This window comes from Prauserella muralis (genome assembly GCF_003202285.1).
GTDB lineage: Bacteria > Actinomycetota > Actinomycetes > Mycobacteriales > Pseudonocardiaceae > Prauserella_B > Prauserella_B muralis.
This window is the reverse complement of sequence record NZ_MASW01000006.1, coordinates 559,467-611,790: the sequence shown is the minus strand read 5'-3', so window position 1 is coordinate 611,790 and position 52,324 is coordinate 559,467. Positions and strand designations below refer to the sequence as shown.

Genomic DNA, 52,324 nt, shown 5'->3' with positions numbered 1-52,324 from the left:
TCCTCGAGATACACGTCTGCCAACTCGGGCAGGTCAGAGTAGTTCATGGTCACCAGTCCCATTCAATCGGCGTGTGGTTTCCGACTGACCTTCGGGTCACCGGATTGCCTTCAGGGTCGATGCGCTGCCCGTTGGCATCTTTCAATTCTACGTGAGGATGGCCGCTGCCGGGTGCGCGATCGCTGCCTGACTTGAGCGTCATTCTTGGCACGCCGTTCTCGTCAACGTATTTGGGCGGTCCGTTTGGGTTTTGCGTCTTCCTCCATCCTTGTGCCTCAGCGTACTTTTCCAGATCGCTCGCCTTCGGCGTGGCGCCACCCTGGAAGTAGTCGCCGATATTTGGCTTGACGCCAGGCGTCCTTTTGCCCATTCGCATCTTGCCGACGGTGGAGGCGATCTTTCCGGCTCCGTAGCCGAGGATCGCGCCGCCTGCTATTTGGCCGAGGGCACGGCCGGGCTCACCGTTCTTCCAGTGTTCCCAGCCGACGAGCTGCTTGCCGAACTCCACCGGATCGGTGACCGCGGAGGCGACGGTCTGGCCGACTCCCTTCCAGGTTTCGCCGTAGGCGGCGGGGTCGGTCAGCAGGCGGTGCGGGCTCAGGTCCCAAAGCAGCTCTGCCGTGCCGCTGACCGAGTCCCACGCCCCTTCCGCGAAGTCGCCGACAAACCCGCCGACCTCGCCCACCACCTCGCCGATGTCGCCCCAGAGGGACTGCTCGGGTGCCTCGTCGCCGCGAGCCCGGATCGTGGCAGCGGCCTGGTCGCCGGCCTCGGAGAGCTGTTGCCGTGCTCGGTCGAGCTGTTCCCTCGCCGCCTGACGCTTGGCCTCGCCAGGATCGGTGAACGGCGGTTCGGGCATCCGAGTCGGGTCGCCGGACGCGGCCAGCACACGGTTCTGTTCGGTCACCCTGGCCACCGCGGCCTCGTGCTGGGCTGTGGCCTGCTGGGTGGCGGCCTCGGCCTCCTGCCAGAGCCGGATGGCCTCCGCGGCCTCGTGCTGGGCCCAGCGCAGGGTCGAGGCGTACCTCTCGAGTGCGGTCGCCGTGGTGAGGAGGGCGTCGCCGGCCTGATGCCAGCGTGCGGGCTCGTAGGAGAACTTGTCCCGGAACGCGTCCGCGGCGTCACCCGTCCAGGCCCCGGAGTCGATCTTCTTCAAGTCGTCTCCCGCTTGGTCCAGGGAGCGGCCACGCCCGCGGATGGCGACCACGTTGTCGTCGATCGCCTCCGGGTGCCCGGGCACGAGCTGCCGGGGGTCGGTGGTCTCGCCAAGGTCCGCCATCAGCGTTCACCCGGGTCGCGAAAGGCCTGCTCGGCCTCGCCTTCGAACTCGGTGTAGGCGTCGACCGCTCGGGTGAGCGTGCCGGCGATGGCGCCGCCGTCCTCGAGCAACAGCTCCACACCCTCCTGCCACCGGCCGCAGAAGTGCTCGAACGCCTCGTGCAGACGGTCGTGCCCGTACATCTCCCGTGGTCCGCAGATGCTCTCGATCTTGCAGGTCTCCATGTCCCGCATGGTTTGCGACACCGCGGTCGCTGCGCCGTCGAGCACGTCGACCTCGACTTCGAAGCCTCCAGGCGTTGCTACCTCCAGCCGCGTGCTGATCGTCTTCATCGGGGTCAGGTCAGGGAGCGGGGTTCGCCGTGCCAGGACGCGGGGGCAGACGCGCACCACCGAATCTCGCCCTCCCGCCGGGTTGCGGGAGCAGCGGCAGGCCATGCTCGTCGCCCACGTCGAGCAGGACTCCGAGGCCGTGCGGTAGCTGGTCCAGGAGATCGGAACCTGTCGTCGACAACCAGGGGACTGCGCCGAGTCGTCGTTCCAGGCGTTCCAGAGTCGAGAACGCCAGAACCCAGCGTCCCTTGCCGGGCAGACTCGACGCCACGACGCCCGGGCGATCCGGCAGTCGCTCGGCGTAGACGGTCGCCTGCGCGAACGCCCTGTCGAAGGCACTCGGTTCCTGCCGACGCCTCCACACCTCACGACTCACCGTCACGAGTTCCGGCTCACGCATCGCCGTCACCTCCCCTTGTGACCGACTGTGCGTCCAGGGTAATCACGACTGAGCTGCGGGTCCGCGAATTCGCGGGCCCGCTGTCGGTGCCGCTCCTTAGGATCTCCCCATGACGACGGTGACCCAGCTCCGCAAGGCGGCCCTGGCCCTCCCGGAGACCGAGGAGGGCACCCATTTCGGCATGGTGGCGTTCTCGGTGCGCGGGAAGGGCTTTGCCTCGGTGACGAAGGATGGCGAGGTGCAGCTCCAGCTCGGCGCCGACGAGGTCGAGTCGGCTGTGTCAGCGCATCCGACGGGTGAGCGCATCAGCCGCAACGGCACGCCGATCGGCTTCCGGGTGCCGCTGGCCGACATCGATGGCAAGGACCTCAACGCCCTGGTCCGGGCGGCGTGGTTCGCGCGGGCCCCCAAGCGACTCGCGGCGGCACTCGCCGACGCCGACACGGGGACCACGCCGGGCAGCGACCTGCCGGCCGGCATCGGCAAGCCGGCGACGCGGGCCCTCCTCGGCGCGGGGCTGTCCACGCTCGCCAAGGTCGCCACCCGGACCGAGGCCGACCTGCTCGCGCTGCACGGCGTCGGCCCGAAGGCGGTCCGGATCCTGAGGGAGGAGCTGGCCCGCACGGGCAGGTCCCTGCGCTGACGACGGCGGCGATGAGTTCCCGCGGCCCGGCCGGTCTGTCCATGCATGACTGCGCCAACGATGACGGAACTGCTGGAGCGCGCCTACCTGACCACCGGGGCGACGCTGCGCGCGATCGACGCACACCGCCTCGCCGCGCCCAGTCCCTGCACAGGCTGGACCGTGGGCGAGGTCGCGGGCCATCTCGCCGACGCCCACGACATCTTCGCCAGGGTGCTGGAGGGTGACGACGTGGACTTCGCCGACCCGGGCGGCGCGCACGACGCCGATCCCGCGGTCGCCTACGGCGAACGCACCGAGCGCTGCCTGGCCGCGCTCGCCGCACCCGGCGTGCTGGAGCGCGTGTTCCCGTTCGCCTTCGGACCCGCGCCGGGCGCGCTCATCGCTCAGATCAGCCTGTCCGAGACGCTGATCCACGGCTGGGATGTCGCCCGCGGCGCCGGGGTCGGCTACGAACCCGACCCCGCCGTCGTCGAGGCGGTCGCCGATTTCCAGTCGCAGAGCAGCGGCGACGATCCGGCACGCGAGGGCATGTTCGCACCCCCGGTGCCCGCACCGGACGACGCGTCGCCGCTGGTCAGGCTTCTCGCCCACCTCGGAAGGCGGGCGTAGCCGCTCAGCCTGCCGCGGCGAGCAGGATGACGAACAGCAGGGTGGCGACCGTGGCGAAGGCCGTCACCATCGCCTGCTGACCGGGGGTGAGAACTGGGGCGCTGCGGTTCATGCTGGCCGTCCAAAGCTGCTGGTAAGGGGCGTCTCACCGGGGTTAGCGCCTGGTTCGCGCCGACCGTTAGCGCCCCCAGGCGGATGTGTTGCGAATCACTCGGCGGGAGTGTCGCTGTGCCGGCTCCTGGCGCCCTTGGCCGTGTGATATAGCACCGCCCCGGCGATCGCGATGATCATCGCGAACGCCATGCTGCCGACGACGAGCGCCTGCGTGACGTTGCTCGACGGCATCGAGGCCACCCGCTGCTGCGTGGTCTCCGTCGCCGCCGCGGCAGGAAGCACACCCGCACCCAGGCACATCATGATCACCAGGCCGAGGGCCGCGGTGATGGACAGGCGGCGGGCCGGCGACTCACTGGCCGCACGAATGTCCTTGACACCAAAACCGATCCGGCTCATCGCACTCCTTTCCGTCCACACCGGGTGGCTACCCGGTGAACGTGCGATGCCACACCCGTGTTGCCCGGCGCGGGCCAGATCACACCGAGTCGATCACCTCGTCGATCTGTCCGGCCAGCGCCAGGTCCTTCTCGGTGATGCCGCCCTCCGAGTGGGTGCTGAGCCGGAACGTCAGCGTGCGCCAGCGGATGTCGATGTCCGGATGGTGATTGGAGTTCTCCGCGATCTCGGCGACCCGGTTGACCACCTGGATCGCCTGCGGGAAGCTCGCCAGCTCCGCCTTCCGTTCGATCGCGTCGCCGTCCCGCCGCCAGTTCGCCAGCGTGCCGAGTGCTTCGTCGATGCGTTGGTCGCTGAGTACGTCTGCCATGCGTCCATGGTGGTACGCCTACGGGTACGCTGCACGTTTGCCACGGGAGTCCGGCGCCGTCCGGGCTGAGAGGTGGGCATGAGCGCGAGCCCACGACCGTTCGCACCTGATCCGGATCATGCCGGCGCAGGGAGGCCCGAGTTTCCCTCCTCCTGCCGGTGACGACTAGGAGGGCTGATGAGTTTCCTTCGCACGGCGGCGGTCCTGTGCCTGACCGGGGTGCTGGCGGCGGGCTGCACGCTGTTCGCGGGTGAGGGCGAGGACCAGGACAAGGCTCAGCCCACGGTCACACTCGTCACCCACGAGTCGTGGGCCGTGCCGAAGGAGGTCCTCGACGCCTTCACCAACCAGACCGGCATCCGGATCACCGTTCGCAAGGAGGGCGACGCGGGCGAGCTCACCAACCGGCTCGTGCTCACCAAGGACAACCCGATCGGGGACGTGGCCTACGGGGTGGACTCCACGTTCGCCTCCCGCGCGCTCGACGCGGACGTGTTCGAGCCCTACACCAGCCCGGAGGGTGACCGCGGCCCGCAGCGCTACTCGGTCGACCCGCAGAACCGGCTCTCGGCCGTCGACGTCGGCGACGTCTGCGTCAACATCGACACCGGCTGGTTCGCCGAGCGGGGCATCGCCGAGCCGGAGAGCCTCGACGACCTCGCCGACCCCCGCTACCGGAACCTGCTGGTGGTGGAGAACCCGGCAACCTCGTCTCCAGGCCTGGCGTTCCTGCTCCGCACCGTCGCCGAGTACGGCGAGCAGGGCTGGCAGGACTACTGGTCGCGGCTGAAGGACAACGGCGTGCAGGTGGTCAGCGGCTGGACGGAGGCCTACACCCAGGAGTTCTCCGGCTCCTCCGGCCAGGGCCCGAAGCCGATCGTGGTCTCCTACGCCTCCTCACCGGCGGCCGAGATCGGCGACGACGGCAAACCGCGCACCAAGGCGCTGCTCGACACCTGTTACCGCCAGGTCGAATACGCCGGGGTGCTGGCGGGCACCCGGCAGCCGGACCGCGCGGGCAAGGTCGTGGACTTCCTGCTGTCCCAGCAGTTCCAGGCCACGGTCGCCGAGAACATGTACGTGTACCCGGCCCGGGAGGGTGTGGCGCTGCCGTCCGGCTGGGCCCAGGCCGCGCCGCTGCCCGAGGATCCCGCGGCGTTGCCGGGCGAGCGCGTGCAGGCCAACCGCGAGCGGTGGATCAAGCAGTGGCGCGGGCTCGTGGAGGGCTAGCGCCCTTCGGGAAGCGAGGCTGACCTGCGATGGCGACCACAACACGGGCTCGGCGCCCGGCCCACCTCGCCGGAGTGACCGCGCTGGCGGTCCTGCCGATCGGGTTCCTCGCGGTGTTCTTCGCCTGGCCGGTGGTCGCGATCCTGCGGCTGGGCTTCTCCGACGGCGGAGTCGGTACGGCACTGTTCGAGGTCCAGACCTGGCAGCTGGCCGCCTTCACCGTGGGCCAGGCGGCGGCGTCCACAGTGGTCGCCCTGCTGGCCGGGATGCCCGTGGCGTTCCTGCTCGCCAGGGCGCGCGTCCGGGGCGTCGGTGTCGTACGGACCTTCGTGCTGGTGCCGTTCGTCCTGCCGACCGTGGTGGTGGGCCTGGCGTTCAAGGCGCTCTGGCCTGGTGGCGGCGTGGTCACGATCGTGCTCGCCAACGCGTTCTTCAACGTCGCCGTCGTGGCGCGCACGGTCGGCGGGCTGTGGGCACACCTGGACCGGCGTGGCGAGGACGCGGCCAGGGCGCTGGGCGCGTCGCCGTGGCGGGCGTTTCGTTCGGTGACGCTGCCCGCGCTGGCCCCGGCGCTGGCCTCGGCGGGCGCCGTGGTGTTCCTGTTCTGCGCCACCAGCTTCGGGATCGTGCTGCTGCTGGGCGGCTCGCGGTACCGCACGCTGGAGACCGAGATCTATCTCCGCACGGTGAACCTGCTCGATCTGTCCGGAGCGGCCGCGCTGTCGCTGGTGCAGCTCGCCGCCGTGCTCGCGGCACTGGGTCTCGGCGGGCTGGCACGCAGGCGCAGGGAGACGGCGGCGCGGCTGCGGTCGCGCGCGGAGACGGCCCGCCGCCCCGAGCGGGGCGAGTGGTGGGTGGTCGGCGCGGCCTTCGCCGTCGTGGCCGCGCTGCTCGTTCCGATCGCCGCGCTGCTGCTGCGCTCGCTGTCCACTCGTGACGGCTGGAGCCTCGACGGTTACCGCGCGCTGGCCGGGCGCGGCGAGGACGCGACCCTCGGCGTCACCGGCTGGGACGCCGCGCTCAACTCGCTGCGCACCGCCTCCGACGCCACGCTGCTGGCGATGATCGTCGGCGTGCTCGCCGCGGTGGCGCTCGTGGCGTTGCGACGGGCTCCGGGCCGCGGCGCCCGGGGTGCGGGCGAGGTGCTGGACGCCGCGCTGATGCTGCCCATCGGCGTGTCGGCCGTGACCGTCGGTTTCGGCTACCTGGTGACGCTCGGCGACCTGCCGTGGGACCTGCGCACGTCGCCGCTGCTGGTGCCGCTCGCGCAGGCGCTGGTGATCATCCCGCTGATCGTGCGCATGGTGCTGCCCGTGCTGCGCTCGGTCGACGAACGGCTGCGGCAGGCCGCGGCCACACTCGGCGCCGGGCCGGTGCGGGTGTGGCGGGAGATCGACCTTCCGCTCGCCGCGCGTTCGCTGGCCGCGGCGGCCGCGTTCGGCTACGTGGTGGCGCTCGGCGAGTTCGGGGCGACGAGCTTTCTCGCCAGGCCGGACGCGCCGACCCTTCCGGTGGCGATCGGCGCGCTCGTCGGCAGGCCGGGCGAGCTGAACAACCAGATGGCCTACGCCGCGTGTGCGCTGCTGATGGTGGTGACGGCGCTGGTCGCGGCGGTGATCGACCGGCTGCGGGCGCCGCAGGCACAGGTGGGGGAGTTCTGATGCTCACCGTCGACGGGCTCAGCGTGTCGTACGGAACCGTGCACGCCGTGCGGGATGCGCGGCTGGAGATCGCCGATGGCGACGTGCTGGCGCTGCTCGGCCCGTCCGGCTCGGGCAAGTCGACACTGCTGCGCGCCATCGCCGGGCTGGAACCGGCGGCCACGGGGACAGTGCGCTGGGACGGCGCCGACCTGGCACCCGTGCCGGTGCACCGGCGTGGCTTCGGCCTGGTGTTCCAGGACGGCCAGCTGTTCCCGCACCGGGACGTCGCGGGCAACATCGCGTTCGGGCTGCGCATGCACGGCGTCGCGGCCGCCGAGCGGCAGCGGCGGGTGCGGGAGCTGCTGGAGCTGGTCGGGCTCTCCGGCCACGAGCGGCGCAAGGTCACCGAGCTCTCCGGCGGCGAGGCGCAGCGGGTGGCGCTGGCCAGGGCGCTCGCCCCGAAGCCGCGGCTGTTGCTGCTCGACGAGCCGCTGTCCGGGCTCGACGCCGAGCTGCGCGAGCAGCTGGCCATCGACCTCGCGGAGCTGCTGCGCCGGGCCAAGACCACCGCGTTGCTGGTCACGCACGATCAGGAGGAGGCGTTCACGCTCGCCGACCGGCTCGCGGTGCTCGACGAGGGCCGGATCCGGCAGGCCGGGGACGTGCTGGAGGTGTGGCGCCACCCCGTGGACGAGCGGGTCGCGCGCTTCCTCGGCGTCACCACCGTCCTTGCGGCCACGGCAGAGGGCGGCGTGGTGCGCTCGGCGCTGGGCGAGGCGGTGCTGCCGTGGGCGCCGGACGGCGACGTGCTGCTCGGGCTGCGGCCGGGTGCCGTGCGGGTGGCCGCGGAGGGCATCGAGGCTGAGGTGTTGTCGCGGGTGCATCGCCGCGACCATGTCCGCCTCTCGGTGCGCCCGGCGGCCGGGCCGTCCACGGTGGAGGCGATCGGGCCGATGGCCTCGGGCGTGCGCGCGGGCGATGCGGTGCGGCTGATGCTCGATCCGGACGGCATCGCGGTGATCCGGACGGCGTGAGACGTCAGTCGTCCGGCACGTCGAGCACCAGGGTCAGCAGGTGGTAGCTGAGCGTCTTGCCGTGGCCGTCGAGCAGGGCCGAGCCGGTCACCCCGCCCCCGAGCACACCCGGCACCTGGAACACGAATGCGGGCAGGCCGGGCAGCACGTGGCGGCGCACTTCCCCGGTCGCCCGCGGGCCGAAGTGCGCGGCCACCACCGCGCTCGTGAGGTGGGTGGTCAGCAGGGCGAAGGCCTCGTCGTCGCGCGGGAACACCGCGAGCATCAACGTGTCGCCCTTGTCGCCCGCCCGGACGTCGGCGAGGTCGTCCAGCCGCAGCCGGGTGCTCACGGCGTCACCACCCGCACCGTGGGACGCACGTGGTCGCGGGGCACGAGACACGAGCGCACGGCCACCACCTCGCGGAGGTCCGTGCGCGCCCCGCCGCCGCCCGCGGGCCCGTTCGTGTACAGCGACTCCACCTCCCAGCCGACCGCGGCCGCCTGCCGCCGCGAGGCGACCCTGGCCGACACCCGCAGGCGCACCTCGGCGGGCTCCGGCACGTCGGCCAGCCCGCGGAACGCCGCGGCCGCGCCGATGTACTCGACGTCCAGCGCGTCGCCGTCCACGCCGTGCACGGCGGCCAGTCGTTCGCGGACGACGTCGGCCGCCCACCGTGCCCGGTCCAGGCAGCGGGGGCCCGCGTAGGTGATCTGGCCCTCACCGAGCCAGCCTCCCCGGAAACCGAGGGTCGCCTTCAGCGCGTCCGGCCGCGCCCGGCCGGACGCGCCCCTCGCGCGTACCCGGTCCTCGCCGAGAGAGGTGAACGTGACGCCGGTGAAGTCGGCCACCACGTCCGGTGTGACGTAGGCGGCGGGATCGTCCACTTCGTACAGCAGTTGCTCGGCGCAGGTGCGGGGGTCCAGCCGCCCGCCCGTGCCCGGCAGCTTGCCCAGCACCGCGTCGCAGCCGGGATCGACGTCGGCGAACGGAAAACCCAGCCATGCCAGATCCGGTACGGGTTTCGTGACCGGGTCGGCGAAGTAGCCGCCGGTGAGCTGTCCCGCGCACTCCAGCAGGTGTCCCACCATGGTCGCCCTGCCCAGCAGCTCGTAGTCGTCTTCGGCCCAGCCGAACGTGTGCACCAGCGGGCCCAGGTAGAGCGCGGGGTCGGCGAGCCGTCCGGTGAGCACCACGTCGGCCCCGGCTGCCAGCGCCTCGACCACGGGCGCGCAACCCAGGTAGGCGTTGGCGGAGATCAGCTCGTCGTCGCATTCGGACAGTCGGCGGCCGGTCTCCCACAGCACCGGGTCGAGGCCGCGGACCGCGTCGAGCACGTCGTCGCCGGTGACGACGGCGACCCGCAACGAAGCCAGCCCCAGTTCCTTGGCGAGCCGGACGGTGTGCTCGCCTGCCGCGTCCGGGTTCGCCGCTCCCGAGTTGGTGACCACGGTCGTGCCCGCGGCCGCGCAGTGGGGCAGCACCGCCTCCAGCCGGGCGGCGAGCAGCGGGTCGTATCCGGCGCCCGGATCGGCGAGCCGCCGGGCCTGCGCGGCCGCGACCGTGCGTTCGCCGAGGCATTCGAACACCAGGTAGTCGAGCGCGCCGCGCCGGGCCAGCTCGACGGCGGGGTCGATGCGGTCGCCGGCGAACCCGGCGCCCGCACCCAGCCGCAGCGTGCCTGTGGTCACGAGGACCACACCGGGATCGCCCCCGTGGCCAGCGCGACGGCCAGCATGACGATGCTCGCGAGCCACGCCCAGCCGATGAGGTGCCGAATGTGCTTGCCGATCTCGACGCCGCTGAGGCCGACGAGCAGGTAGAACGATCCGGTGAGCGGGCTGATCGGGAAGCCGACGGTCTCCTCGCCGAGCAGTGCCGCCTGCGCGATCGCCGCGCCGCTCACGCCGAACTGTTCGCCGACGCTGGTGAGCACGGGCAGCACGCCGAAGTAGAAGGCGTCCGGGCCGAACAGCAGGCTCAGCGGAACCCCGAGCACGCCCACGATGAGCGGCAGGGCGGGTGCGGCGCCGCTCGGAATGGCGTCGGCGGCGGTGGTGGCCATCGCCTCGATCATGCCGCTGCCCTCGAGGATGCCGAGGAACACGCCCGCGGCCAGCAGCGTCGTGGCCATGAGCATCGCGCCCTTGGCGTGTGCCTCGATGCGGGCGGTCTGGCGCTTGAGGCCGGGGTAGTTCACCACGAGCGCGATGACGAGCGCGACGAGGAACAGCATCTCCGGCGGTGCGACGGCGGCGACGAGGCAGCCCACGACGGCCACCGTGAGTGCGATGTTGAACCAGAACAGCCGGGGCCTGCGCAGGTCCTCGCCGCTGTCGTGGTGGTCCTCTCCGCCGGTACCCGCGGAGCCGCTGCCGCCGCTGGACGGCACCGGCCGCCCGGTCGGTCCGCCTCCCGCACCCACCGCGACGGCCTCCGTCGTCTCGGCGGCGGCGGCGATGCGGCGCCGCTCTCGCCGCCCGAGCAGCCAGGCGATGACCAGCGCCGTCACCACGCCCGCGATCTGCGCCGGGATCAGCGGGACCCACAGGTCGTTCACGGGCACGCCGGTGGTGGTGGACGCGCGTGCGGTCGGCCCGCCCCACGGCAGCAGGTTCATCACGCCCGCGCCGAGTCCCACGCACGTGGCGAGCACGAGCCTGCTCATGCCGAGCCGGTCGAAGATCGGCAGCATGGCGGGAATCGTGATGAGGAACGTCGTGGCGCCCGCGCCGTCGAGGTGCGCTGCGCAGGCGAGCAGGGTGGTGGCCAGGCAGACGGTGGACGGTGTGTTGCCCGCGAACCGCACGATGCGGTCGATGATCGGGTCGAACATCCCGGCGTCGCGCTGGACGCCGAAGTAGGCGATCGCGAACACGAACATGGCCGTGACGCCCGCGACGTCGCCAAGGCCCTCGCCGACGAACTCGCCGACCTCCTCGGGCGAGAACCCAGCGACGAACCCGGCGACGACGGGCACGCCTGCCAGGGCCACCACGGCCGCGACCCGGTTGGTGAGCAGTAACACCAGGATCACGCCGACGGTCAGAAAGCCGAGTAGAGACAACATTGTCGTTCGACCTCTCACGAGACATCAGCGGAGCGAGCGTCCTGAGTGTGGTGCCGTCATTTGCTGGCGTCCAGCATTGATTCAGCATAGATTGATGCGCTGTGAGCATCGACCTGTCGATCCGGCACCTGCGGGTGCTGGTCGCCGTCGCCGACGCGGGTGGTTACTCGGCGGCCGCTCGCACGCTGCACGTCGCGCAGTCGTCGCTGAGCCGCGCCGTGCTGGAGATCGAGCACCGCATCGGCGTGCCGCTGTTCGAGCGCACGACCAGGCACGTCCGGCCGACGCCGGACGGCGAGGAGTTCCTGGTGATCGCCAGGAGGCTGATCGCCGACTTCGACGCCGCGCTGAACCACTTCCAGGGCTACCTGGAGGGCACCCGCGGTTCGGTGTCGATCGCCGCGCTGCCGTCGCTGGCGGGCAGCATGCTGCCGCCGGTGTTGTCGGCTTTCCGTGAGCACCGGCCGCAGGTGTCGGTGTCCGTCCGGGATGGACTGTCACAGGAGGTGCTCGCCCACGTGGCGGGAGGCACTGTGGACATGGCGGTGACGGTGTCGCCGACGGTGCCGCCGTCCCTGCACGCGCAGCGGATCGCCGTCGACCGTTTCGTGTGCGTGTTCCCGCCCGGGCACCGGTTCGACGGGTGCAAGCGCTTGACGTGGCGGGATCTGGAGGGGGAGCCGTTCGTCGCGTTCGACGCCGGTACGAGCATCCGGGCCTATGTGGACGCGACGTTGCGGGAGACCGGGGTGGAGCTGGGGCCGGTCACCGAGGCACGCAACATCGGCGCCGTCGCCGGGCTCACCGCCGCCGGGCTCGGCGTGTCCATGGTTCCGGCGCTGGTGGTGCCGATGATGGGGTTCGTGAAGCTGCGCAGGCGCGTGGTGGCCGAGCCGGTGGTGGAACGCGACATCTGCCTCGTCCACGATCCGATGCGCCCGTTGTCCCGTACCGCACGTGGCCTGATGGCGACCCTGCTGCAAGCCGCCGCCCACGACCTCCACCTCCCCACCGGAGCCCGTTGGACACCGGCCCCAACCTGACGCGCTGCCCAAAGCTCCCCAATGCCACATTTGTTACACTGGATGGAGCTAATGCGGCATTCGCTCCATCCAGTGGAGCGAATGCCGCATTGGGGAGCTCGCCCCCTCAACCGCGGCGCACCGGTGGACGGGGCCGGTTACACGCCGCCTGGTATGCGGCACGCAGTTCGCGGACGACTGCCTCGGGTTCGGTACGCAGGCGGGCGGGCAGGGTCGGCAACACGATGATGCCCGCGGCGGCGTAGCGGGCGTTGCGGGACAACGTGTCGGCGTAGTCGGCGAGTTCGAAGTGGAACTCCTTCGAGTCGATCTCCCAGGCGAGCGCCACCTCGTCGCACCACGCGTCCGGTGTCGCGATGTAGGCGCCGGAGTCGTCGTACACGGGGACGTTCCACTCGCAGTCCGGCAGGCCCGCCCTGCGCCACAACCGCCATGCATCCCCCTCGGCGACCGACCGGGCGCCCGCGAAGAGTTCGCCGAGCGCGCGGCGAGGCAGCGCCGACCCGCGCTGGCTGCCGAACTCCAGTTCCCTGGCCAAGGTCTCTGGCTGGCACCTGCCGCGCTGGACCGCCTCGGCGAGCATCGCTCGGATGGTGTCGAAGTCGCGGATCCGCCGCGCCGCGTCCAGCAGAGCCCGATGCACCGGCGCTACGGGAATGCCGTCGCGCCGCTGCGGCTTCGGCAGGCGGGTGGTCCTTTCGATCAGCGCGAAGCCTGCACTGGTGACTTCCCGTTCGGCCGGCACGAGCACATGGACGTCGTCCGGTTCCGGCGTGCGCCGGAGTCCGTACTGACGGACCGCCCACAGGCCGGTGATCATCGAATCCGGCCCGCCCCGGAGCAATGCCGCGGCGATTCGTTGTCGTGCTGTCGGTTCAGCCGGGTTCAGCTGAATGACACCGGGGAGTAGGCGGCGCCATGGGCCGCCGGGAAGACAGCGACGGTAGATGGTGTTACGTGGCATGCCGAGCGCCTCGAGTTCCGCCGCCCGCACCACGTCTGGACCGTTCTTCTGGCCGCGCACCAACGGGTGGTCGGCCCAATAGCCTCGTCTCATAATGCCGACGAGATTCCGGGAGCCCACCGACAGAAACGATGCCGGAACGGGTACGAGAAACCCACTCGCACCGCGCCCACCCGATCGGACTAAAGCTCCCCAATGCCACATTTGTTCCACTGGATGGAGCCAATGCGGCATTCGCTCCATCCAGTGGAGCGAATGCCGCATTGGGGAGCTTTCAGCCGTCCTTGGTGCTCAGGCGGGCATAGGCCAGGGACAAGGCGATCGCGATGTAGCAGGCCGCGCGCAGGGCTCCTTCGGCGAGCGCGCCGCCCGGCATCGGGTCCCTCAGCACATCGGCGAGGTCCTGCCAGGATGCGTTGAGCAGGAAGGGATGCAGCCAGTCCAGAGCGTCCAGGAACTGCAGCACCGAGAACACCACCACGCCGCCGAGCACCGACGCCAGCACCACCATCGGATGCTCGGTGCACGCCGAGATCGCCAGCGCCACGGCACCGACCGCCCACAGCTGCAACGACACCCACCCGGCGGCGATGGCGACCTTCAGCAGCGCCTCCGGGAACGTCAGCGTCGTGCCGGACAGCGACACCAGCGCATCGGTTCCGTTGATCACCAGGCCCGTGACGATGCCGGTCAGCGCCATCACCCCCGCGGCGCACACCGCGAACGTGGCCACCCCGAACGCCTTGACGAACAGCAGCCTGCCCCGGCTCACCGGCGCGAGCAGCCAGCCCCGCAGCGTGCCGTGTGCCTGCTCGCCCGCGAGCGCGTCGCCGCCGACCATCGCCGCGGTGAGCGGCAACAGCAGCCCCAGCGCCATCGCGAGCGCGGCGATGGGGAGAACGAGAGCGTTGCCCGCGGCCGTGGCGACGAGGGAGCCACCGTCGCCGTCACCGCCGCCGTCCGGCGGTCCGGGGGAGTCGACCAGTGTCAGCGCGACGCCGATGATCACCGGGATCGCCGCCAGGAGACCGAGTACCACGAGCGTGCGCGGCCTGCGGAAGATCCAGCGGAGCTCGGCTCGCAGCAGGCGCGGCAGCGGAGCACGGGACGGGCCATCCGCCGCGGGGGAAGGAGGAGGTGCTGATTCCAGGGTCTCCGTCACCGGGACACCTCCCCGTTCGATTCCTGCTGCGTCAGGCGCGCGAACAGATCCTCCAGGCCCGTGCGGGCACGGCGCGCCTCGTGCACGGACACCCCCGCGTGCACCAGCGCCGACACCACCTCGGGTGCCGTCGTGGCCGTCAGGTCGACCCGGACTCCCTCGGGCGTGAGCCGCGACGGAATCCGGTTACGGCGCAAGGCCTCCACGGCCTCGGCGGCGTCCGGTGTGGACACCACGAGACCGGGTGAGCCGGATTCCAGCAGTTCGGCGAGCTCCCCCTGTGCCACCACCGTGCCCGCGTGCAGCACCGCGACGTGCGTGCAGGTGGCCTCCACCTCCGCCAGCAGGTGCGACGACACCAGCACGGTGACCCCGGCGGCGTGCAGCTCGGCGATGATCGAGCGTACCTCGCGCGTGCCCGCGGGGTCGAGCCCGTTGGTCGGCTCGTCCAGCACCACCATTCGCCGGGGCACGAGCAGCGCCGCGGCGAGGCCGAGCCGCTGCTTCATGCCGAGCGAGTAGCCCCGGTAGCGGCGCGTCGCCGCACCGGCGAGACCCACCCGTTCCAGCGCGGCGTCCACGGCCCTGGGAATCTCGCGGCCGGACAGCTTCGGTTCGGCCGCACCCAGCCGGAGCAGGTTCTCCCGCCCCGACAGGAACGGATGGAACCCGGGCCCTTCCACCAGCGCGCCGACATGGGGCAGGGCGTGTGCCGCCCCGGCGGGCATCGGATGTCCCAGCAGGCTCGCCTCGCCCGCCGTGGGCCGCACCAGCCCGAGCAGCATCCGGATCGTGGTGGTCTTGCCCGAGCCGTTGGGCCCCAGCATGCCGAGCACCGCGCCCTCGGGAATGTCGAGATCGACGTGGTCGACGGCGACCGTGCTGCCGTAGGTCTTGCGCAGCCCCCTGGTCCTCGCCGCGGGCGGTGAAGCGGGCGTGGACGCCCCCGTGCCGGGGACGTCCACGCCGGTGACTGCCGTACTCACCGGGTTGCCAGCGCCTTCGTCAGCACCTGCTGCGGCACGGCGCCGAGGGCGAACCGGCCGTCGTCGGTGAGGATGGCGGTGCCGATGCTGGTGCTCACGAGCTGCCCGGAGCCCCAGTCGCCGCTGACCCGCGTGCTGAGCCGGTCGAGCATGCCGCGGACGTTGCCGTCCTCCTCGCCGCCCGACAGGACATCGGCGGGCACCCGCCCGACGAGCACCGCGTCCCAGCCCTCGCCGACGAGCCGGGGCTCCCCGGCACGCGCCGCGTCCCTGGCGCCTTCCACGTCCGGCTCGGCCTCGGTGACCGTCGCTCCCCGCGGCGGCGTGAACTCGAACAGCTCCGCGGGCTGCGCGCCGAAGTCGATGTCGGTAAATCCGAGCTGCAGGGCAGGCTCGGTGGTGCCGTTGGTGAGCACCGACAGCCGCAGCGGCAGCCTGCTCTCCGAGTCGACGGCCACCCGCACCTCGCGCAGCAGCGTCCGCTCCTCCGGCTTCGGGGTGAGCACCAGCTCGTAGGCCGGCCTTCCCGCGACGCGCGCCGTGCCGTCCACCGACACCGTGCTGCTCGCACGCAGGTCGGACACCAGATCGGCCGCGGCCGCGGCCGGGTCGCTCATCCGGCCCTGCGGGTTCTCCTCCCGCGGATGGTGGCTCCGGGCGTCGGTCTTGGTGGCCGTGTCGGTCGCCGAGTCGTACATCCACACGGTGTTGCCGTCGCGGACGATCGTCTGCTCGGAGTTGCCGTCCTGCACGGCGATCCTGCTGTCGCCCTCGCCGTCGTAGTAGACGCGCGCCGAGTCCATGTCCAGCATCGGCACGCCCGGCATCGACGGCAGGCCGAGCTGGTTGTCGAACGCGACCGTGCCCGCCAGCGCGGGCGGGTCGGCCTCCAGCACGGACTGCACCAGCGCCTGCGCGCCGACCGGCGGCAGCTCCGGTGCCTCACCCGCACCCGCGGGCACCGCAAGCAGGCCGAGCCCGGCCGCGCCGAGCGCGGTGCCTGCCACGGCCACCGCCAGTGCTTTCCTCTTCGGGTTCACAAGCCCTCCCAGTTCGCGTCTCCAGTGTGCCCCGGATTCCTGTCTCAGCGTGCTCGCCCACGACTGAGACCGGACTGAGATGCTGAGAACGGGCTGAGAGCACGCGCGGAACCGGCCCGGAAACGGCATCCTGAGAACCGTGAGACCCCGAGTACTGGTCGTCGACGACGAACCCGGCGTGCGCAAGGCCCTGCAGCGCGGCCTGACGGCCGAGGGCATGGACGTGGTGACGGCCGCGGACGGCCCCAGCGCACTGCGGCTCGCCCAGACCGGGGCGTTCGACGTGCTCCTGCTCGACATCATGCTGCCCGGGCTGTCCGGCTACCGGGTGCTCCAGCAGTTGCGCGCGCAGGGCGTGCACACGCCCGTGCTGCTCGTGTCGGCGAAGGACGGCGAGATCGACCAGGCCGACGGCCTCGACCTCGGCGCCGACGGCTACCTCGTGAAGCCGTTCTCGTTCGTCGTCCTCGTCGCGCAGGTGCGGGCGGTGCTGCGCCGCGCCACCTCGCAGGGCGTGCGGGGTGCCCTGCGCATCGGGGGGCTGGTCGTCGACAGGGCCGCCCGCGAGGTGCGCTGGAACGACGACGTGGTGGCGCTGAGCCCGCGGGAGTTCGCGCTGCTGGAGGTGCTGGCAGGCCGTGCGGGCACCGTGGTGACCAAGGACGAGCTGCTGCGCGCCGTGTGGGGCGACGAGCAGGCGGCCACGCGCAACGTGGTCGAGGTCTACGTGGGGTACGTGCGGCGCAAGCTCGACGCCGTCGGCGCGGGCGCGTTCGTCCGGACCGTCCGCGGGCACGGGTACGTGGCCTCCGACCCGGAGCTCGACCAGGTGACCACCGGGTGATCTCGTCCCCGCGCCGCTGGTGGCTGCGGCGCAGCCTGCGCTTCCGGATCACGCTCATCGCGTCCACCATCACGCTCGCGGTGCTGTTCGGCCTCGCCACGCTGGCGGGCAAGGCGCTGGGTCCGCTGCTGGTGTCGTCGGTGGACGAGGAACTGCGGGTGACGCTGGACTCGGCGCAGGCGAGTGTCGCGGCGGGCCGGGCGCCGGTCCCGCCGGAGGGCATCGAGGTGCGCGTGCTCGACACGGCGGGCTCGCCCGTGGACGGGCAGCGGCCCGCGAGCCTGGATGCCGAGGACGTCAGCGCGCTCAAGGCCGGGCTGCCCGTCACCAACAAGTTCGAGGGCGCCGTGGTGTCGAAGTGGCGCTGGCTCGGATCGGTGGCCACCGCGCCGGACGGCTCGCAGCGGCTCGTCGCGGTGGGCGCGCCGATGGTCGGCTCGGCCGAGGCGGTTGCCGACGGCTCCCGCTGGCTGCTGTTCGTGGCGCTGGTGGGTGCGCTGGTCGCGACGCTCGCGTCCTGGCTCGGCGTGCGTGCCGCGCTGCGGCCGGTGGGGCGGATGCGCCGTTCGGTGCGGCGGCTGCCGCCGGGGGAGCGCCTGCCGCTGCCGGACGCCCACGACGAGCTGCGCGCGCTGGCCTCCGATCTCAACGCGCTGCTGGCCAGGCAGGAGGAGGCCAGCGAGCGGCTGCGCCGGTTCACCGGCGACGCCGCGCACGAGCTGCGCTCGCCTGTCGCCTCCATCCGCGTGCAGGCCGAGGTCGCCGTGGCCAACCCGGACCCGGACCTGGCCCACGAGACCCTCGCCGACGTACTCGAGGAGGCCGAACGGCTTTCCGCGCTGCTCGACGGCCTCCTCACACTGGCCCGGTCCGACGCGGGCGAGCTGCCACCGGTCGAGCCGGTGGAGCTGGTCACCGAGGCGAGGGCCGCGGCGCAGCGGCTGCCCGCGGACGCGCCCCCGGTGCGGGTGAGCGCGGCCGTGCCGCAGGCGTGGGCGCTTGCCGCTCCGGCGGAGGTGGAGCTGGTGCTGAACAACCTGCTGCGCAACGCGTGCCGCTATGCCGCGTCGCAGATCGTCGTGTCGGTGCTGGCGTCGCGCTCGCGCGTGCGCGTGGTGGTCGACGACGACGGCCCCGGCCTCGCTCCGGAACACCGGGAGCGGGTGTTCGACCGGTTCTACCGGGTCTCCGATGACCGCGCGCGGACGTCGGGCGGCACGGGGCTGGGGCTGGCGATGGTGGCCGAGGCCGTGCGCAGGCGCGGTGGCCGCGTCACCGTCGGCGAGTCACCCGAGGGCGGCGCGCGGTTCCAGGTGGTCTGGCCCAAGCACCGCGGGTAGCGTCGCCTGCTCGTGGAACCCGTCGTGATCGTGGGCGCGGCCGTCGTACGCGACGGCGCGCTGCTGGTCCAGCAGCGCGCCTACCCGGCCGAAGCCGCGGGCCTGTGGGAGCTGCCGGGGGGCAGGGTCGAGCGGGGCGAGTCGGAGACCGACGCGGTCCGCAGGGAATGCGCCGAGGAACTGTCGGTGGCCGTCGTGCCGGGCGAGCGGGTCGGTGCCGACGTCGCGTTGCCCGGAGGGAAGGTGTTGCGGGTCTACGGTGCCGTCCTGGCCGACGCGGTCGAGCCGCGCGCCGTGGAGCACAGGGCCCTGCGCTGGGTCACCGGGCCGGAACTGGCCTGCGTCGACTGGCTGCCCGCGGACCGGGTTCTCGTGCCCGCGCTGCGGGCCCTGCTGGACGCCTCGCCCGGCCAGGCCACACGGGAATGAAATTGTGACTTTCGTCACCTACCGTGGGAGACATGTTCGTCGTCTTGCTGACCTACACCGCGCCACGGCAGGAGATCGACTACCTTCTGCCCGACCACATGGAGTGGCTCGCCAGCCAGTACGAGCACGGCCATTTCGTCGCCTCGGGCAGGCGGGAGCAGCATCTGGGGGAGGTGATGGTCGCCAAACCGATGAGCCGGGGCAAGCTCGACGCCCTGCTGGCCGCGGATCCGCTGGCACTGGCTCACTACGCGCACTACGAGGTCGTGGAGTTCTCGGCGACCCGTACCTGCCCGGAGTTGCGGCTGCTCAACGAGGCGCTCGCGCGCTGATCCGCCCGCTCACGCGGCCTTGGCCAACTCGCCCTTGGCCTTCTTCAGCGCGAGCACGGGGCACTTCTTGCAGCGCGGCTTCGACTTGCAGCACTTCTTCTTGACCTTGCCCGCCTTGATGAGCTTGCGGACGGTCGCCTTGGGGTCGGCGTCGGCGCCCTTGGCCCCGTGCTTCTTGCCCACTCGCCACACTCCAAGCCGTCTCGCGCCTACCCGGTCAGGTTAGGTGAGCCTACCCTTGATCGAGGTGTGTCGCTGGGCACAGTCCCGCTCCGAGTATCCTGGACAGGACCACGCCTGGCGCGAAAGCCGCTGGTCACAAGTCCTTGTTCCCGTTTCCCCCCAGGAGCCGACGCGTGCCTACCGCCGCCGCCGAGAAGGTCCGCACGGACCTGCGCAACATCGCCATTGTGGCGATTTGTGCGTGACCTGCGGTTTCACGGTATCCATCCTTTTCCAGTCTGATCCTGTGGTTAACGGTGTATCTGCTGGTCATCCGGTGTTTTCGGCGCTCTCCTCTCCATCTGATTCCAGCGGGCTCCTGTCGAGGTCTGCCCCACGTTTGCCCCGCGCGGCTGCCCCACGCTGCCCCACGACCTTGAGCGGCACCTGCTCGCCGAGCGCGGCAAGCGCCTGACCGCGTGCCTGCTCGCTCATCTGGACGTAGCCGCGGGTGACCCGCACGTCAGCGTGGCCCATGAGATCCGCGAGCAGGAATGCGTCCATACCGCCACGGCCGGCGCGTGTGCCGAATCCGCGGCGAAGGGCGTACATATGGGCGTTCTCTCGCGGAACGCCCGCCTTCTCGGCGGCACGCCGGAGGCACTGCCCGACTGCGTCGGGATGCATCACCCGTCGGCGCAACGTCAGGAAGACGAGGGCGTGCTTGCAGTCCTCGCCGTCCGTGTGCGGTAGTCCGCAGCCTGCGGTGAGGTCGCGGCCGGCGAGTCGACGGCGCGCGATCTCGATCGCCTTCGACGACAGCGGCACCATGCGTGCGTCCTCGTCCTTCGGGATCGGCCGGATGACGCGTCGGCGGTGGACGAAGGCCTCGACGACTTCCATCCAGCCGTTTTCGAGGTCGAGCCGGTGATCGTGCAGGCCGCACAACTCGCCAGGCCGTAGGCCTGTTTCGAGGCCGAAGTCGACGGCGTCCTGGTAGTCCTCGCGCAGGTTCAGCTTCTCGGCGTGCTCGAGCTGCACGTACGGCTTCGGCTTCTTCGGGATCTTCGGCAGCTTGATCCCTACGCACGGCGAGGCGTCGAGCACCTTCTTGTTGACTGCGGTGGACATGGACACGGAGAGGACCGCGTAGACACGGCGGGCGTAGCGCGGTGACATGCCATTGCGGACGCCGAGGCCGTCCTCCTTGTCGTCGACCCATTCCTGTACGTCATCGTGGGTGATCTTGTTTAGGGGCGTCTCGCCCCACTTCGGGCGGACCCACTTGTCGACGATGTAGCGCTCGGTGGAGGCGGTGTCGGACTCCTCGAACTTGCGATCCTCGGCGATGGCGTCCCACCAGTCGCCCCACTTCACAGAGGCCGGCAGCTTCCCCTGTTTGACGGCGGCTGTCCGGCGGGCCTTGACTGCCTCCTCCTCGGCTGCCTCGATGGCGTCGCGCTTGCGGGGAAAGAGGGACCCGTCGGGTTGTGTGACCTTCTGCTTGATGCCGTGCTGGTCGCGGTAGCGGCCTCGCCAGCCGGTCGCGAGTTTCTCAGCCCACGCCATCGGGGGTCTCCTGCTGGTCGGGTGTCTGCTCCGAGGTGAAGGGGCGTACTTCGGCGGGTGTTTCCTCGAACAGGATCTCGACGCACAGCAGTACGCACTCGTTGCAGATGTGCACGCCAGGTCCGGCGATCAGCTGCCGCACCTTGGTTCGGCTCTTGCCACAGAAGGCGCAGTGCAGCGTGTCAGGATCGGCGGCGGCACCCTCCGCGGTCTTGACCCGGTCTTCGATTTCTCCCACCCGGTTCTGGACGTGCTCGAACAACTTCTCGGTGACGTCCTTCATCGATTCGAGGGCGTCGACGATGTCGCGTTCCAGCTGCCTACGGTTGCCGAAGATCATGGGGTTACCTCCTCGACGAGTTCGCTCACGGCGGACAAGCAGGCGTTCACGTCGACGGTGGGGTCGGGAAGCACGACGAGGCAGCGGCGCCGCCGGTCGCGGTCGTCGTCCTGGTCGTCATCGCGGCCGTCGCCGTTCTCGTCTTCGTCGCCGTCTTCATCCCCGCCGCGTTCGGGCGGCGGTCGGGAGTCTCCGCCCGGGGGTGCCGTGGGCTCGGTGCCGGCCGGGGGCGGCTCGGCGCCGGCCGGAGTGGTCGGTGGTGTTTCGCCGACGAGCTGCTCGTCGCCGTTCGGCGTGGTTGTGGGTGGTTCGGCGGGCACAGGGCCGTCAGGGATCGTGGTGGGCGATGTCGGTGGCGGTGTGGGTGCGGTGGTGGTCATGGGTGGCTCGCTCGTCTCGGCCGGCGCGGGCGGAGGGGAAGGCGGGGGCAGGGCGTCGTCAGGCGCGCCGCCCCACGGTGGGGTGAAGATGACCGCCGCGGCGACGCCGAGCGCGGCGACGATGCCGGCCGCGGTGACGGGGTGCTTGTAGGCGGCGGCACCGAGGCCGAGGGTGAGGACGGCGAGGCCAAGGGCGCCGCGTTTGATGCGGCGTGCGCCGAGGTCGACGACGTTGTCGGGTTTCTCCTGGCGGTCGAGTTCGTCGATCCGCTGCTGTAGCCGGTCGAGCACGCTTTCGACGCGGCTTCGTCTAGGGGGGTCGTGGTCGTCCGGAAGGGACATGCGGCCGGGTCCTCGTGGTGGGTGACGTTCGGGATGGTCACCGTAAGCACCTCCCTCACCTGAGTGGCAACGCTTGGTAGTGAAACCGTTACCCGGTTTACCTCGGTTACCCGGTTTTAGCCGACGCGGCGTTCAGTGGGTTCGCCTCGTCGCTCGGGCGGCTCGCCCGACTCGACGAGCAGCTCCTCGGCGCGGTGGAGCGCGGCTTCTTCGCGCTCGGCCAGCCGCTGGCGCTCCTCGGCGATGAGCAGTAGCTCGTCCCTGACCGCTTTCATCTGGTCGGCGAGCGAGGGAGCGGCTGGGGGTTCGGGCTCCGGCTCTTCTTCTGCCTGCCCGGGTCGCCCGATGGACGGCAGGAGGCTCTCGTCACCGGTTTCCAGGTAGCGCGTGATGCAGTCGTCGGGCCACTTGAGCCCTCCTTCAATGGCGACGAACGTGGCCTCTCCCACGCGGGAATCACCGGACTCTGCTCGGGAGAGCGTGGTCTCGTGAATCCCTATCGCGTCGGCGAAGGCTCGCTGACTTCGGTAGCCAGCGTGTAGCCGCGCTCGCTTGATGCGCCGTCCCGCGATCTTCCGCCGCTCCTCCATGCGCCCAGAGTATGCCAGAAAAATGCAAGTATTGGGCCGTCGACCAGGGGGAGCATGCGACCGCTGTAGTAGGTGCATGCCAGGAAAAGTACAGAAAAACTCAGAAGAAGGCAAGAGTGCCGTCTTAGACCAGTACTTGCCAGGTTTTGCCATTGACATGCAATGGCATGTGCTGGCATTGTCCTTGTATGCCCCCGATGAACCGAGACCTCTTCAAGGAGCGCCGGGACAAGCAGGATCTGGTGAACGCCGAGATCGCGCGGCGGGCCGGGATTTCGCCGGCCTACCTCGACAACGTCATCTGCGGTGCCGACCAGCCCTCTCAGCGCTTGCTTCGTCGGCTCGAACGCATCCTTGAACTGCCCGAGGACGCCCTGCACGCGGGCAAGCGGACGTCGCAGGGTGACCCTTCCGAGCCGCCCAACCAGCCCCCGAACGAGCCGACCCATCCGCCGAAGCGGCAGGACACCGAGCAGGACAAGAAGGCCCCGCGGCGCAACCACAACGCGGCGGCGGTGGCGTGATGCCCCAGTCGCCGTGGATGACCACCAGTGAGATCGCCGCCTACACCGGCCGCCATCAAGAGAATGTGCTGCTCGCGCTGAAGCGCGGGCTGCTCGTTGGCGTGCAACCGGGCCCAGGCTGTACGTGGCGTGCCCGCCGCACGGAGGTGGACCGCTGGGCCGACGCCGGATGCCCCTACCGCGTCACCGGCAAGCACAAGGCCCGCCGGAAGCTCCGCGCCGCCTGACCTCCCCGCCGCCGTGACCCGAGCCAGCAGTGGAGCGGCCGCGGGGCGGGGAGCAGGACCAGGTGAGCTAGCGATCTTCCCCGGCCGCCGTCGATTCCCGCCTCGGCGGCGGCTGGGGGCCATCAGGAAGAGGCGGCCCGGCGCTGCAACCGCCGGGCCGCAGATCACCCGAGAGAAAACCACCCATCCCGAAGAGGAGAGCTCCCAAGTGATCCACAGGAAGGTTACCGCCTCGGCGGTCGCGCTCGCGGCGCTCGCCCTGGCCGGATGCAAGCCGACCGAGCCGCGGGTACCGGGCGACGACCCGATGCCGGCCTCGGTCGTCGTGCGCAAGCCGCCGCCCATCGCGGAAGGTGGTGCGGCGCGATGACCACGGCCGCGGCCGCCGAGCCGCAGGACTACGACCGGTATCCCACCGTGCCGTTCATCGAGTTGTGGCGCCGCGAGCAGGGCGATGTGCCGGTGAGGCCCATGCATCGCCATCGACGCCGCCAGCACGAGGACCCGGGCGGCGTCGAGCACCTGGTCGACGCGGACGAGGAGCTGACCGAGCAGATCACGGTGCCGCTGGCGCGGATGATCGCCGACGACGGCCCGACCGACATCTACGAGCGGCTGCCCGTCGAGCCGACACGCCACGCAGCGCCCGCGGTCCGTTGGCATGAGGAGGCGGACGGGCAGGGCGAGCCGACTGTCGGGCGTCGGCCGCGCCGGGTCGGCCGTCGCCTGGCCGGCTGCCTGATGGTGGCCGCTGTGCTCGTCGTCGTCGCGGGCGCGCTGCTGCTGGGGGGTCTGCTGTGGTGACCGCGCCAGAGTGGGCCGACGTGCCGATCGTCCTCGGTGGTGGTGATGAGTGACACCCACCGAGTCCGAGGTCTCAGCCGAGGGCAGCACCGAGTTCCCGCCGGCCACGGGTTCGCTGACCGAGCTCGCCGACCTGTACCTGCTCGAGCAGTCGAATCACGCGTCGATGGCGCTGGGCACCGCGTGCCATCGCTGGCGGTGCGCCGAGCCGGCGGCCTGGCACCTGCACCCCTACGAGCACGACTACTGCACACCGCATGCCGCAATCCGTCTGCGCTTGCTCGGGCGGATCGAGGCGGCACGCACGCCAGCGGAGAGGACTGGCCCATGACCGTCACCGTCACGTCTCGCGCCTACGTCGAGGGACATCCGAACATCCGGCTCGCGCCGCGGGTGGAGCGGTGCGGTGCCAGCGCGCAACACGCCGCCAGCCCGCACGACCCGGCATACAGCGATCGCTGCACCGATCCCGGCGAATGGGTCCTCAAGGGATGCGCGCGGCAGTACTGCACGACGCACGCCGCCGTGATCGGCCGCGCGAAAGACCGGCTGTGTGGCGGCACCAACTGGTGTGCGTCCCGGCGCGATACGGCCGAGCCGACGTCTCTTGTCGCAGTCGATGCAGGGGCCCGGGATCTGAGCTCGTTGACTTGCGCGGTGAGCCTGCGCACCTCGGTCTGTGACTTTGTGGGGATGGGGGGCGTGGTGATGCTGGACAAGGCCACTGTGCCCAACCGGCTGGGCAACCACTTCGGCAAGGCGGTCGAGGTGCTGATCGTCGGCGGTGTTGTGTTCGTCGTGCTCGCGCTCCTGGCGAGCGGGCTCGGGTTCCTCGCGACGCTGCTGATTGCGGAGGCGATCGCGTGAGCCTGCATCCTGTGGCTGCCCGGGTGAACTCGCTACTGCTGCACATGGCGCAGCATCACCTCGGCAAGGACGTCGCCTCGATCGCACCGCTGTACGGCGTCAGCGTCCACCTCGCCGGCCGTGATACGGCGGCCCGGTTGCGCGTGATCCTGGAGTGGGCACGGAGCCTGACCGACGCCGTCGCCCACGTGAACCTGCACAAGGGCGACGTCCAGGTCGGTGTCGACGGGGGCCTGTTCGACGGCACGCCCGTGCGGCTGGCCTGCATTCCGGACGAGGTCGAGCACCCACTGCTCGGCGCAGCAAAACGGCTCACCGAGCCGATCTCGATCGCCCAGCTCGCCGAGATCGTCGAGGCCGAGCTCGCCGCACAGGCGGAGAGGCGGCCGGCATGAACAGCTACAGCCTGTCCGGGCGGCTGCCCACCGGCGACGCGGACGGCCTGGTCGACATCGCCCGCGCGGTGCTCGACAACCCCGAAGGCGTGCACGTCGTGGTCGCGCTGGTCGACTGCGACGAGATCCGCACGAAGGTCGGCACGGGCGAGGTCGTGGCGAAGCTGCGCGTTCGCGCGATCGAGGGCTTTCTCGGGCACACCGCGGACGCGGCCGCGGCGCGTCGGCTGTGGCGCCGCGGCTGGGAGCGCCGCACTGGGCAGGTCGAGCTGCCGTTCGAGCTCGAGCTCGAGAACTCGGCGGAGCCGCCGAACATCCTGCGCGACGGCGCCGGCCTGCACGTCGCCCCGTCCGAGGACGAGCCCGACGACGACCCGACCGACGACGAGCACACCGGCTCCTTCGACGACCCCGGTGTCGTCGACTGGGACGACACGTCCGACCCGGAGCCCGCGGCCGCCGCGGATCTGGACCCGGCGCTGCTGCGTCACGCTGCCGAGCTCGTCGTGACCTCGCAGTTCGGCTCCATGTCGATGGTGCAGCGCAAGCTGCGCATCGGCCACGCGAAGGCCATCCAGCTCATGCGCCAGCTCGAGCACGCAGGCGTCGTCGGCCCGCTCGCCGGCCCGGGTGTCGCCCGCGACGTGCTCGTCACCGTCGAGGGCCTCCCCGAGGTGCTGCGCGTCATCGACCCCGAAGGAGATCAGTCGTGACGTTCGCGGGCCTCACCTTCGCCGTCGACGAGGCTGCCGGCATCCGCGTGCCGCCCGCGCTCGCCGAGGTGATGACCTGGGGCGCGCTCGTGCTCGGCACGCTGCAGGCCCTCGCCCTCGACGACCCGTGGTGGACCGTGGCCGCGCTGTGCGCGCGGCTCGGGCTACGTGAGGCGAGGACCGGTGCGCCATGACGGCCACGCTGAACGGGCACGCGCTGCCGGACCCGGCGACCGTGCTCAAGCGCGTGGACGACCGGCTCGCCCGCAAGGCCGGCGACGACCCGCTCCCCGCCGAGACCATCGACGCGTTCGCCGACGCGGTGCGCACGCAGATCGTTGAGCCGCTCACCGCGAACCCGCCCGACGCGGCCGAGCTCGCGCAGCTGCGGGCCGACCTCCAGTGCGCCAACGACATCGTCGCCGAGCTGCGCAAGCAGCCGTTCCCGTGGGCCGACCCGGGACCCGAGCAGGCGCCCGACCACGCGCCGGACGAGCCGCAGCCGTGGGGCGAGCTGTTCGCCCGCATCCGTCGCGAGCTCGCCCTCGCGTGGGCCGACGACAGGAAGGGTGCGAGATGAACACGCCGACATCGGCCGAGCTGGCGCCGTTCCGCGACACCTGCAAGTCCTGCCGCGCTCACATTCTGTGGGCCACCACCGAAGACGGCGAGCGCATGCCCGTCGACCTCAAGCCCAGCAGCAACGGCAACGTCATGATCGCCGTGCAGGGCGGCCGACTCATGGCCGGCGTCCTCGGCCGCGCCCCCGCCGCCCGCAAGCGGCTACTCGGCGTCCTGCTGCACGTCGCCCACTTCGCCACCTGCCCGAAGGCGAATCAGCACCGAAGGGGGAAGCACTGATGCCCGACCTCGTCGACGGGCTGGCGATCCGCAAGCGGCTCGGCCGTAAGCAGTGGAGCCTGCCACGCCCGCTGGGGCCGGACGGCTTCTCCTACATCGCGCACAACGGAGACGGCCGCCCGGTCGGGATCGTGATCGTGACGGGCTGGTACGAGGACGACGACCGCGACGAGCGTGGCGCGCCGATCCCCTGGATCCACGCCTCGATGCAGCGACCCGACGGTGTGCCCAGCTACGAGGACCTCACGCTGCTGCACGCGGCGGTGTGGCCGGACGGCCACGCCTACCAGTGCTTCGTGCCGCCCGACGATCACATCAACGCTCACGAGCGCGTGCTGCACTTGTGGGGCCGCGCGGACGGCACGCGGCTGCTGCCCGACTTCGGCAAGTACGGGACGATCTGATGTTCTCGTGGCGTATCGAGCCGCTGCGCGAGTGGCCGTGGCAGGTGACCAAGCCGCGGCTGTCCTCGGTTCGGTTCCGGTCGAGCTGGCCAGACACGCTGGCGCTGCTCGAGCGGGAGCTCAAGCACCTCGGCGTGATCGGCGCCGTGGTGGTCCGCGCGTGCGTCGACGCCGGCGACATCCGGCGGGACGGGATGCTGCGCGCCAGTGCCCGGCCGAGTCAGCCGGGCGTGGCGCTCACCTTCACGTGCCGGCACGGTGAACTGACCTACGCCTGCGACACCTACGAGGGCAGCGCCGGCCACCATGCGGTGACGCCCGGTTGGCAGGCCAACGTGCGCGCGATCGCGCTGTCACTGGAGGCGCTGCGGGCGGTCGACCGGCACGGCGTCGCCGGCCGCGGCGAGCAGTACGCCGGCTGGCGCGCCATCGAGGCCGCGGCACCCGACTCGTTCGCCACCCGCGACGAGGCGCTGCGGTGGCTGCAGGCCTTCACCGACATGACCGAGCTGTCCGACGTGACCACCCTGCTCCGCCTGGCGTCGCTGCGCGCGCATCCGGACCGCGGTGGCGACCCGGCGGACTGGCGACGCGTCGATGCCGCGCGGCAGCTGCTCAAGCCTCGGGAGCCATCCCGTGTGTGAAAGATCAAATCGTCCATTGAGGACACGACCCAGGGAGCAGGAGACCGACCGATGCGACTAACCCGACAGGGGATCAAGGAGGGCGGCGCGCTCGCCGTCGGCGGGGTCGCGCTCGCCGCCGTCGCGCTGATCGTGGCCGCGGCGATCGCCGCGATGGCGATCTTTGGCTGGGGCTGGTTCAAGCGCAGCACGGCGGAGTTCCGCGGCACCACCGAGCAGCGCGAGCGGACCGTCGCTGACCCGGACTACCGCATCACTGCCTACGACCGGTTCTTCGACCTGTGCGCCGCGGTGCAGAGCAAGGAGGCCACGCTCGCGGCGCTGCAGGACGAGCTCGGCACCGAGCCGCCCACGACCCGGGTCACGCAGATCCGGGCCAACCTCACGGCGGTGACCGCGGCCCGAGCGGCGGACATCAACCAGTACAACGCCGACGCCGAGAAGGCCGGCACGGCCGGTCAGTTCCGCGCCTCGAACCTGCCCTACCGCCTCGACATCAACGACAAGGAGACGCAGTGCACCGCGTGAAACGGATCCTCGCCGCACTCGCGGCCCTCGCCACGCTGTTCGCCCTCGCCGCATGCGAGGACCAGCCGAGCTCGCAGCAGCAGGAGACCAACCGCCAGCAGTCGAGCTATGACCGGCTGACCGCGGGGCAGCCCGCCAAGACCATGAGCTACAGCCCCACGCGGGAGACGATCAACTTCTGGATCGACACATGGGACGAGCCGAACAAGCTGTCCTATGTGTACCTGCAGGCGTCGAACGGGCAGCTGGTCGGCTACTTCATCTTCAAGGGCCTGCCGGTCTCCTACTGCGCATCACTGACCCCGAACTACCGGATCCGCGACGGCGACAGCACCGACGGAGATCTCGTGCTGCCCGCGCCGGCGATGGACGGTGTCTACTACGGCGGCAGTGGGTCGTGCAGCACCTACTACGGCCGCGACGCCACGACCGACTCCTACCTCGAGTACACCGTCGGCACCGGCATCTCGGCGCTCATCTACGAGCAGCCGTTGCCACGCCAGGACGTCGAGCCGCTCGGCTTCACGAAGGTCGAGGACGTGAAATGACGGGCCCCGAGCACTACCGCGAAGCCGAGAAGCTGCTCGCTCTCGCGCGCGAAGGCGGCCGACCAGAGCAGGTCATGGCGGAGGCCGCCGTCGCGCAGGTGCACGCCACGCTCGCGCAAGCCGCAGCATGCGCGCTGCCGGTACTCGACCGGTACTACGAGATGTCCGACGAGGCGCAGCTGTGGGCCGAGGCCACCACGGACGCGTTCGAGCCTCCCGACGACGAGCAGCCCGCGCCGGCCGCGGACGTATCACCGGCTGGTGGTCGATGACCACACCGGACTGCGGCTCGATGCCCGTGTTCGCCGCATGGCGGCGTGATCTCGGCAGCGAGCCGTCTCCGGACCTCTTGCACGCCTGTTCACAAGCACCGGCCGCGCCCTCCTTCCCCGGGGCGCGGCCGGCCCGCGTCCACAGAAGGGAGGCCGAGCATGACGGGCGAGGACAAGCCGCAGGGCTGGCAGGGCTACCGCTGGCCGGACTGGGTGCCGCACGGCGTACGCCGGGAGGTCGAGCGGCTATGGCGCACCCCGGGCGACTGGATGGCCGATGCCGCGGTCGTCGGGGCGCCGGAGCTGGGCACCGTGATCCCGCGGCCGCCGGGCCACGATCCCGACCCGGGCCGCTTCTGCCACTACGGCGGCCGCATCGGCCGTCTCGTGGCCGAGAGCGGGTTCGTCTCGGTGTCCTACGTGATGTTGTCCGGCGAGGTCCGCTGGCTGATGTCGCTGGGCGCGATGCAGTGATGAACACACCGTCGACAAGCACGATGCGGGGGGTGGCCGATGTGCGGCCAACGAGAGGCCAAGGACGACGCGACGTTACGGGCGGTGGCCTGAGATGCCGTTCGCGCTGTTCTCCGACACCCTCGGCCGCGACCCGCGCTGGTTCGCCCTCGCCGGCGACAGGCCCGTGCTGCGCGACCGCCTGCAGGCCGCCTACATGCGACTGAAACTCGAGTCCGCGAGCCACCTGCACGACGGGTACCTCACCCGGCGGCAGGCGCTCAACCTGTGTGACGCCAAGCTCCTCGACCTGCTGTGCACGCCGGTGCTGGGTGAGAAGCCGTTCCTGCACCGCGAGGGCGACACCTGCGACGAGCGCAACTGTCTCGACGACTCCGGCCCGTGGGTCGAGGGCTTCGACTACCGCGTGTGCGGGTTCATCAAGCGCAACCCGACCCGGGCTGAGTACAACCGCAATCAGGCCCAGAAGGCCGACAGCCGCGATGGCAGGCTCCGCGCGGCGGTCTACGACCGCGACGGCGGCTGCTGCCGCTACTGCGGCTCTGGGCCGCTGCGCAAGAAGGGCATGGGCCGCGCCAAGGACCGGCGCCGCGCGCTGCAGTACGACCACGTCGACCCGGACAAGGCCGCCGGCGCGGACGGCGCCAACTACGTCGTGGCGTGCGCGCGCTGCAACGAGGCCAAGGGACACCGCACGCCCGACGAGGCCGGGATGCGGCTGCTGTCCCCGCCCACCGACGAGCAGCGCGCCGCCTGGCAGCAGCGCGGCGAGGCCCTGTTCGACCTGCCCGACGAGCCGAGCGACAACGACAACGACAACGCACACGACAACGCACCGGACAACCAACACGACAACGCACACGACTACGAACGAGCGTTGTCGCCCGCAACGGGCCCCGACAACGAATCCGCAGGTGACGTACGCGTTGAAACGGCGGCACAACCACAACGACAAGCCGCAACGATGTCGCCGGAAGGGTCCGGGTCGGGTCGGGTCGGGCAGCGCGATCGTGATGCCCTTCCCCGCTCATCTCGACAGCCAGCTCGCCGCCCAGACGCGCCGGACATCTACCACCGCCGATCACGTGACCCCGCGCCCGACTTCACCGAGCTCGCCGAGGACCAGGAGCAGCGCTGTGTGCACGGGCAGCCGCTCGACGACGACTGCGAGCTGTGCCTGCACGCCCAGGCCGACCGGGGTGAGCCACCGTGACCCGGCGCAAGACGCCCGGCAGCCGCGACGGCCTGTTCTGGAACGGGCCCGCCGAGCAGGACGCGCCGGAGGTGCGCCCGAACCCGCGCCCGAGGCCGTGCCCGGCCTGCCGGGCCGTGCCGTTCGAGCCGTGCACCCGCCCCGGCCGCCGCGGCCGCCGCGTGCGCATGGGCGGCTACCACCCCAGCCGCTACGACGCCCCCGACGAACCACCACCCACCGAGGAGAGGACATGACCACCCCCGAGCCCCGGATATGCGAGCGGCCCGGCTGCGATGTGCCGGTGCTGCCGTGGCTGAGCAAGGAGTACTGCTCGGTGCGCTGCCAAACGATGAACACGCAGCTGGGTCGCAGGCTCGCGTCGACCGGCGTGGACCAGGACGCGTCGGCGCAGCTGCGCCGTGTCGTGTTCCTGTCGAACCACGGCGAGACGGACCTGACCGAGCACGTGGCCGCGGTGAAGCTCGACGCCGACTCACCGCGCGTGTTTACCGCCGAGCAGGAGCCCCCGGCCGACGTGCACCGGGTGCGCGACGAGCGGTCCGGCGACGAGGCCGCCAGGCTCGACGACCGCTGGGTGTGGGTGCGGCTCAATGGCCGCGACCTGCCGAACGCGAGGGCCCGCTACTCGTGGAAGTCGCTGTGCGCCCAGGCCGACGCCCGGCTGGTCGAGGTGCCGGTCGACGTGCACGTGGCCGTCGTCGGTCGCACGGTCGGCTTCGACGAACCCGCTCGGCCCGGTTGGCTGCGTCGCCTGATCGAAAGGCTCCTCGGATGACAGCGACCAGGAAAGTCCCGTAGTCGATCATGGCCATGCGTCGAAAGGGGGTGGTGGCAGTGCTGAGCCAGACGTGCACGGCGGCCGGATGCGACCGGCCCACGCAGACCAACCTGTGCCCCGACTGCACGGACCGGCTGCGGGACGACCTGCGCGCGCTCGGTGCCGGCGGCATGCTGCGCGTGCGCGTGCACCGGGACCGGGTCGCGACGAGGGACCAGCTGGCCGCGGCCCGCCCGGTCCTGGCCGAGCTCGAGCGACGCCAGGCCGCAGGCGAGCCGGTCGACGAGGCCGAGTTGACCTGGCTGCGGGAGCGGGTCGCGACGCTGCGCGCATCGGGTCAGGAACGGGCGGTGGCGTATTACCACCGCAGTCTGTGCGCCGAGCTCGACCTGACGATCGCCCGGCAACAGAAGTTCGGCGTGGCGGGCGCCGGCGGCGGCGCGCGGCCGACGTCGAGCCCGGTGCCGTTCAACCGGCGCGCGGCCGAGCTCGCGGCCGAGCTGCGGAACACGATCTCGACCTGGGCGCGCGACCTCGCCGAGACGTACCCGCACCTCAACCCGAGGTATCGGTCGGTGGCTAGCGCCGCGGACTGGATGGCCACCGTGCCGGGCCTGCTCGCCGAGCATCCCGCCGCTGGCGAGATGCACCGCGACATCACCGGGCTCGTCGAGCGGGTCCGGCGCGTCATCGACCGGCCCGCCGACAAGGTGTACCTCGGCCAGTGCGGGGCCGAGCTCGGCGACGGCGCGGTGTGCGAGGCCGACATCTACGCACCGCCGGGCCGCGCGGTCGTGCAGTGCCCGGCGTGCAAGGCGGCCTGGGAGCTGACCGCCCGGCAGGACTACCTGCTCAAGGCGGTCGAGGACCAGCTCGCCACCGCGGTCGAGGCCTCCCGCGCACTGTCGCGCCTCGACCGGCCGGTCACCGCCGCGATGATCCGCGGCTACGCTCACCGCGGCCGCCTCACCCAGCACCCGCCGCACCCGCACGACCCGTACCGGTACCCGCGCTACCGCATCGGCGACGTCATGGACATCCTGCGTGAACTCGAACAGGAGGAAGCATCGTGACCGACAACGAGCTGTTCGTAATCGTGCGGCGCGCGCCGCACACCGACACCGTCGAGCTGCTCGCCGCGTTCCCCGACCAGGGCACGGCGGGCGCGGCCGCCGACGAGCTCGGGCCCGGCCACTCCGTCCTGCCGGTACGCATGGCGCCGGCGGGCCCGGTCCTCGTCGTGCACGTGTGGCATTGCCAAGTCGTGGTCACGGTGGGGCAGGGCTGGGAGCTGCGCGAGCCCGCGCGGCTGGGCGGCGCCTCGCGCATCGTGCTGGACGCCGACGATTGGCCGAAGGAACGCGTGCACGTCGACGAGCAGGCCGGCGACCTCGAGGCCGCCGTGCACGGCCAGCAGGTCCGCTACGTCAACGCCTACGCGCCCAGCGCCGCCCGTGCTCGCGAGCTCGCCGAGTCCGAGGCCCGCCGAATCGCTGAGGCGTAGCCGCACCGTGTGACGCGGACCACGATATGTCCACTTGCGATAGTGTCATGAAACAGGACATAATAGAGGAGTCCCGAACGGGGCAGCCCCCGAAACCAGGGTGCTAGCACCACCCTCGGGGGAAAACTACAGAGTGGAAGGAACTCCGGATGGACGAGAAGTTCTCCGATGACCGGTTCTACGGGGTCCGCTATCACGAGAGTGCTGGCGAGGACCTCTACCGGGTGGCCGGACGGATCCTCTCGGATCTCAAGGTCGACCAGGCCGAGGGCCGGATGCCGTCGACAGTGATCCTCGTGGTCACCGTCACCAAGCGGCTCATCACCGTCCAGGCGCACATCCAGGACCCCGCCGAGTTCGAGCAGTGGAAGCGCGAGTCGATCAGGGCTCGCGCGGTCCAGGTCTCGGACCGCTACAACTGGCGGGGCGTGAACAACCGGGCTGACACGCGGTTCGACTTCGCGTGCTCGATCCGCGTTGTGAGGGGTCGCCTCGACGCCGAGCACCTCGGCTCGATCATCGGGTAACTGAACCGGGGCGGCGGCCGCCAGCCGCCGCCCCGGCGCTCACCCGGAGTCCTCCACCCTGTAGGCGCGAAACGGCCCCGGCGGCACTAGCACTGCCGGCCGGGGCCGTGGAAGAAACTCCGCCGACAAGGATAGCCCAGAGGTCGCCATGCCACGCAAGCCCACACCACCCCCGCCCGAGCTCGAGCACGTGCGCGAGCTCACCGCCGAGATCGAGCGCCTGCAGGCCGTGCGCGGCCGCGCGATGGTCGCCGCGAAGCTGGCCGGCGCGACCGGCGACCAGCTCGCCGAGGCCGCCAAGCTCGGCTCACGGAACAAGGTCTACGACGCGCTGCGCGACGCAGGTCACGACACGGGGAAGTGGCGCGATCCGCCGCCCCCCTGACCTGCGTATAACGCCCTATACATGGTGGCAGGGTGGTGCGCGCGACACGCCGCGACGCTCGATCGTGTTTGCTCCTGACCAGCGCGAACGCGTACCTTATTCATCGTTGGGTGATCTGTCCTCGTCGGACGACAGCAACGAACCCCCGCGAACCCCCCTGGTCGCGGGGGTTTGTGCTACCCGAAGGAGTTGAGCTGGCGATGATGGACGTCTCGGACCGGCACCCGTCGACGGCGGGCATCGCCCGGTTCTTCGCCTACGAGCACCTGTCCCGCGAGGACATGCGCGCGATCTCGAGGCAGTGTCACGACCTGGCGGAGTCGATGATCCGCGCGCTGCCGGACGGGCCCGAACTGACGGCTGGCCTGCGCAAGCTGCTCGAGGCGAAGGACTGCCTCGTGCGTGCCGCCCTGTAGGACCGACCCCACCCCCTTGCCCGTGGGTCAACGCCCCTGCCTGGACAACTGCGGTCGGCTGGTGCATGGCACGCGCTGCGAGGTGTGCCGACGTCGGCGCAACCAGCAGCGAGAGCGTGGGCGGGTGCGGCCTACCACCGCCCAGCGTGGGTACGACAGCAGGTGGCGAGCGCTGGTCGCCGAGGCGATCGAGCTGCAGCGCGCGGCCAGCGGGTACGCATGGTGCGTGGACTGCGGGCATACGGGCGACGCGGACAACCCGCTGACTGGTGATCACCTCCACTGGCCAGCGGTCACAGTGCGTGACGTCGAGGTGGTGTGTCGTCGGTGCAACTCGATGCGCGGCGCGCGACGGAAGCTCGAGCAAGGATGAACGCGCAGTGATCACGACGCTGAGTGCTCGGCAGTAGGGCGGACGGTGACGAATTGCCTGGTGTGACGGGGTGTCACGGGGGATAGGGGCCTCAAGATCACGCCGTTCCTGGGCCTTCGTGACCCCCATATGCAGGTGCCCCAACCTCTGTACGGGTCTGGGAACTCAAAACGCGTGAACCAGCAAGATTGTCACTTTGTGTAGTCACGGGAGGTGAGCCGGATGGCCGGTATGGGCCCGCCCCCGCAGCAGCACCGCCGCCGGCGCAACGCCACCGTGGCGATGACCAAGCTGCCGGCCGAGGGGCGGCAGAAGACGGCGCCGCGGTGGCCGCTCGGCGAGGACATCGAGACCCGCGCGCGGCTGACCGTGGCCCGCCGCAAGGTGGCCGACCTCGAGGAGCGCCAGGCCGCGGGCGAGCCGATCAACGAGGCCGCGCTGACCCGGCTGCAGGAGCGCGTCGAGGTCCTCGAGGAGATCGTGGCCACGCAGACCGACGCCGAGAAGCGCATGTGGCGCGAGCTGTGGAAGACCCCGCAGGCGGTCGCGTGGGCGCGGCTGCGCTGGTACCGCGAGGTCGCCCAGTACGTGCGGTGGAAGTTCCACGCCGAGAACGGCAACCTTAAGGCCGGCGCCGAGGCGCGCCAGCTCGGCGACCGGCTCGGCCTGACGCCGCTGGCGATGCTGCGGCTGCGCTGGGAGGTCGCCGGCGACGAGCTCGACGACAAGCGGAAGGAGAACACGACGCCGCCGCCGGCGCCGCAGCGGCCGGACCTGAAGGCGGTCGACCCGGGTGCCGTGGCGGGGTCCTAGCGAGCCGGGCGAGTTCCCGACACTCGGCTGGCAGGTGGGGCAGTGGATCGAGGCCCACATCGTCATCCCGGACGGCCCGCAGCGCGGCAAGCCCTACCTGCTCACCCGGGAGATGTGGCGGCACCTGCTGTGGGTGTACCGCCTGCGCCCGGACGCCGAGGTGCACCCGGTCTACCCGAAGCCGCGCGACGGGCTGGTCTACTTCGGATCGCAGCTGCGGCGGCCACAGAAGTGGGGCAAGGACCCGCTGCTCGCCGCGCGCTGTTCGGCGCACGCGTTCGGGCCCGTGCAGTTCGACGGCTGGGACGCCTACGGTGAGCCGGTCGGCCGCCCGGTCGATACGCCGTGGATCCAGCTCGCCGCGACCAGCGAGGACCAGACCGACAACACCTTCCGGCCGCTGTACCGGATGCTCTCGGAAGGCCCGCTCGCGGACACGCCTGGTCTGGACATCGGCGAGACGGCGATCAAGCTGCCCAACGGGGACGGGTGGATCGAGCCGGTCACCGCGGCCGCCCGGTCGCGGCTGGGTAACCCGATCACCTTCGCCGGATTCACCGAGACGCACCTGATGTGCGAGTCCGACGGCGGCCTGGCGATGGTGCGCGCGATGAAGCGCAACCTCACCGGCATCGGCGGCACCTGGGGCGAGGCCACCAACGCCTGGGACCCGAGCGAGCTCTCGGCGGCACAGTGGACCGCCGAAGGCAACAACCCGGGCGTGTTCCTCGACCACGCCGCGCCGGACGTGCCGAAGGTGGATCTCGACGACGAGCACGCGGTGCGGGAGCGCATCCGGGTCAAGTACGGCGACTCGCTACGGTCCCGCGGCGGCTGGGTGGTCGAGGACGACATCTACGCCGACACCCAAGCCGTCGAGGTCGGCGAGGGCGAGATCCGCCGCTACTACATGGACGAGGTCACCGTCGGCGAGAAGGACGCCGTCGACCCGGCCCGCTGGGACGCCCAAGCCCGCACCGACCCCGAGGAGCAGCTGCGGCCCGGCGAGGCGGTCGCCCTGGGCTTCGACGGCTCCCGCTCGCGCGACGGCACGGTGCTCTACGCCTGCCGGCTGTCCGATGGGCGGATCTTCGAGCTCGGCGTGTGGTGGCCGGCCTACGACGAGCTCTCCGGTGAGTGGAAGATCGACCGGCTCGAGGTCGACGCCACGGTCACCGCGGCGTTCGAGGCCTACGAGGCCTGGTACCTCTTCGGCGACCCGTACAAGTGGCAGGACTACATGGACATCTGGGCGGGCCGCTGGCCCAACCGGGTCGTGGAGTTCCCGACCAACGTCGACAAGCGGATGGACGAGGCGCTCGAGCGGTTCCTGACCGCGCTGCGGGACCGGACGCTGACCCACGACGGCAGCGCCACATTGACCGAGCACGCGAAGAACTCGGCGCTGGCCAAGGGCAAGCGCAAGCCGCCGCGCGAGGACGGCTCCCGCGAGCTGACCGAGTTCTACATGCGCGTGGTGCGCAAGAAGGCGGGGAAGTTCATCGACGGATTCGTCGGCGCCGTGCTGGCCTACGCAGCCCGCGGGAAGGCGATCGAGGACGGGGCACTGAGTCAGGAGTCCCACGACATCGAAGGGTCGTTGATGGCATGACGAGCATGGTCGCGACGGTGGACCGGATCCAGGCCAAGGCCACCGAGTTCCGGCCGACGAAGGCACTGCTGACGCTGCTGGCGGCCCCGCTGTTCGTGCTGGGTTTCCTGGCCTACACGGTGTACCGGGTGGCGCGGCTGATCGTGTCGTGGCTGTGGGCGGCCACGATCGTGGGATGGGAGGCCGCGGCCGAGGCGCGGCCTGAGCGGAGCCCGTGATGGACCTGCTCGGCCGCATCGACGCGGTGCGCCGCCGCAACACCGAGCTGGCCTATCCGGTCGGCCCGGTGGTCGTCGAGGCCTTCGACAAGGCCTACGGCCACCGCGACGAGCAATTCTCCCCGGAGAGCTATGGCGACTACCTCGTCACCAGCAACGAGGTGTTCTCCGCCGCAATGCTGCGCTCCCGCCTGGTCGGCACGGTGCCGATCCGCTCCTACCGCGGCCGCGACCAGGACAAGCGGGAACTGCCCGACTCGCGGCCGGCGCGGCTGCTCCGCCACGTGAACCCGTTCTGGACACAAGCGCGCCTGGCGCGCATGGACGAGCTGTGCGCCTGCCTGTGGGGCCAGTCGGTGTGGGCGGTGGAGAAGGACGAGCTCGGTATCCCGCGCGAGATCTGGTGGCTCAAGCCCTCGCGGGTGCTGCCCGTGCCCGACGAGGAGAACTACCTCGCCGGGTACAAGTACGAGTCCAATGTCGACGGGCGAGTGCTGGAGTTCGACGCCGACGAGATCGTGTGGTTCCGCTACCCGAACCCGCTCGACGAATACTCGGCGCTCTCGCCGATCTCGGCGGCGCGGCTGGCCGCCGACACCGGCTCGGCGATGATGAAGGCCAACCGCAACCTGCACGACAAGGGCCTGCAGATCGCGGGCATGGTGATGCCCAAGGCGCACGGGCCCGGCCAGGTGGCCCGGTTCACCCAGCCGCAGGCCGACGAGCTGCAGGAGCGGCTGGAGAAGCGATTCTCCGGCGCGGACAAGGCGCACCGCTGGGCGGTGCTGCGCTACGAGGCAGAGTTCAAGCCGGTCAACGTCACCCCCAAGGACGCCGAGTTCATCAACGGCCTGCAGCTGTCCCTGCGGCAGGTGTGCAACGCCTACGGCATCCCGGCGCCGCTGCTCAACGACCTCGAGCACGCCACGCTCGCCAACATCCGCGAGTTCCAGAAGGGCCTGTGGGAGCACGCCCTCGTGCCCGACCTGGAGCTACGCGGGCAGGAGATCGAGGAGCAGTTCCTGCCGATGTTCGGCCGCGCCCGCGGCCGGACGATGCCCGACCATGTCGAGCACGACTTCTCCGGAGTGGCCGCGCTGCAGGAGTCGCAGTCGGCGGTCTGGGACCGCGAGCGGCAGGCCATCGAGGTCGGCGCGCTCACGATCAACGAGTGGCGCCAGCGCCGCGGCATGCCGCCGGTGCCGTGGGGCGACGTCTGGTGGGGCCCGGTCAACAAGGCCGCCGTCGAGGACGAGAACAGCACGCCGAACGACAACCCCGACACGCCCAACCGGCAGGCATGGCACGAGCAACAGCAGCTCACGCGCGGATTCAACGACGTGCTGGCCGCACTGGAGTGGGACTTCGCCGGCGTGAATGGACACGGAGGGCTCTGATGACGACGACACTGGCGTACGGGCGCGCGCAGCTCGACCGCGCCGCGCTGGCCGACGACGGGCCGCTGACTTTCGTCGCGTCCAGCGACGGCCTCAACCGCTACGGCTACGCCCTTCGCACTGACGGCTGGCGCCTGGACGCCTACAACGCCAATCCGGTCGTGCTGTGGATGCACAACAGCTTTCGGCCGCCGATTGGGCAGGGCCGGGCGCTGAACAAGGACGCCCACATCGTTCTCGACGCCGTCGAGTTCGACCGCGACGACGAGCTCGCGCGCATGGTCGAGTCGAAGTACCGCCGCGGCTTCCTCAACGCCGTCTCGGTCGGCTTCCACTTCGTCCAGGAAGATGGCGCGCCAGTGGACACGTGGCGCATGAAGTCGGAAGAAATCCGCGACGAGCTGTTCTACGACCTGGTCGAGGTCTCGGCCGTCACGACGCCGGCGGATCCGCGGGCGCTGCGGCAGCAATCCCGGCTGGCCCTTGCTGGCCTCGGCAAGGAGCTCGTCGAGCTGTTCGACGAGCAGGAACAGGGCGCAGCCACGGCCGAGGAAATCCGCACCGCGGTGCGCGCCGAGCTGGCGCATCTGGGGATCGACCTGGCTGCGCTCACAAAGAAGGAAGACCCGGAAGACGACGCCCCCGCGGGCATCGATCAGGAAGCTGCAGGGGCCGTCCTGGCAGCGTTTTCTCACGAGGGAAGGAACCTCTAGTGCCTGAGATCACTCTCGAGGAGCTGGCCAAGGACATCCGGCAGCGCCTCGACTCCGTCGACGAGAAGGTGTCCGAGGCCACTTCGGACGTCAAGCTGACCGAGCTGGTCAAGTCCATCCTGCCGACGCTGGCCGAGGACCCCGAGTTCGCGCGCAAGCTCAAGTTCGGCCGCGACCCGGGCGAGGACAAGGAGCTGGTCGGCACCAAGTACGCCCGCTGGGGCCTGTCGCTGGCCGATGTGGAGTTCCTGCACGACATCCAGGCCGGTCTGCGTGGGCAGAAGAAGGTCAACGACACCGGCGTGTACGAGGGGCCCTCGGAGTCGCTGGCCAAGACGTTCGAGGCCATCTCCGACGCGGTCTACCTGCCGATGGACAAGGTGCGCGAACTCGACCGCAAGGCCATCGACGACCTGTTTCCGCGGATCCCGCTCTCGGAGTTCCACGGCAAGGACGCCGAGCTGGCGGCGAAGGGCAAGTACGAGCTCACCGGCGCCTACAAGCGGGCGATGCTGGCGATGGACACCGCCGAGTCCGGGTTCGGCCAGCAGCTCATCGGCGCCCAGTACGTCGGCGAGCTGTGGGAGGCGCCGCGCAAGCTGGGCCGGATCTTCCCGCTGATCGACTCGTTCGAGATGACCGACCCGACGGCTTACCTGCCGGTCGAGGTGGACATCCCGGAGATGCTGTTCGTCACCGAGTCCACCTCGAGCAGCGCCAGCAACTACGCGACCAGCAAGACCGGCAGCCAGCGGGTGCAGGTGGACGCGAAGAAGTTCGTGATCCACCAGATGTGGTCCGGGGAGATGGAGGAAGACTCGATCATCCCCTACATCCCGTTCCTGCGTCGGCAGGCGGCACTGTCGGTGGCGCACTACTCCGACAGCGTGGTCCTCAACGGGGACACCACCAACGCCGCCACGGGCAACATCAACCTCGACGACGCCGACCCCGCCGACACCAAGCACTATCTCGCGTTCGACGGGATCCGGCACGCCGGCCTGGTCGACAACACCGGCAACTCCAAGGACTCCGCCGGCGCGATCACGCTGGCGCTGCTCAACGCCCAGCGGGGCCGGATGCTCGACCTGACCCGGCTGGTCGACTGGGGCCACCCGATCGACCCGATGGACCTGGTCCGCATCGCCGACCCGGAGACCGCCGACGCGATCTCGATGATCGACGAGGTGCTCACCGTCGACAAGTACGGCCAGGGCGCCACGATCCTCAACGGCGAGCTCGCCCGCGTGCAGGGCAGCCCGCTCGTGTCGAGCATCGCGATGTCCAAGACCGAGGCCGACGGCAAGGTCTCCACCACGGCGGCGAACAACACCAAGGGCCAGGTGGCCGCGTTCAACCGGCGCGGCTACAAGGTCGGCTGGCGGCGCCGCGTGCGGGTCGAGACCGAGCGCCTGCCGGCGACCGACCAGACCCGCATCGTCTACAGCCTGCGGCTGGGCATGGGCCGGTTCACGCCGACCGGCGCCGCGGCGGGCATCGAGTCCTCGGACGTGCTCTACAACATCTCGCTCTGACCAGCACCGGGTACCAGCGAGGGGCCGTGGCGACACGGCCCCTCGCGCCTTCCAGGGAGGAGACCCTCATGCCGAGGGAACGCATCGCAACCTGGCCCACCGGGCGCGCCTCCCGGTTCTCGGCCAAGACCGCGGAGACGCTCGCCGCGGCCCGCACGATCACGATCGAGGAGGTCGAGCGCTACAACGCCTTCGCCTTTGACCCGGGCGGCGCCGCCCGCACGGTTACGCTGCCCGCCGAGTCGGCGTGTGAGGGCGTGTACCTGTTCATCGCCAACACCGCCGACGCCGCCGAGGTCCTCACCGTCCAGGACGACGGCGCCAGCACGATCGTCACGCCCACGCAGGCCGAGGCGGCGTTCGTGTGGTGCGACGGCGTGCGCTGGTACGGCATGGTCGGAGCCTCGTCCTGATGGCCGAGCTGCTGCAGGGCGGCCTCGAGGTGCGTCGCCATGCCGACGGGCTCGTCGAGATCCTTCGGGCGCCCGAGATCGCCTACGTGGCACTGGAATTCCTGCTCGCGGCCGACCCTGCGGTGGTGACCGCCCACGGCGGCCGCGAGCTCACCTTCGCCGGGCAGGTCACCTACCGGGTAACCGGCTGGGACGACCTGCAGGCGTGCCTGATCCTGCAGAAGACAGGAGGCCACTGATGCCCCGCTACGCCGTCCAGCACCGCTACCTCGCGGTCGACAACGGCCAGCAGATCGGCCCGTTCGAGTCGGGCACCGCGGTCGAGCTCGAGCTCGACCGCGCCGAATGGGTTAACCGCGACTCCCCCGGCGCGCTGCTCCTGCTCGGCGGCGTAGTCGCCAGTTCGCTCGATGCCGAGCCTGAGCCGGCCGCTGCGGGCTCCAACGGCGACAGTGAGGGTGGCGGGGACCAGGACCCCGCTGGCGACGTCTCGGACGCGCAGGGGGCGGCCGAGAGCGAGCACGCAGCCGCGACGGAGGCCGCTCCGGAGCCGGAGCCGGCCGAGCCTGCAGACGAGCCTGAGCCGTCGGCGCCGAAGCCGCGGCGTGCACGGAGGGCGGCACGGTGAGGTCCTCGCAGATCCTCGAGGTCACGGCGACCGGGGACGTCACCACGCGTGATTCCTATCTGCGCACGGTGGTGCTGACCGGCGGCTCGGCGGCGTCGACGCTGACGGTGAAGGCCGGCGGCTCGGGTGGCACGACGGTGCTCACCCTCAAGGCCGCGATCGACACCACGGTGTCGGCCGAGCTGGCGGACGCGTTCTGCGGTGGCGGCATCCACGCCACGCTGGCCGGCACGGGCGCAGTGGCGTCGTTCGTGTACGCGTGAGGTGAGCCGTGGCCCTCGGCGCTCCCTACATCACGACGGCGGTCTTCAAGTCGCAGTACCTCAAGCTGGACACCGCGAGCGACGACGACGAGATCGACGATGTGCTCGACGAGGTGTCCGAAGAGATCGAATCGCACACGGGTCGGCAGTTCAACGATGCCGGTTCGGCCACGCTGCGGAGGTTCTACCGCGAGGACGCCGAGCTGGTGTACGTGGACGACTTCCACACCACGGCCGGGCTGGTGATCGCCACGGACGAGGACGATGACGGCGTGGCCGAGACCACGTGGTCGGCCTCGGACTACCAGCTCGAGCCGCTCAACGGCGTCGTCGAGGGCCAGCCGGGCTGGCCGTTCTGGACGATCCGCGCGGTCGGCGACAAGCGGTTCCCGCTCGCCCGGCGCGCCACCGTGCACGTGACCGCCCAGTGGGGCTGGGCGGCCGTGCCGCCGCGGGTCGTGCAGGCCTGCAAGATCCTCGCGGCGGAGACGCTCAAGCTGCGCGACGCGCCGCTGGGCGTGGCCGGGTTCGGCGACTTCGGGGTCGTGCGGGTGCGGGACAACCCGAAAGCGGCGAACAAGCTGGCGCCGCTGGTGCGCACGCCGGTGCTGGCGGTCGCACGCGAGGACACGGGGGAGTAGCGATGGCCTCGGTATCGGCGCTGCGCGACGGGATCGGCGTGCGGCTCAAGACCATCTCCGGACTGAACGTCCTCTCGCGCCCGGGTGGCAACGTCATTACGCCGGCCGCCCGCGTGATGCCCACGCGGATCCTGTACGACTCGACGATGTCCCGCGGCGCGGACGACTTCCTGTTCGCCGTGCTGCTGCTCGTGTCGCTGACCGCCGACATCGAGGCCTACGACGACCTCGACGCCTACCTCGCCGGCTCGGGCCCGACGAGCGTCAAGGCCGCGATCGAGGCGGACGGCAGCCTCGGCGGCATCGCCGACTTCGCCCGGGTGCGCGAGGTCACCCAATACGGCTGGGTCGAGGTCGACGGCGTGCAGTACCTCGGCGCCGAACAGATCGTGGAGGTAACCGCCAGTGGCAGCTAAGAAGTTCCGCGTCCTGACCGGCATGAACTTCCGCGTCGGCGGCCGCGAGCGGCGCGCCGAGCCGGGCGAGATCCGCGACGACATCCCGGCCAAGAGCCGGGCGTGGCTGCTCGAGCAGGGCCACATCGAGCCGCTCGAGGACGACGAGCAGGACGGTGAAGGCTGATGGCGTTCGTGCACTCCAAGTCGACGCGGGTACTGGTCAACGAGATCAGCGCGTCGGCGAAGCTGCGGTCGGTGACGGCCGCGAACTCGCGCACCATGTCGCAGACGACGGTGTTCACCGACGACGGCGAGCGGTTCATTCCGGGCCTCAAGGCGGGCACCATGACGCTGGAGGGCCTGTTCGAGGACAACGCCCTCTACGCCGACCTGCAGGACGCCAACGGCACCGACAACAGCCTGCTCGTCACCGCGGGCATCAACGGCTACGCGGTGGGCTCCCCGGTGACCATCGCCGTGGGTGACCTGACCTCGCACGGGATCAACGCGCAGGTGGCCGAGGCGGTCGGCTTCTCGGTCGAGTCGCCCGCCGACGAGACGGTCGACCTGGGGGTGTCGCTGCACGACGAGACCGCCGAGACGGCCACCGCGGACGGCACCGGCGTGGACAACCTCGCCTCGAGCGCCAGCGGCGGCGTGGGCGCGCTGCACGTCACCGCCGCGTCCGGCACCTCGCCGACGCTGGACGCCAAGATCCAGCACTCGACCGACGACATCACCTACGTCGACCTGATCACCTTCGCCCAGGCCACCGCGGCGACGTCCGAGCGGCAGGCCGTGTCCGGCACGGTCAACCGCTACCTGCGTACCTCGTGGGCGATCGCCGGCACCACCCCGTCGTTCACCTTCGTCGCGGCGTTCGCCCGCCGGTAATCCTGCTCGTTCCGTCTGACCCGGAGCTCCTCCGGGTGTTTTCGCCTGCCCTGACAAGGAGAATCCGATGGCGTTCACGCACGGCAAGAACTCGAAGTTCCTCATCGAGGACAACGGCGCTACCGAGCGGGACCTCTCGCAGTACATCGACAACGTGCCCGCGGCCGTCGCCCGCGCGATGGCCGAGGTCACCGCGTTCGGCGACGACGGCGTGAAGCAGATCCCGGGCCTGGAGAACAGTTCGTGGGACATCTCCGGCCACTTCGACGCGACGGCCACGACAGGCCCGCACGCGGTGCTGTCCGGGCTGTTCAAGAAAGAGGACGCCACGGTCACGTTCACCTACGGCCCGGCGGGCAACGCCACGGGTAACCCGCGGCTGACTGGCGAGTGCTGGATCAGCAACTACACCATCACCAGCGCCGTCGGCGACAAGGTGTCGTTCTCGGCCACCGTGCAGGTTGACGGCGTGGTCACCTTCGACAGCTTCCCGTGATCGGTGCCCGCCTACTACGAGATACGCGGCACCGGCGACTTCCGGCGCGCCGCCCGGCGGCTCAAGGAAGCCGGTAACGGCCAGCTGACGCGCCGGATGTCGCGCGGCATGCGCACCGCGGCCAAGCCTGCCGTGGACGCCGCGCAACGGTCCGTGCGATCGCTTGAGGCTTCGGCCACGCGCGGCGGCGGTGGGCAGGCCCGGCGGGAATTCGCGCTAGGCCGCAAGCGCAAGAAGACCGAGACCGCCCGGCGGAAGGCGTTCGAGGGGCGAGGGCTGCGCTCCTCGACCGCCCGCGCGATCGGCACCCAGGTCCGCTCGTCGGGCCAGTCGGCCAGCGTGCGGGTCCGGGTCAACACCCGCCAGCTCCCGCCGGATCAGCGGACGCTGCCGGCGCACATGAACGAGGGCCGGTGGCGCCACCCCGTCTTCGGCGGGGACCGGTGGGTCACACAGACCGTGTCCCGCGACGAGTGGTTCGACGAGCCGATGCGCGAGCACGGCCCGAAGATCCGCCAGGGCGCGGCCAAGGTCGTCGACGACATCCTCCGAGAGATCGCACAGTAAGGACGCGAATGGCCGCCAACGACGTCAACGCGACGTATCGATTCGAGCAGGACGGCAAGACCTGGACGCTGAACCTGCACGACGTGCTCGTCAGCGAGCAGCGCGAACTGCGCCAGGTCACCGGCATGAAATGGTGGCCACTCCTGGCCGACTTCTCCATGCAGGACCCCGAGGCCTGCCACGCGATGTTCTGGCTGGCACGCAAGCGCGCCGGCGAGACGGTGACCTTCGAGGACTTCGACTATCCGGTGACCAGCCTGCGCGTGACGCTCGTCGAGCCGGACAGCGGAAAGACGTCCACAGAGGACGATGGCGACTCGACGGAGGCGCCGGACCCTACCCAACCGACCCCGAAGACCTCGAGGACCCGGCGGACGAAGTAGAGCGGTACAAGCCCTACTTCTTGCTGCTGTGGCACATCAACCCGGCCGACGTCGGGCGGATGACGCTGCGGGACTTCTGGATGAGCGCCCGGCTCGCCGACGAGCTACTCGAGGCGAGCGAGCAGGAGGGCGGTGCCGGTGCCGGCTAGAGACCTGATCTTCACCGTCCTCGGCCGGGACCGTGCCAGTCGTGTGTTCGACAACGTCGGCGACCGAATCGACCGGCTCGGGAGCCGGGCGATCAAGGTGCTCGGCGGCGTGCAAGGCGCCTCGGCGGCCGCGGCCGCCGGCGTCGGCGCCTCGGTGGCGGCGCTGCCGGTGGCCTTCGCCGGGCTCGGGGCGTTCGCCCTACGCGAGAACACCGCGGTACGTCAGTCGTTCGAGGATCTGTCCGAGGAGGTGCGGACCGGCCTCATGGCCGACGCCGCACCGCTCGAACAGGCCTACGTCGGCGCCGCACAGCGCATGGGCTCGGCCTACCAGGGGCTGCGGCCACAAATGGCGGCCGCGTTCCAGGCCAGCGTCCCCCATGTCGCCGAACTGACCGAAGGAGTCGTCGAGTTCGCCGAGGGCGCGATGCCCGGCATGGTGACCTCAGTCCAGCGGGCCGGGCCGGTCATGAGCGGACTCCGATCGCTGCTGCGCGACACCGGTGCCGGCCTCGGCGAGTTCTTCGAGATCACCTCCGAAGGGGCCGAGGACGCCGGGCAGGGCCTTGAGCACTACGGGCAACTGATGCGCGACCTGCTGCCCGAGGTGGGCGGCATCCTGGTCGACCTGTCCGGACTGTGGGCCGAGCACGGCGGCCAGGCCGTCGACATCGTGACCCGGCTCGTCGGTGTCGTCGGCGACCTGTCCAACTCGGCGCTGCCCACCGTGTCCGACGCGCTCGGCGTCGCGCTCGACGTGCTCTCTGGCGTGCTGGCCGTCATCGAGCCGATCACCGGCGCGCTGGGCCCGATGATCGGCGCCTGGCTGGCGCTCACGACCGCCATGCGCGGGATCCGCGCGGTGCGCGGTGTGGCCGACTCCGTGGCGACCTCGGTGAGCAACCTCAACACCCAGCTGGACAAAACAGCCAAGGGCGGCGGGGGCCGTCTGCAGGCCGCCGGTCGCGGGCTGGTGGGCCTGTTCGGCGGCCCGTTCGGCATCGCGGTCGCGGCCGCAACCGCCGGGCTGGCGCTGTTCGGGCAAGAGAGCCAGGACGCCGCCAACACGCAGCGCTCGCTGGCCTCGGCGCTGCGGGAAAGCAACGGGCAGTTCGACGCCAACGCCCGCAGTGCCCTGTTCAACAGCGAGTCCTACCAGGACGTCAAGGACTCGGTCCAGGGCGCCGGCCTGTCCCACAAGCAGTACATCGACGCACTCGTCCAGGGCGGCCCGGCGCTCGACGGCCTGCGCTCGCGGCTGGAGCGGATCGTCGAGGCCGGCCGCTCGCAGGAGTTCGTCGGCAACACCACGCGCGATGTCTACACCGACCAGGCCAAGGCCGCGATGGACCTGCTCGGGGCCACCGACGGCCTGCGCGGCTCCGTCGAGGGAGCCGTCGAGGAGTTCGGCGCCGCGGCCGACGCCAGCGACGTGCTCGCCGGGTCCATGCACGCCAGCGTGCCCGGCGCCGACGCCCTGCGCGAATCACTGACCACCCTGGCGGACCAGACCGCGGACACCACCGACAAGGCAGACGCCCTCAACGACGTGTGGCGGCGGCTGTTCGGCATCCAGATCGGACTGGAGGAGGCCACCGCCAACTGGGAAGGCGGCCTCGCCGATCTCGCGGAGCAGATCGAGGGCGTCAAGACCGAGACCGGTAACTGGCGGGGAGCACTGCTCAACGCCAACGGCACCGTCAACACCTCCACCGAGGCGGGCCGCAACCTGCTGGAGAACCTCGTCCAGCAAGGCGACGAGTACCGCACACTTGCGCAGACAGCGTTCGACACAGCCCTGCAGCAGGGCAAGTCGCAGAAGCAAGCCACCGAGGCCGCGCGTACCGCGGTGCACGAACGGCGGGCTCAGTTCATCCGGGAGGCCGAGCAGCTCGGCTTCACTCGGCGGCAGGCGCAGCGACTCGCCGATCGCTACCTCGGCATGCCACGGGACGTGTTCACCGGCATTCACCAGCCAGGCATTTTGGCGGCCCTGGACCGAGCGAGCGATCTGAGGCATCGGCTCAATCAGATCCCTGATCACGTCTCGACGACGGTTACGACCATCTTCACGTCGCGTGGGACCGGACCGACCGCCACCAACCGGTTGCTGTCGTCGGCCGGATTCAAGGACGGCGGTCAGGTCCAGGCGTTCGACGACGGCGGCGCGGTCCAGGCCTTCCCGAACGGGTTCGTGCGAGGCCCCGGCGGGCCGCGCAGCGACGACATCCTGGCGCTACTGTCCAACCGCGAGTTCGTCTCCACCGCAGCCAGCGCTGCGCGTAACCTCGACGCGCTCGAGGCTGGCAACCGTGGCGCGAAGCTGATCGCGATCGACCGCAGCGGCGTCGTGCAGATGGCCAACGGCGGGCTCGCCGGGGCTGCGGGGCAGATCCTTGGCCACCTGCGGCGCGGTGGAGGTCTGTTCGAGGACTTCTCCTTCCGCGGCAACAGCCAGCTGGTGCGCCGGTTCAACGACCAGCTCGCCGACATGTTCGCCGCCCGCCACGGCCGCGTGGATGTGTTCGGCACCAACGCCGTGCCCGGCGCGCGCGGGATCGTCGAGCGGTTCCTGCGCAGTGTGGCCACGCCGGCGCCGGCGCAGCAGCCGCGGCAGCAACCGGTGGTCGTGTCCATCGACGCGGGCGGCCTCGACGACGCGCTGCTGCGGTGGCTGCGGGGCGCTATCCGGGTTCGCGGCGGCAACGTTCAGGTCGTGCTCGGCAAGGGCGGGAGGTGAACGATGGCTTTCCCTGCGACCAAGCTCGATATCCACACCGAGATCTACTATTCAGGCGCGTGGCATGACGTCACGGCCGACACCCGTTCGCGCCAGGACATCGTCATTTCTCGTGGTCGCGGCGACGAGGCCTCGCGCGCTGACCCGGGCTCGTGCACACTGCAGCTCAACAACGGCATGTCGAAGATCAACGGCGCCGTGGTGGGCCGCTACACGCCGCGCAACCCGCGTAGCGATCTGTTCGCGTTGATCGGCCGCAACACGCGGCTGCGGGTGCGCGTGGGGCCCAACAACGTCGGGCTCGAGCTCACCGGCGAGGAGTTGCCCGATAACACGTCCTATGCCTCCACATCGGACGCGGCGGCGCTGGATATCGTCGGCGACCTTGACCTCCGGGCCGAGATCACCCCCGACTCGTGGCGGCCCAGCATCCTGCAGACGATTGCCGCGAAGTACAACACGGGCGGCAACCAGCGGTCCTGGACGTTCCGGTTGCTCACCAACGGCACGATCGAGCTGGCCTGGACCACCGATGGCACCTCTGGCACGCGGCAGGTGCGCGGCTCCACGGCCGCCGTCGCCTCGGATTCAGGCCGGTTGGCGGTGCGGGCCACCCTCGATGTCGACGACGGCGCTGGCAACCACGTCGTCACCTTCTACAGCGCCGATTCGATCGATGATCTCGGCGGAGGTCCTTCCGAGGTGCAGCTCGGGTCGACGGTGGTCACAGCTGGCACGACCTCCATCTTCTCGTCCACCGCGAATCTCACTGTCGGCTCCATTCAGGCCGGCGGCTACGAGTTCAACAACGAGGCTCACTTCGGCGGCCTCGTGCACGGGTTCGAGGTGCGCGACGGCATTGCCGGCACACTCGTCGCCGACGCGGACTTCGCCGGCCTCGAGCCTGGTACGCGACCCACGTTCACCGACGACGCCGGACTGACGTGGACCCTGCAGGATGAGGCCGAGATCGTCGACCGTTCTGTGCGGTTCATCGGCGAGGTGGTGGCCTGGCCGCCGCGATGGGACCTGTCCGGTAACGACGTGTGGGTGCCGGTCGTCGCGAACGGCCTGCTGCGTCGGCTCGGCCAGGGTGAGGCGGCGCTGGACTCGGCGATGCGGCGCGGCAACACCGATCAGGCCATTGTGCCCCCGGTGGCCTATTGGTCGATGGAGGACGGCTCCGACGCGACGAGCTTCGCCTCCGGGTTGTCCGGCGTGGCGCCGATGACGTTCGGCATCATCGAGGGCTTCGTGCGCGACATCCGCCCGGCCGCCTACGGCGACTTCGTCGCCTCCCAGCCCATCCCTGAGTTCTCGATCACCACGGCCGTCGGCCCTGTCCCGTGGGCCGCGCCCACCGGGGAGCTGCGCATCTTCTCGCTGCTGCACGTCCCCGACGCAGGTGTGGGAGGCATCAGGCAAGTCCTCAACGTGACGACGTCGGGCACGGCGGCCGAGTGGGGTATCGAGCTGGACTCCGCGGGCAGCTTGCGGATGCGCGCGTGGGGTCGCAATGAGGCGAGCATCCTGACCAGCGGATGGACCGCCTTCGCCCTGAATGGCAAGAACGCGCTGTTCGGTATCTGGCTGCAGCAGGTCGGCGCCGACATTGACTGGCAGATCTTCGTGTTCGAGGAGGGGGCCACCGTCGGCAGCGTCGACGAGGGCACCCTCGCCGGGCACACGTTCGGCTCGGCGCGCACGGTGTACCTGGGCAAGGTCGGAGATCTTGCGGGTACCGCGATGGGGCACTGCGCGGTCTACAACCAGGACACCAACACGGTGATCTGGGACGCGGTGAAGAACCTGCTCGTCGCCTGGTCCGGCGAGACCGCCGCCGACCGTTTCCTGCGCCTGTGCGACGAGGAAGGCGTCGCCCACCGCATCGTCGGCGACCCTGCCGAGTCGGTCGCCGTGGGCGCGCAGAAGCCCGAGACCTTCCTCGACCTGCTCTACGACGCCGCCGACGCCGAGCTGGCCATCTTCGACGAGCGGCGTGACGCGCTCGCCCTGCGCTGGCGCAACCACGCCGAGCTCGAGAACCAGGCCGCCTTGGCGCTCGACTACAACGAGCGGCACGTGAGCCCGCCGTTCGAGCCGCTCCCGGATGACCAGGCCACGGCCAACGACGTCACGGTCGAACGCGTCGACGGCAGCTCCGCCCGCGCGGTCAAGCTGTCCGGCCCGATGAACGTGAGCGAGACGGTCGACGACCCGCTCGGCGTCGACCGCTACCCCGACAAGGTCACCCTCAACCTGGCCACCGACGACCAACTCGAGGACCAAGCCTGGTGGCGGCTGCACCTGGGCACCGTCGACGAGGACCGGATCCCCCAGCTCGGCATCGACCTCGCACGCAACCCAGCGCTCATCGACCAGGTGCTCGCGCTCGACACCGGGGACCGCATCACCATTGCCAACCCACCCGAGTGGATGGCCGCCCAGGCCATCGACCTGATCATCCAGGGCTACGAGGAGCGCCTGTCGCAGTTCAAGCACTACTTCGTGTTCAACTGCTCACCGGGCAGCGCCTGGCGCACGTGGCTCCTCGAAGACGACGAGCAGGGCCGCGCCGACACCATCCTGTCCGCCACCACGCACCAGTTCACCGCGGGCACCGACACCGCGATGGATGTGCGCACCCTTCAGGGGCCGCGCTGGGAAACCGACGCCGGCGAGTTCCCCTTCGACGTGACCGCGGCCGGCGTGCAGCTGCGCGTCACCGCGATCGACGATTCCGCCACCGACACGTTCAACCGCACTGTCTCCAACGGCTTCGGCACCGCGGACACGGGGCAGGTCTGGACCACCTCGGGCGGCGCGGTCAGCGACTACTCGGTGACGCCCTGATGCCCGGTCAGGTCGCGCAGAGCAGCGTCAACGAGCTGCGCTGGACAGTGCTCGGCGGCATCGACAGCCGCGACATGGACGCCGTCGTCACCGTGTCCACTGACGCGCTCGCCGCCGGCGCCTCCCAGTTCGTCATCCTCGGCGGCCGCGTGATCGACCCCGACAACATGTACTTCGCGTGGCTCGAGTTCACCACGAGCGCCAGCGTGGACCTGCTCGTCGGCAAGCGCATCGCCGGGGTCGGATCAGCGCTGGCAGGCGCCTCGACGCGTACCACCGGGCTCACCCACGCCGCCGGCACCCAGTTCCGGCTGCGCCTGGCCGTGCAGGGTGCCCCCGCGCGGGTACGAGCTAAGGCGTGGCTCGCCGCGAACAGCGAGCCGGACAACTGGCACGTGACCGGCGTCGACACTGACATCACGGCCGCTGGCGACATCGCCCTCGGGCAGACCCTCGGCTCGGGCAACACCAACACCCTGCCCGTGACCGCGTCGTGGGACGACCTTGCGGTGCTCAATCCGC

The 52,324-nt window shown here is 70.8% G+C and carries 74 protein-coding genes and 1 riboswitch (2 of these 75 only partly in view); of the genes, 56 read left to right on the top strand and 18 right to left on the bottom strand.

Annotated features, from left to right (window positions below):
* The 4 genes in view from BAY60_RS28415 to BAY60_RS36870 are tightly spaced (at most 10 nt apart) and all read right to left on the bottom strand, a layout consistent with a single transcriptional unit that may run on beyond the window.
* Positions 1–53: the 5' portion of a hypothetical protein gene (locus tag BAY60_RS28415; RefSeq protein WP_211330485.1), read on the bottom strand. The gene continues 334 nt to the left of window position 1, outside the view; the window shows 53 of its 387 coding nt (coding positions 1–53); the start codon lies at positions 51–53; its stop codon lies beyond the left edge, outside the window.
* A complete protein-coding gene (locus BAY60_RS28410; RefSeq protein ID WP_112284421.1) occupies positions 50–1,279 on the bottom strand; it encodes a WXG100 family type VII secretion target in 1,230 nt (409 codons plus the stop codon). The genes BAY60_RS28415 and BAY60_RS28410 overlap by 4 nt, the downstream gene beginning before the upstream one ends.
* Positions 1,279–1,611 (bottom strand): hypothetical protein, encoded by a 333-nt coding sequence (locus BAY60_RS28405; protein WP_112284420.1) that lies wholly within the window; start codon positions 1,609–1,611, stop codon positions 1,279–1,281. The genes BAY60_RS28410 and BAY60_RS28405 overlap by 1 nt, the downstream gene beginning before the upstream one ends.
* 10 nt (positions 1,612–1,621) lie before the next feature.
* Complete coding sequence (locus BAY60_RS36870; RefSeq protein WP_146771098.1) at positions 1,622–2,011, bottom strand: SseB family protein; 390 nt, start codon at positions 2,009–2,011, stop codon at positions 1,622–1,624.
* A 109-nt stretch (positions 2,012–2,120) separates the two neighbouring features.
* Between BAY60_RS36870 and BAY60_RS28400 the strand changes: the two genes are divergently transcribed.
* Together BAY60_RS28400 and BAY60_RS28395 are read left to right on the top strand one after the other, a co-directional pair.
* Positions 2,121–2,654 carry a hypothetical protein gene (locus tag BAY60_RS28400; protein WP_112284419.1) on the top strand — a complete coding sequence of 178 codons (534 nt, stop codon included), beginning with the start codon at positions 2,121–2,123 and terminating at the stop codon, positions 2,652–2,654.
* Positions 2,655–2,714: 60 nt separating this feature from the next.
* A complete protein-coding gene (locus BAY60_RS28395) occupies positions 2,715–3,266 on the top strand; it encodes a TIGR03086 family metal-binding protein (protein WP_170160586.1) in 552 nt (183 codons plus the stop codon).
* A 207-nt stretch (positions 3,267–3,473) separates the two neighbouring features.
* Here BAY60_RS28395 and BAY60_RS28390 read toward each other — a convergent pair whose 3' ends face one another.
* Positions 3,474–3,779 (bottom strand): hypothetical protein, encoded by a 306-nt coding sequence (locus BAY60_RS28390; RefSeq protein WP_112284417.1) that lies wholly within the window; start codon positions 3,777–3,779, stop codon positions 3,474–3,476.
* 79 nt (positions 3,780–3,858) lie between these two features.
* Positions 3,859–4,149 (bottom strand): 4a-hydroxytetrahydrobiopterin dehydratase, encoded by a 291-nt coding sequence (locus tag BAY60_RS28385; protein ID WP_112284416.1) that lies wholly within the window; start codon positions 4,147–4,149, stop codon positions 3,859–3,861.
* A 32-nt stretch (positions 4,150–4,181) separates the two neighbouring features.
* Positions 4,182–4,299: riboswitch (TPP riboswitch) on the top strand.
* A 27-nt stretch (positions 4,300–4,326) separates the two neighbouring features.
* Between BAY60_RS28385 and BAY60_RS28380 the strand changes: the two genes are divergently transcribed.
* From BAY60_RS28380 to BAY60_RS28370, 3 genes are read left to right on the top strand one after another with little or no spacing between them, the layout of a single operon-like run.
* Entirely contained in the window at positions 4,327–5,379 is a 1,053-nt protein-coding gene (locus tag BAY60_RS28380) for a thiamine ABC transporter substrate-binding protein (RefSeq protein ID WP_112284415.1), read from the top strand.
* Between the two features lie 29 nt (positions 5,380–5,408).
* Complete coding sequence (locus BAY60_RS28375; RefSeq protein ID WP_112284414.1) at positions 5,409–7,040, top strand: ABC transporter permease; 1,632 nt, start codon at positions 5,409–5,411, stop codon at positions 7,038–7,040.
* Entirely contained in the window at positions 7,040–8,056 is a 1,017-nt protein-coding gene (locus tag BAY60_RS28370) for an ABC transporter ATP-binding protein (RefSeq protein ID WP_112284413.1), read from the top strand. Before BAY60_RS28375 ends, BAY60_RS28370 begins: the two co-directional genes overlap by 1 nt.
* Before the next feature lie 4 nt (positions 8,057–8,060).
* Here BAY60_RS28370 and BAY60_RS28365 read toward each other — a convergent pair whose 3' ends face one another.
* From BAY60_RS28365 to BAY60_RS28355, 3 genes are read right to left on the bottom strand one after another with little or no spacing between them, the layout of a single operon-like run.
* Complete coding sequence (locus tag BAY60_RS28365; protein ID WP_112284412.1) at positions 8,061–8,387, bottom strand: AtuA-related protein; 327 nt, start codon at positions 8,385–8,387, stop codon at positions 8,061–8,063.
* Positions 8,384–9,727 (bottom strand): acyclic terpene utilization AtuA family protein, encoded by a 1,344-nt coding sequence (locus BAY60_RS28360; protein ID WP_211330484.1) that lies wholly within the window; start codon positions 9,725–9,727, stop codon positions 8,384–8,386. Before BAY60_RS28360 ends, BAY60_RS28365 begins: the two co-directional genes overlap by 4 nt.
* Positions 9,724–11,106 carry a CitMHS family transporter gene (locus BAY60_RS28355; protein ID WP_112284411.1) on the bottom strand — a complete coding sequence of 461 codons (1,383 nt, stop codon included), beginning with the start codon at positions 11,104–11,106 and terminating at the stop codon, positions 9,724–9,726. Before BAY60_RS28355 ends, BAY60_RS28360 begins: the two co-directional genes overlap by 4 nt.
* Positions 11,107–11,207: 101 nt before the next feature.
* Here BAY60_RS28355 and BAY60_RS28350 point away from each other — a divergent pair, with 101 nt between their 5' ends.
* The gene (locus tag BAY60_RS28350) at positions 11,208–12,149 is read left to right on the top strand and encodes a LysR family transcriptional regulator (RefSeq protein ID WP_112284410.1); all 942 of its coding nucleotides are present in this window, start codon (positions 11,208–11,210) and stop codon (positions 12,147–12,149) included.
* Between the two features lie 106 nt (positions 12,150–12,255).
* Here the strand turns inward: BAY60_RS28350 and BAY60_RS28345 are convergent, their stop codons facing one another.
* The 4 genes from BAY60_RS28345 to BAY60_RS28330 all read right to left on the bottom strand — a co-directional run bounded on the left by BAY60_RS28345 (position 12,256) and on the right by BAY60_RS28330 (position 16,301).
* A complete protein-coding gene (locus tag BAY60_RS28345; RefSeq protein WP_342769792.1) occupies positions 12,256–12,969 on the bottom strand; it encodes a hypothetical protein in 714 nt (237 codons plus the stop codon).
* A gap of 418 nt (positions 12,970–13,387) precedes the next feature.
* The gene (locus BAY60_RS28340) at positions 13,388–14,275 is read right to left on the bottom strand and encodes an ABC transporter permease (protein WP_425466491.1); all 888 of its coding nucleotides are present in this window, start codon (positions 14,273–14,275) and stop codon (positions 13,388–13,390) included.
* On the bottom strand, positions 14,272–15,261 hold the full coding sequence (locus BAY60_RS28335; protein WP_112284409.1) for an ABC transporter ATP-binding protein: 990 nt from the start codon (positions 15,259–15,261) through the stop codon (positions 14,272–14,274). Before BAY60_RS28335 ends, BAY60_RS28340 begins: the two co-directional genes overlap by 4 nt.
* Positions 15,258–16,301 (bottom strand): LolA family protein, encoded by a 1,044-nt coding sequence (locus BAY60_RS28330; protein ID WP_112284408.1) that lies wholly within the window; start codon positions 16,299–16,301, stop codon positions 15,258–15,260. The genes BAY60_RS28335 and BAY60_RS28330 overlap by 4 nt, the downstream gene beginning before the upstream one ends.
* A gap of 139 nt (positions 16,302–16,440) precedes the next feature.
* Between BAY60_RS28330 and BAY60_RS28325 the strand changes: the two genes are divergently transcribed.
* Genes BAY60_RS28325 through BAY60_RS28310 form a run of 4 tightly spaced genes read left to right on the top strand, consistent with a single transcriptional unit; the run spans position 16,441 to position 19,246 of the window.
* The gene (locus BAY60_RS28325) at positions 16,441–17,145 is read left to right on the top strand and encodes a response regulator transcription factor (protein ID WP_112284407.1); all 705 of its coding nucleotides are present in this window, start codon (positions 16,441–16,443) and stop codon (positions 17,143–17,145) included.
* A complete protein-coding gene (locus tag BAY60_RS28320; protein ID WP_112284406.1) occupies positions 17,142–18,485 on the top strand; it encodes a sensor histidine kinase in 1,344 nt (447 codons plus the stop codon). The genes BAY60_RS28325 and BAY60_RS28320 overlap by 4 nt, the downstream gene beginning before the upstream one ends.
* Before the next feature lie 12 nt (positions 18,486–18,497).
* Positions 18,498–18,914, top strand: a complete 417-nt coding sequence (locus BAY60_RS28315; RefSeq protein WP_112284405.1) for a (deoxy)nucleoside triphosphate pyrophosphohydrolase — start codon at positions 18,498–18,500, stop codon at positions 18,912–18,914.
* Between the two features lie 32 nt (positions 18,915–18,946).
* Complete coding sequence (locus BAY60_RS28310; protein ID WP_112284404.1) at positions 18,947–19,246, top strand: YciI family protein; 300 nt, start codon at positions 18,947–18,949, stop codon at positions 19,244–19,246.
* 9 nt (positions 19,247–19,255) lie between these two features.
* Here BAY60_RS28310 and BAY60_RS37375 read toward each other — a convergent pair whose 3' ends face one another.
* From BAY60_RS37375 to BAY60_RS28290, 5 genes are all read right to left on the bottom strand, one after another.
* On the bottom strand, positions 19,256–19,429 hold the full coding sequence (locus tag BAY60_RS37375) for a hypothetical protein (protein ID WP_170160585.1): 174 nt from the start codon (positions 19,427–19,429) through the stop codon (positions 19,256–19,258).
* A gap of 309 nt (positions 19,430–19,738) precedes the next feature.
* Positions 19,739–20,977 carry a tyrosine-type recombinase/integrase gene (locus BAY60_RS28305; protein WP_112284403.1) on the bottom strand — a complete coding sequence of 413 codons (1,239 nt, stop codon included), beginning with the start codon at positions 20,975–20,977 and terminating at the stop codon, positions 19,739–19,741.
* Positions 20,964–21,317 (bottom strand): ClpX C4-type zinc finger protein, encoded by a 354-nt coding sequence (locus BAY60_RS38640; protein ID WP_425466490.1) that lies wholly within the window; start codon positions 21,315–21,317, stop codon positions 20,964–20,966. Before BAY60_RS38640 ends, BAY60_RS28305 begins: the two co-directional genes overlap by 14 nt.
* Positions 21,314–22,039 carry a hypothetical protein gene (locus tag BAY60_RS38415; protein WP_146771097.1) on the bottom strand — a complete coding sequence of 242 codons (726 nt, stop codon included), beginning with the start codon at positions 22,037–22,039 and terminating at the stop codon, positions 21,314–21,316. The genes BAY60_RS38640 and BAY60_RS38415 overlap by 4 nt, the downstream gene beginning before the upstream one ends.
* Before the next feature lie 116 nt (positions 22,040–22,155).
* Complete coding sequence (locus BAY60_RS28290) at positions 22,156–22,629, bottom strand: helix-turn-helix domain-containing protein (protein WP_112284401.1); 474 nt, start codon at positions 22,627–22,629, stop codon at positions 22,156–22,158.
* Between the two features lie 197 nt (positions 22,630–22,826).
* Between BAY60_RS28290 and BAY60_RS28285 the strand changes: the two genes are divergently transcribed.
* From BAY60_RS28285 to BAY60_RS28080, 46 genes are all read left to right on the top strand, one after another.
* Positions 22,827–23,153, top strand: a complete 327-nt coding sequence (locus BAY60_RS28285) for a helix-turn-helix domain-containing protein (protein ID WP_170160584.1) — start codon at positions 22,827–22,829, stop codon at positions 23,151–23,153.
* A 17-nt stretch (positions 23,154–23,170) separates the two neighbouring features.
* The gene (locus BAY60_RS28280) at positions 23,171–23,380 is read left to right on the top strand and encodes a hypothetical protein (RefSeq protein WP_146771096.1); all 210 of its coding nucleotides are present in this window, start codon (positions 23,171–23,173) and stop codon (positions 23,378–23,380) included.
* Positions 23,381–23,588: 208 nt separating this feature from the next.
* Positions 23,589–23,750, top strand: coding sequence for a hypothetical protein (locus BAY60_RS37370; RefSeq protein ID WP_170160583.1), 162 nt, complete (start codon positions 23,589–23,591; stop codon positions 23,748–23,750).
* On the top strand, positions 23,747–24,184 hold the full coding sequence (locus BAY60_RS28275) for a hypothetical protein (RefSeq protein WP_112284398.1): 438 nt from the start codon (positions 23,747–23,749) through the stop codon (positions 24,182–24,184). The genes BAY60_RS37370 and BAY60_RS28275 overlap by 4 nt, the downstream gene beginning before the upstream one ends.
* Before the next feature lie 49 nt (positions 24,185–24,233).
* Positions 24,234–24,515 carry a hypothetical protein gene (locus tag BAY60_RS28270; protein ID WP_112284397.1) on the top strand — a complete coding sequence of 94 codons (282 nt, stop codon included), beginning with the start codon at positions 24,234–24,236 and terminating at the stop codon, positions 24,513–24,515.
* Complete coding sequence (locus BAY60_RS28265) at positions 24,512–25,051, top strand: hypothetical protein (protein WP_112284396.1); 540 nt, start codon at positions 24,512–24,514, stop codon at positions 25,049–25,051. Before BAY60_RS28270 ends, BAY60_RS28265 begins: the two co-directional genes overlap by 4 nt.
* A complete protein-coding gene (locus BAY60_RS28260) occupies positions 25,048–25,446 on the top strand; it encodes a hypothetical protein (RefSeq protein ID WP_112284395.1) in 399 nt (132 codons plus the stop codon). The genes BAY60_RS28265 and BAY60_RS28260 overlap by 4 nt, the downstream gene beginning before the upstream one ends.
* Positions 25,443–26,159 carry a DNA translocase FtsK gene (locus tag BAY60_RS38635; RefSeq protein WP_211330482.1) on the top strand — a complete coding sequence of 239 codons (717 nt, stop codon included), beginning with the start codon at positions 25,443–25,445 and terminating at the stop codon, positions 26,157–26,159. Before BAY60_RS28260 ends, BAY60_RS38635 begins: the two co-directional genes overlap by 4 nt.
* Positions 26,156–26,353 (top strand): hypothetical protein, encoded by a 198-nt coding sequence (locus tag BAY60_RS28250; RefSeq protein WP_112284394.1) that lies wholly within the window; start codon positions 26,156–26,158, stop codon positions 26,351–26,353. Before BAY60_RS38635 ends, BAY60_RS28250 begins: the two co-directional genes overlap by 4 nt.
* On the top strand, positions 26,350–26,739 hold the full coding sequence (locus BAY60_RS28245; protein WP_112284393.1) for a hypothetical protein: 390 nt from the start codon (positions 26,350–26,352) through the stop codon (positions 26,737–26,739). The genes BAY60_RS28250 and BAY60_RS28245 overlap by 4 nt, the downstream gene beginning before the upstream one ends.
* Positions 26,736–27,020, top strand: a complete 285-nt coding sequence (locus BAY60_RS28240; protein WP_112284392.1) for a hypothetical protein — start codon at positions 26,736–26,738, stop codon at positions 27,018–27,020. Before BAY60_RS28245 ends, BAY60_RS28240 begins: the two co-directional genes overlap by 4 nt.
* Positions 27,020–27,424: a DUF7694 domain-containing protein gene (locus BAY60_RS28235; protein ID WP_112284391.1), complete on the top strand. Its 405-nt coding sequence runs from the start codon at positions 27,020–27,022 to the stop codon at positions 27,422–27,424. The genes BAY60_RS28240 and BAY60_RS28235 overlap by 1 nt, the downstream gene beginning before the upstream one ends.
* Positions 27,424–28,068, top strand: a complete 645-nt coding sequence (locus BAY60_RS28230) for a molecular chaperone DnaJ (protein WP_112284390.1) — start codon at positions 27,424–27,426, stop codon at positions 28,066–28,068. Before BAY60_RS28235 ends, BAY60_RS28230 begins: the two co-directional genes overlap by 1 nt.
* 51 nt (positions 28,069–28,119) lie before the next feature.
* Positions 28,120–28,596 carry a hypothetical protein gene (locus tag BAY60_RS28225; protein ID WP_112284389.1) on the top strand — a complete coding sequence of 159 codons (477 nt, stop codon included), beginning with the start codon at positions 28,120–28,122 and terminating at the stop codon, positions 28,594–28,596.
* Positions 28,584–29,144: a hypothetical protein gene (locus tag BAY60_RS28220; protein ID WP_112284388.1), complete on the top strand. Its 561-nt coding sequence runs from the start codon at positions 28,584–28,586 to the stop codon at positions 29,142–29,144. Before BAY60_RS28225 ends, BAY60_RS28220 begins: the two co-directional genes overlap by 13 nt.
* Positions 29,141–29,416 (top strand): hypothetical protein, encoded by a 276-nt coding sequence (locus BAY60_RS28215; protein ID WP_211330481.1) that lies wholly within the window; start codon positions 29,141–29,143, stop codon positions 29,414–29,416. Before BAY60_RS28220 ends, BAY60_RS28215 begins: the two co-directional genes overlap by 4 nt.
* A 159-nt stretch (positions 29,417–29,575) precedes the next feature.
* Positions 29,576–29,890: a hypothetical protein gene (locus tag BAY60_RS28210; protein WP_112284387.1), complete on the top strand. Its 315-nt coding sequence runs from the start codon at positions 29,576–29,578 to the stop codon at positions 29,888–29,890.
* A gap of 94 nt (positions 29,891–29,984) precedes the next feature.
* Complete coding sequence (locus tag BAY60_RS28205) at positions 29,985–31,103, top strand: HNH endonuclease (RefSeq protein ID WP_112284386.1); 1,119 nt, start codon at positions 29,985–29,987, stop codon at positions 31,101–31,103.
* On the top strand, positions 31,100–31,339 hold the full coding sequence (locus tag BAY60_RS28200; protein WP_112284385.1) for a zinc finger domain-containing protein: 240 nt from the start codon (positions 31,100–31,102) through the stop codon (positions 31,337–31,339). The genes BAY60_RS28205 and BAY60_RS28200 overlap by 4 nt, the downstream gene beginning before the upstream one ends.
* Positions 31,336–31,881: a hypothetical protein gene (locus tag BAY60_RS28195; RefSeq protein ID WP_112284384.1), complete on the top strand. Its 546-nt coding sequence runs from the start codon at positions 31,336–31,338 to the stop codon at positions 31,879–31,881. Before BAY60_RS28200 ends, BAY60_RS28195 begins: the two co-directional genes overlap by 4 nt.
* Before the next feature lie 59 nt (positions 31,882–31,940).
* Positions 31,941–32,957 (top strand): hypothetical protein, encoded by a 1,017-nt coding sequence (locus tag BAY60_RS28190; RefSeq protein WP_146771095.1) that lies wholly within the window; start codon positions 31,941–31,943, stop codon positions 32,955–32,957.
* Positions 32,954–33,388 (top strand): hypothetical protein, encoded by a 435-nt coding sequence (locus tag BAY60_RS28185; RefSeq protein WP_112284382.1) that lies wholly within the window; start codon positions 32,954–32,956, stop codon positions 33,386–33,388. Before BAY60_RS28190 ends, BAY60_RS28185 begins: the two co-directional genes overlap by 4 nt.
* A gap of 149 nt (positions 33,389–33,537) precedes the next feature.
* Positions 33,538–33,915 (top strand): hypothetical protein, encoded by a 378-nt coding sequence (locus BAY60_RS28180; protein ID WP_112284381.1) that lies wholly within the window; start codon positions 33,538–33,540, stop codon positions 33,913–33,915.
* 148 nt (positions 33,916–34,063) lie between these two features.
* Complete coding sequence (locus BAY60_RS28175; RefSeq protein ID WP_112284380.1) at positions 34,064–34,300, top strand: hypothetical protein; 237 nt, start codon at positions 34,064–34,066, stop codon at positions 34,298–34,300.
* A gap of 200 nt (positions 34,301–34,500) precedes the next feature.
* On the top strand, positions 34,501–34,716 hold the full coding sequence (locus tag BAY60_RS28170; protein WP_211330480.1) for a hypothetical protein: 216 nt from the start codon (positions 34,501–34,503) through the stop codon (positions 34,714–34,716).
* 595 nt (positions 34,717–35,311) lie between these two features.
* Positions 35,312–35,902 carry a hypothetical protein gene (locus BAY60_RS28165; RefSeq protein WP_112284379.1) on the top strand — a complete coding sequence of 197 codons (591 nt, stop codon included), beginning with the start codon at positions 35,312–35,314 and terminating at the stop codon, positions 35,900–35,902.
* 34 nt (positions 35,903–35,936) lie between these two features.
* Positions 35,937–37,514, top strand: coding sequence for a hypothetical protein (locus tag BAY60_RS28160; RefSeq protein WP_146771094.1), 1,578 nt, complete (start codon positions 35,937–35,939; stop codon positions 37,512–37,514).
* Positions 37,511–37,732 (top strand): hypothetical protein, encoded by a 222-nt coding sequence (locus tag BAY60_RS28155; RefSeq protein WP_112284377.1) that lies wholly within the window; start codon positions 37,511–37,513, stop codon positions 37,730–37,732. The genes BAY60_RS28160 and BAY60_RS28155 overlap by 4 nt, the downstream gene beginning before the upstream one ends.
* Positions 37,732–39,129, top strand: a complete 1,398-nt coding sequence (locus BAY60_RS28150) for a phage portal protein (RefSeq protein WP_112284376.1) — start codon at positions 37,732–37,734, stop codon at positions 39,127–39,129. The genes BAY60_RS28155 and BAY60_RS28150 overlap by 1 nt, the downstream gene beginning before the upstream one ends.
* Positions 39,129–39,842: an HK97 family phage prohead protease gene (locus tag BAY60_RS28145; protein WP_170160582.1), complete on the top strand. Its 714-nt coding sequence runs from the start codon at positions 39,129–39,131 to the stop codon at positions 39,840–39,842. The genes BAY60_RS28150 and BAY60_RS28145 overlap by 1 nt, the downstream gene beginning before the upstream one ends.
* Positions 39,842–41,377, top strand: coding sequence for a major capsid protein (locus BAY60_RS28140; RefSeq protein ID WP_112284374.1), 1,536 nt, complete (start codon positions 39,842–39,844; stop codon positions 41,375–41,377). The genes BAY60_RS28145 and BAY60_RS28140 overlap by 1 nt, the downstream gene beginning before the upstream one ends.
* A 68-nt stretch (positions 41,378–41,445) precedes the next feature.
* Positions 41,446–41,790, top strand: coding sequence for a hypothetical protein (locus BAY60_RS28135; protein WP_112284373.1), 345 nt, complete (start codon positions 41,446–41,448; stop codon positions 41,788–41,790).
* Positions 41,790–42,029 (top strand): hypothetical protein, encoded by a 240-nt coding sequence (locus BAY60_RS28130; RefSeq protein ID WP_112284372.1) that lies wholly within the window; start codon positions 41,790–41,792, stop codon positions 42,027–42,029. Before BAY60_RS28135 ends, BAY60_RS28130 begins: the two co-directional genes overlap by 1 nt.
* On the top strand, positions 42,029–42,418 hold the full coding sequence (locus BAY60_RS28125) for a hypothetical protein (protein ID WP_112284371.1): 390 nt from the start codon (positions 42,029–42,031) through the stop codon (positions 42,416–42,418). Before BAY60_RS28130 ends, BAY60_RS28125 begins: the two co-directional genes overlap by 1 nt.
* On the top strand, positions 42,415–42,681 hold the full coding sequence (locus tag BAY60_RS28120) for a hypothetical protein (protein ID WP_112284370.1): 267 nt from the start codon (positions 42,415–42,417) through the stop codon (positions 42,679–42,681). Before BAY60_RS28125 ends, BAY60_RS28120 begins: the two co-directional genes overlap by 4 nt.
* Positions 42,682–42,689: 8 nt before the next feature.
* On the top strand, positions 42,690–43,322 hold the full coding sequence (locus BAY60_RS37365; RefSeq protein WP_170160581.1) for a hypothetical protein: 633 nt from the start codon (positions 42,690–42,692) through the stop codon (positions 43,320–43,322).
* Between the two features lie 2 nt (positions 43,323–43,324).
* On the top strand, positions 43,325–43,738 hold the full coding sequence (locus tag BAY60_RS28115) for a hypothetical protein (RefSeq protein ID WP_170160580.1): 414 nt from the start codon (positions 43,325–43,327) through the stop codon (positions 43,736–43,738).
* A complete protein-coding gene (locus BAY60_RS37360; protein ID WP_170160579.1) occupies positions 43,728–43,904 on the top strand; it encodes a hypothetical protein in 177 nt (58 codons plus the stop codon). The genes BAY60_RS28115 and BAY60_RS37360 overlap by 11 nt, the downstream gene beginning before the upstream one ends.
* The gene (locus BAY60_RS28110) at positions 43,904–44,614 is read left to right on the top strand and encodes a hypothetical protein (RefSeq protein WP_112284368.1); all 711 of its coding nucleotides are present in this window, start codon (positions 43,904–43,906) and stop codon (positions 44,612–44,614) included. The genes BAY60_RS37360 and BAY60_RS28110 overlap by 1 nt, the downstream gene beginning before the upstream one ends.
* Before the next feature lie 67 nt (positions 44,615–44,681).
* Positions 44,682–45,110 carry a hypothetical protein gene (locus BAY60_RS28105; RefSeq protein WP_112284367.1) on the top strand — a complete coding sequence of 143 codons (429 nt, stop codon included), beginning with the start codon at positions 44,682–44,684 and terminating at the stop codon, positions 45,108–45,110.
* A 3-nt stretch (positions 45,111–45,113) separates the two neighbouring features.
* Entirely contained in the window at positions 45,114–45,677 is a 564-nt protein-coding gene (locus tag BAY60_RS28100; RefSeq protein WP_112284366.1) for a hypothetical protein, read from the top strand.
* An 8-nt stretch (positions 45,678–45,685) separates the two neighbouring features.
* Positions 45,686–46,060 carry a hypothetical protein gene (locus BAY60_RS28095; protein WP_112284365.1) on the top strand — a complete coding sequence of 125 codons (375 nt, stop codon included), beginning with the start codon at positions 45,686–45,688 and terminating at the stop codon, positions 46,058–46,060.
* 20 nt (positions 46,061–46,080) lie between these two features.
* Positions 46,081–46,209 carry a hypothetical protein gene (locus BAY60_RS38410; protein ID WP_281272767.1) on the top strand — a complete coding sequence of 43 codons (129 nt, stop codon included), beginning with the start codon at positions 46,081–46,083 and terminating at the stop codon, positions 46,207–46,209.
* Entirely contained in the window at positions 46,199–48,949 is a 2,751-nt protein-coding gene (locus BAY60_RS28090) for a hypothetical protein (protein ID WP_146771093.1), read from the top strand. The genes BAY60_RS38410 and BAY60_RS28090 overlap by 11 nt, the downstream gene beginning before the upstream one ends.
* A 3-nt stretch (positions 48,950–48,952) precedes the next feature.
* Positions 48,953–51,802: an immunoglobulin domain-containing protein gene (locus BAY60_RS28085; protein WP_112284363.1), complete on the top strand. Its 2,850-nt coding sequence runs from the start codon at positions 48,953–48,955 to the stop codon at positions 51,800–51,802.
* Positions 51,802–52,324, top strand: the 5' portion of a protein-coding gene (locus tag BAY60_RS28080; RefSeq protein ID WP_112284362.1) for a hypothetical protein. The gene runs 101 nt beyond the window's last position; only the first 523 of its 624 coding nucleotides appear in the window; the start codon lies at positions 51,802–51,804; its stop codon lies beyond the right edge, outside the window. The genes BAY60_RS28085 and BAY60_RS28080 overlap by 1 nt, the downstream gene beginning before the upstream one ends.

Bases quoted from the DNA above. Each gene is read 5' to 3' on its own strand.
- BAY60_RS28410 (WP_112284421.1), bottom strand. From the start codon at position 1,279: ATGGCGGACCTTGGCGAGACCACCGACCCCCGGCAGCTCGTGCCCGGG.
- BAY60_RS28405 (WP_112284420.1), bottom strand. From the start codon at position 1,611: ATGAAGACGATCAGCACGCGGCTGGAGGTAGCAACGCCTGGAGGCTTC.
- BAY60_RS36870 (WP_146771098.1), bottom strand. From the start codon at position 2,011: ATGCGTGAGCCGGAACTCGTGACGGTGAGTCGTGAGGTGTGGAGGCGT.
- BAY60_RS28400 (WP_112284419.1), top strand. From the start codon at position 2,121: ATGACGACGGTGACCCAGCTCCGCAAGGCGGCCCTGGCCCTCCCGGAG.
- BAY60_RS28395 (WP_170160586.1), top strand. From the start codon at position 2,715: ATGACGGAACTGCTGGAGCGCGCCTACCTGACCACCGGGGCGACGCTG.
- BAY60_RS28390 (WP_112284417.1), bottom strand. From the start codon at position 3,779: ATGAGCCGGATCGGTTTTGGTGTCAAGGACATTCGTGCGGCCAGTGAG.
- BAY60_RS28385 (WP_112284416.1), bottom strand. From the start codon at position 4,149: ATGGCAGACGTACTCAGCGACCAACGCATCGACGAAGCACTCGGCACG.
- BAY60_RS28380 (WP_112284415.1), top strand. From the start codon at position 4,327: ATGAGTTTCCTTCGCACGGCGGCGGTCCTGTGCCTGACCGGGGTGCTG.
- BAY60_RS28375 (WP_112284414.1), top strand. From the start codon at position 5,409: ATGGCGACCACAACACGGGCTCGGCGCCCGGCCCACCTCGCCGGAGTG.
- BAY60_RS28370 (WP_112284413.1), top strand. From the start codon at position 7,040: ATGCTCACCGTCGACGGGCTCAGCGTGTCGTACGGAACCGTGCACGCC.
- BAY60_RS28355 (WP_112284411.1), bottom strand. From the start codon at position 11,106: ATGTTGTCTCTACTCGGCTTTCTGACCGTCGGCGTGATCCTGGTGTTA.
- BAY60_RS28345 (WP_342769792.1), bottom strand. From the start codon at position 12,969: ATGATCACCGGCCTGTGGGCGGTCCGTCAGTACGGACTCCGGCGCACG.
- BAY60_RS28310 (WP_112284404.1), top strand. From the start codon at position 18,947: ATGTTCGTCGTCTTGCTGACCTACACCGCGCCACGGCAGGAGATCGAC.
- BAY60_RS28305 (WP_112284403.1), bottom strand. From the start codon at position 20,977: ATGGCGTGGGCTGAGAAACTCGCGACCGGCTGGCGAGGCCGCTACCGC.
- BAY60_RS38640 (WP_425466490.1), bottom strand. From the start codon at position 21,317: ATGATCTTCGGCAACCGTAGGCAGCTGGAACGCGACATCGTCGACGCC.
- BAY60_RS38415 (WP_146771097.1), bottom strand. From the start codon at position 22,039: ATGTCCCTTCCGGACGACCACGACCCCCCTAGACGAAGCCGCGTCGAA.
- BAY60_RS28290 (WP_112284401.1), bottom strand. From the start codon at position 22,629: ATGGAGGAGCGGCGGAAGATCGCGGGACGGCGCATCAAGCGAGCGCGG.
- BAY60_RS28285 (WP_170160584.1), top strand. From the start codon at position 22,827: ATGAACCGAGACCTCTTCAAGGAGCGCCGGGACAAGCAGGATCTGGTG.
- BAY60_RS28280 (WP_146771096.1), top strand. From the start codon at position 23,171: ATGACCACCAGTGAGATCGCCGCCTACACCGGCCGCCATCAAGAGAAT.
- BAY60_RS28275 (WP_112284398.1), top strand. From the start codon at position 23,747: ATGACCACGGCCGCGGCCGCCGAGCCGCAGGACTACGACCGGTATCCC.
- BAY60_RS28265 (WP_112284396.1), top strand. From the start codon at position 24,512: ATGACCGTCACCGTCACGTCTCGCGCCTACGTCGAGGGACATCCGAAC.
- BAY60_RS38635 (WP_211330482.1), top strand. From the start codon at position 25,443: ATGAACAGCTACAGCCTGTCCGGGCGGCTGCCCACCGGCGACGCGGAC.
- BAY60_RS28245 (WP_112284393.1), top strand. From the start codon at position 26,350: ATGACGGCCACGCTGAACGGGCACGCGCTGCCGGACCCGGCGACCGTG.
- BAY60_RS28240 (WP_112284392.1), top strand. From the start codon at position 26,736: ATGAACACGCCGACATCGGCCGAGCTGGCGCCGTTCCGCGACACCTGC.
- BAY60_RS28235 (WP_112284391.1), top strand. From the start codon at position 27,020: ATGCCCGACCTCGTCGACGGGCTGGCGATCCGCAAGCGGCTCGGCCGT.
- BAY60_RS28230 (WP_112284390.1), top strand. From the start codon at position 27,424: ATGTTCTCGTGGCGTATCGAGCCGCTGCGCGAGTGGCCGTGGCAGGTG.
- BAY60_RS28225 (WP_112284389.1), top strand. From the start codon at position 28,120: ATGCGACTAACCCGACAGGGGATCAAGGAGGGCGGCGCGCTCGCCGTC.
- BAY60_RS28215 (WP_211330481.1), top strand. From the start codon at position 29,141: ATGACGGGCCCCGAGCACTACCGCGAAGCCGAGAAGCTGCTCGCTCTC.
- BAY60_RS28210 (WP_112284387.1), top strand. From the start codon at position 29,576: ATGACGGGCGAGGACAAGCCGCAGGGCTGGCAGGGCTACCGCTGGCCG.
- BAY60_RS28205 (WP_112284386.1), top strand. From the start codon at position 29,985: ATGCCGTTCGCGCTGTTCTCCGACACCCTCGGCCGCGACCCGCGCTGG.
- BAY60_RS28195 (WP_112284384.1), top strand. From the start codon at position 31,336: ATGACCACCCCCGAGCCCCGGATATGCGAGCGGCCCGGCTGCGATGTG.
- BAY60_RS28180 (WP_112284381.1), top strand. From the start codon at position 33,538: ATGGACGAGAAGTTCTCCGATGACCGGTTCTACGGGGTCCGCTATCAC.
- BAY60_RS28175 (WP_112284380.1), top strand. From the start codon at position 34,064: ATGCCACGCAAGCCCACACCACCCCCGCCCGAGCTCGAGCACGTGCGC.
- BAY60_RS28170 (WP_211330480.1), top strand. From the start codon at position 34,501: ATGATGGACGTCTCGGACCGGCACCCGTCGACGGCGGGCATCGCCCGG.
- BAY60_RS28165 (WP_112284379.1), top strand. From the start codon at position 35,312: ATGGCCGGTATGGGCCCGCCCCCGCAGCAGCACCGCCGCCGGCGCAAC.
- BAY60_RS28155 (WP_112284377.1), top strand. From the start codon at position 37,511: ATGACGAGCATGGTCGCGACGGTGGACCGGATCCAGGCCAAGGCCACC.
- BAY60_RS28150 (WP_112284376.1), top strand. From the start codon at position 37,732: ATGGACCTGCTCGGCCGCATCGACGCGGTGCGCCGCCGCAACACCGAG.
- BAY60_RS28145 (WP_170160582.1), top strand. From the start codon at position 39,129: ATGACGACGACACTGGCGTACGGGCGCGCGCAGCTCGACCGCGCCGCG.
- BAY60_RS28135 (WP_112284373.1), top strand. From the start codon at position 41,446: ATGCCGAGGGAACGCATCGCAACCTGGCCCACCGGGCGCGCCTCCCGG.
- BAY60_RS28130 (WP_112284372.1), top strand. From the start codon at position 41,790: ATGGCCGAGCTGCTGCAGGGCGGCCTCGAGGTGCGTCGCCATGCCGAC.
- BAY60_RS28125 (WP_112284371.1), top strand. From the start codon at position 42,029: ATGCCCCGCTACGCCGTCCAGCACCGCTACCTCGCGGTCGACAACGGC.
- BAY60_RS28115 (WP_170160580.1), top strand. From the start codon at position 43,325: ATGGCCTCGGTATCGGCGCTGCGCGACGGGATCGGCGTGCGGCTCAAG.
- BAY60_RS28110 (WP_112284368.1), top strand. From the start codon at position 43,904: ATGGCGTTCGTGCACTCCAAGTCGACGCGGGTACTGGTCAACGAGATC.
- BAY60_RS28105 (WP_112284367.1), top strand. From the start codon at position 44,682: ATGGCGTTCACGCACGGCAAGAACTCGAAGTTCCTCATCGAGGACAAC.
- BAY60_RS28095 (WP_112284365.1), top strand. From the start codon at position 45,686: ATGGCCGCCAACGACGTCAACGCGACGTATCGATTCGAGCAGGACGGC.
- BAY60_RS28085 (WP_112284363.1), top strand. From the start codon at position 48,953: ATGGCTTTCCCTGCGACCAAGCTCGATATCCACACCGAGATCTACTAT.